The organism is Pseudomonas sp. P4_C8, from assembly GCF_056401975.1.
Map to the genome: position 1 here is coordinate 1 of NZ_JBFUIH010000011.1, position 56,853 is coordinate 56,853.

Genomic DNA, 56,853 nt, shown 5'->3' on the forward strand with positions numbered 1-56,853 from the left:
ACCTACCTGATCGATCAATCCAGGACGCGTCTTGAACGCCTGGGCTTCTTTAAAGAAGTGAACGTCGAAACCCCGGCTGTGCCAGGTGTCGATGACCAGGTTGACGTGAACTACGGCGTTGAAGAACAGGCTTCCGGTTCGATCACTGCCAGCATTGGCTTCGCACAAAGTGCCGGCCTGATCCTCGGTGGTTCGATCACCCAGAACAACTTCCTGGGTACCGGTAACAAGGTCAGCATCGGCTTGACCAAAAGCGAATACCAGAGCCGCTATAACTTCGGTTATGTCGACCCGTACTGGACTGCTGACGGTGTGAGCCTGGGTTACAACGCTTTCTATCGCACCACCAACTACGATGATCTTGATGTCGACGTAGCAAGCTATGCCGTAGACAGCTTGGGTGCTGGTGTGAGCGTCGGTTACCCGATCAGCGAAACATCGCGTCTGACCTTTGGTCTGACTGGACAGCAAGACAAGATCAAGACCGGTCAATACACCGTCGACGAGATTTTCGACTTTGTTAACCGTGAAGGCGACGAATACCTGAACTTCAAGGCTTCAGCTGGCTGGTCCGAGTCCACCCTGAACAAAGGCGTATTGGCGACCCGTGGTCATTCTCAAAGTTTGACGGCGGAAGTCACCACACCGGGTAGCGATCTGTCGTTCTTCAAGCTCGATTACCGTGGCCAGTTGTTCCAGCCATTGTCTGAAAACTACACCATGCGCCTGCATACTGAATTGGGTTATGGCGATGGGTACGGCTCGACGGACGGCTTGCCGTTCTACGAAAACTACTTCGCTGGTGGTTTCAATTCGGTTCGTGGCTTCAAGGACAGTACGTTGGGCCCGCGCAGTACGCCGAGCCGTGGCCAGGGTGTTACTGGTAACCAGGGTACTCTTGCAGACCCGGATCAGGATCCACTGCCGTTCGGCGGCAACGTCCTGATTCAAGGTGGTGCAGAGCTTCTGTTCCCGCTGCCGTTCGTCAAGGATCAACGTTCCTTGCGCACTTCGGTATTCTGGGATGTGGGTAATGTGTTTGACTCCAAGTGCGAGCAAACCACCAATACCAACCCTCAGTCGAAGTCCAATACGCAATGTAACGATATCAGCTTCAGCGACATGGCCAGCTCCGTGGGTGTTGGTGTTACATGGGTAACAGCGCTGGGGCCGCTGAGTTTCGCACTGGCAATGCCGGTAAAAGAACCGGATAACGCTGAAACTCAAGTGTTCCAATTCTCTCTTGGCCAGACGTTCTAAGCGTCTGCTCCAGAATAACGACAATGGATTTTGTAGGAGTGCATCGTGCGTAAGTTGACTCAATTGGTTCTCCTCGCCACCGTACTGGTAGCAGGTCCGGCTTTTGCCGACATGAAAATCGCCGTTCTGAACTATCAGATGGCTTTGCTGGAATCCGACGCGGCCAAGAAATACGCCGTGGATGCCGAGAAGAAGTTTGGCCCGCAACTGACCAAGCTCAAGACGCTGGAAAGCAGTGCCAAAGGCATTCAGGATCGTCTGATGGCTGGTGGCGACAAGATGCAGCAAGGCGAGCGTGAGCGCCTTGAACTCGAGTTCAAGCAAAAGGCTCGTGACTTCCAGTTCCAGTCCAAGGAACTGAACGAAGCGAAAGCCGTTGCCGACCGTGAAATGCTGAAGCAGCTCAAGCCGAAACTGGACAGCGCTGTGGAAGAAGTTATCAAGAAAGGTGCTTTTGACCTGGTCTTCGAGCGTGGCGCAGTGATTGATGTCAAGCCTCAGTACGACATCACTCGCCAGGTTATCGAGCGCATGAATCAGCTGAAGTAATCATGACAGCGACTATAAAGCTCGGTCAGTTGGCCGAGTTCCTCGGCGCCACGCTACGTGGCGACCCGGAGAAAGAAATTACTGGGCTGGCCACTTTGCAAGAGGCTGGCCCAGCTCAGTTGAGCTTTCTCGCAAACCCTCAATACCGCAAATACCTGGCAGACAGCCGGGCCGCAGCACTGTTGCTGAAGGCCGCCGATGCCGAAGGTTTTGCCGGTAATGCGCTGGTGGTGCCTGATCCGTATCTGGCCTACGCGCGTATTTCCCACCTGTTCGATCCAAAGCCGAAAGCGGCTGCCGGTATTCATCCGACAGCGGTAGTGGCAGCGGACGCGGTTGTTGATCCAGCGGCGAGCATCGGCGCCTTTGCCGTGATCGAAAGCTGCGCGCGTATTGCCGCGGGTGTGACCATTGGTGCACATTGCTTCATCGGTGCCCGCTGCGAGATTGGTGAGGGTGGCTGGCTGGCCCCGCGGGTCACGCTGTATCACGACGTACGCATCGGCAAACGAGTGGTCATTCAGTCAGGTGCCGTGCTTGGTGGCGAAGGTTTCGGTTTTGCCAACGAGAAAGGTGTCTGGCAGAAAATTGCCCAGATTGGTGGTGTGCTGGTCGGTGACGATGTGGAAATTGGCGTGAACACCGCTATTGATCGCGGTGCGTTGGCCGATACCATTCTTGGCAATGGTGTGAAGCTCGACAACCAGATCCAGATCGCCCATAACGTTCAGGTCGGTGATCACACCGCCATGGCCGCCTGTGTGGGGATCTCCGGCAGCACCAAAATCGGCAAGCATTGCATGCTCGCTGGTGGCGTAGGGCTGGTGGGACATATCGAAATTTGCGACAACGTTTTCATCACCGGGATGACCATGGTGACCCACTCGATTACCGAAAAGGGTTCCTATTCTTCCGGTACGGCAATGCAGCCAGCAGCCGAATGGCGCAAAAGCGCGGCTCGCATCCGTCAGCTCGATGACATCGCGCGGCGTCTGCGACAGCTGGAAAAGCGTGTAGGGGAAGTGACCCCTGACGGTAATGCTTCATCAGATGGCTGATACCATTTCCATATCAAGTATGCACAGCCGTTAGACTGCCTGCTTGATTTGCTAGAGGGGCGCGTGTCAGTCGCGCGCTCCCAATCTTTACATAGGCTTCCCCCCGAAATGATGGACATCAACGAGATTCGCGAATACCTGCCTCACCGTTACCCGTTCCTGCTGGTGGACCGGGTCGTGGATCTGGATGTGGAAGGCAAGCGCATTCGCGCCTACAAGAATGTCAGCATCAACGAACCGTTCTTCAATGGTCACTTCCCTGCGCATCCAATCATGCCGGGCGTACTGATCATCGAGGCGATGGCTCAGGCTGCCGGGATCCTTGGTTTCAAAATGCTCGACGTGAAACCGGCGGACGGCACCCTTTACTACTTCGTGGGCTCTGACAAGCTGCGCTTCCGTCAGCCAGTGCTGCCGGGCGATCAGTTGATCCTTGAAGCCAAGTTCCTGAGCTGCAAGCGTCAGATCTGGAAGTTCGAATGCCAGGCTTCGGTCGACGGCAAACCAGTCTGCTCCGCTGAAATCATCTGTGCGGAACGCAAGCTATGAGTTTGATTGACCCTCGCGCAATCATCGATCCGACGGCCGTTCTGGCCGACGACGTCGAGGTCGGCCCGTGGTCGATCGTCGGCGCAGGTGTGGAAATCGGCGAGGGAACAGTGATCGGGCCGCACGTGATTCTCAAAGGCCCGACCCGAATCGGTAAGCACAACCGCATCTACCAGTTTTCGTCGGTAGGTGAGGACACGCCCGATCTGAAATACAAAGGCGAAGAAACCCGTCTGGTCATCGGTGACCACAACGTCATCCGTGAAGGCGTGACGATTCATCGCGGGACTGTTCAGGACCGTTCGGAAACGACCCTGGGCGATCACAACCTGATCATGGCCTATGCCCACATCGGCCACGACAGCGTTATCGGTAACCACTGCATCCTGGTCAACAACACTGCGCTGGCCGGGCATGTGCACGTAGAAGACTGGGCGATCCTCTCCGGTTTCACCCTGGTGCATCAGTATTGCCACATTGGCTCCCACAGCTTTTCCGGCATGGGGACTGCCATCGGCAAGGACGTTCCAGCATACGTCACGGTATTCGGCAACCCCGCCGAGGCCCGCAGCATGAACTTCGAGGGCATGCGTCGTCGTGGTTTCAGCGAAGACGCGATCCACGCACTGCGTCGTGCCTACAAGGTGGTTTATCGCCAGGGCCTGACGATCGAGCAAGCGCTCACCGAACTCGCCGAACCCTCTGACCAGTTCCCGGAGGTCGCGGTATTCCGTGACTCCATCCAGTCTTCGACTCGCGGCATCACCCGTTAATCATGGCTAATCTGCGTATTGCGCTGGTAGCGGGTGAGGCTTCCGGTGACATTCTGGGCGCGGGCCTCATGCGCGCACTCAAGGCTCAGCATCCGGCGGTGGAATTCATTGGTGTCGGTGGCCCGTTGATGCAGGCTGAAGGGCTGGTCTCATGCTTCCCCATGGAACGGCTATCGGTCATGGGCCTGGTGGAAGTGTTGGGGCGACTGCGTGAATTGCTGGCGCGTCGCAAAAAGCTGATCGCCGACCTGATCGCCGAAAAGCCGGACGTGTTCATCGGTATCGATGCCCCGGACTTCAATCTCAATATCGAACTCAAGCTGCGTCAGGCCGGGATCAAGACCGTGCATTACGTTAGCCCGTCGGTGTGGGCGTGGCGTCAGAAGCGTGTGCTGAAGATTCGCGAAGGCTGCGACCTGATGCTGACGCTGTTCCCGTTCGAAGCGAAATTCTATGAAGAGAAGGGCGTGCCGGTGCGGTTTGTCGGACACTCCCTGGCCGATGCGATTCCACTTGAGGCTGATCGAGCCGCCGCGCGGGCTGAGCTTGATTTGCCGGACGGTCCGCTGGTTGCTCTGATGCCTGGCAGTCGTGGTGGTGAAGTGGGCCGGCTCGGTGCATTGTTCCTCGACACCGCCCAGCGCCTGCGCGCCCTGCGTCCGGGCGTGCGATTCGTCATGCCGTGCGCCAACCCGGAACGCCGCGCACAGCTTGAAGAGCTGCTGGCCGGTCGTGATCTGCCGCTGACTTTGCTCGATGGCAAATCCCATCTGGCATTGGCGGCCTGCGACGCGGTGCTGATCGCTTCCGGTACGGCTACCCTTGAAGCGTTGCTGTACAAGCGGCCGATGGTGGTGGCGTATCGACTGGCGCCCCTGACGTTCTGGATTCTCAAACGGATGGTGAAAAGTCCTTACGTTTCGTTGCCGAACCTGCTGGCCCAGCGCTTGTTGGTGCCCGAGTTGCTGCAGGACGATGCGACGGTCGAAGCCCTCGCTCAAACACTTTCACCCTTGATCGAAGGTGGCGAGGAACAGACTCGCGGCTTCGACGAAATCCACCGTACCTTGCGCCTGGACGCCTCCAATCAGGCGGCGGACGCAATACTGAACCTGATCGGCAAACCACAATGAGCAAAACCAGCATTCAGATGGGCCTGGACTTCACCCTGGTCGCCGAAGTCGAAGACCTCGTGGCCGGTGTCGACGAAGTCGGTCGCGGCCCGCTCTGCGGTGCAGTGGTCACGGCTGCAGTGATCCTCGATCCAAATCGACCGATCCTCGGCCTGAATGACTCAAAGAAGCTCACCGAAGCCCGCCGCGAAAAACTCTATGACGAAATTTGCGAAAAAGCCCTGAGCTGGTGCATCGCTCGGGCCGAAGTCGAAGAAATCGACGAGCTGAACATCCTGCACGCCACCATGCTGGCGATGCAGCGCGCGGTCGAAGGCCTGCACATTCAGCCGAAACTGGCGATGATCGACGGCAATCGTTGCCCGAAACTGTCCATGCGCGCTGAAGCGGTAGTGCAGGGCGACGGCAAGGTCCCGGCCATTGCTGCGGCATCGATTCTGGCCAAGGTCAGCCGCGACCGCGAAATGGCGGCGTTTGAACTGATTTACCCGGGTTACGGCATCGGCGGGCACAAAGGCTACCCGACGCCCGTTCATCTGGAAGCGCTGGCCCGCTTGGGGCCGACGCCGATTCACCGCCGCTCGTTCGCCCCGGTCCGCCTGGCGTACGAGGCGCGGGAAAGTCTGATCGAGAGTTAGTCGCAAGGCTGATGTTTTTTCCAAGGCCCGGTACAATCCGGGCCTTGTTGTTTTCATGACATAACGCAGGATCACTATGCCGGCTTCATTCGTTCACCTACGCCTGCACACTGAGTATTCCCTGGTCGACGGTCTGGTGCGGATCAAACCGCTGGTCAAGACCCTGGTCGGCATGAACATGCCTGCCGTAGCGGTCACTGATCAGAACAACATGTGTTCCCTGGTCAAATTCTATAAAGCCTCCATGGGTGCCGGGATCAAGCCGATCTGCGGTGCCGACTTGTGGCTGTCGAACAAGGACCCAGACAACGCCCTGAGCCGGATCAGTCTGCTGGCCATGAACGCGGTCGGCTATCGCAACCTGACCGAACTGATCTCCCGTGGCTTCATTGACGGCCAGCGCAATGGCTCGGTCATCATCGAGCGCGAATGGGTGGCCGAGGCCAGCGAAGGCTTGATCATGCTGTCGGCGGCGAAAGAGGGCGAAATCGGCCTGGCCATGCTCAGCGGCAACCCGGCCGAGGCGGAAAACCTCGCACGCGAATGGATGACGGTGTTCCCGGATCGCTTCTATCTGGAAATCCAGCGCACCAATCGCCCCAACGACGAAGAGCAGCTGCACGGTGCCGTGGCCTTGGCCGAGAAAATCGGCGCGCCACTGGTCGCGACCAACGACGTGCGCTTCATCAAGCAGGAAGACTTCGCCGCCCACGAAACCCGCGTGTGCATTGGTGAGGGCCGTGCCCTCGACGATCCTCGGCGTTCGAAGAATTACAGCGATCAGCAGTACCTCAAAAGCGCCGAGGAAATGGCTGAGCTGTTCAGTGACCTGCCCGAGGCGCTGGAAAACACTGTCGAGATCGCCAAGCGCTGCAACATCGAAGTGAAGCTGGGCAAGCACTTCCTGCCCAACTTCCCGATTCCCGATGGCATGACCATCGACGAGTATTTCCGCAAGGTGTCCTTCGATGGCCTGGAAGAGCGTCTGACCGTTCTGTTACCCAAGGACACCACAGAAGACTATGAAGCCAAGCGTCAGGTCTACGTCGACCGGCTGAATTTCGAGCTGGATATCATCATCCAGATGGGCTTCCCCGGTTACTTCCTGATCGTGATGGACTTTATCCAGTGGGCCAAGAGCAACGGCGTACCGGTAGGTCCTGGCCGGGGGTCGGGTGCCGGGTCGCTGGTGGCCTATGTACAGAAGATCACCGACCTCGATCCGCTGGAATATGACCTGCTGTTTGAACGTTTCCTTAACCCGGAACGGGTATCGATGCCCGACTTCGACGTCGACTTCTGCATGGACGGTCGTGATCGGGTGATTGAATACGTGGCCGAGAAATACGGTCGCAACGCGGTAAGCCAGATCATCACCTTCGGTTCCATGGCAGCCAAGGCTGTGGTCCGCGACGTGGCGCGGGTGCAGGGCAAGTCCTACGGTCTGGCGGATCGTCTGTCGAAGATGATTCCGTTTGAAGTCGGCATGACCCTGGAAAAGGCGTATGAGCAGGAAGAGATCCTGCGTGACTTCATCAAGGTCGATGAAGAAGCCGCCGAAATCTGGGAAATGGCCCGCAAGCTCGAAGGCGTTGTGCGAAACGTCGGCAAGCACGCCGGTGGTGTGGTTATTGCGCCGACCAAACTGACCGACTTCTCGCCGATCTATTGCGATGAGGCCGGTGACGGTCTGGTCACCCAGTTCGACAAGGATGACGTTGAAGCGGCCGGTCTGGTGAAGTTCGACTTCCTGGGTCTGCGGACCCTGACAGTTATCGATTGGGCGCTGAAAACCATCAACCGCGACCGCGCCAAGGTCGATCAACCGCCGCTGGACATCGCGTTTATTCCGCTGGACGACAAGCCAACCTACACGCTGCTGCAAAAAGCCGAAACCACGGCGGTGTTCCAGCTCGAATCCCGCGGCATGAAGGAGCTGATCAAAAAGCTCAAGCCTGACTGCCTGGAAGACTTGATCGCACTGGTGGCCCTGTTCCGTCCGGGCCCATTGCAATCGGGCATGGTGGACGACTTCATCAACCGTAAGCACGGTCGCGCCGAACTCGCGTACCCGCATTCGGATTACCAGTACGAAGGCCTCAAACCGGTACTGGCACCGACTTACGGCATCATCCTGTATCAGGAACAGGTGATGCAGATTGCCCAGGTCATGGCCGGTTACACCCTCGGTGGTGCGGACATGCTGCGTCGCGCCATGGGTAAGAAAAAGCCCGAAGAAATGGCCAAGCAGCGTGGCGGCTTCATTGAAGGTTGCGCGACCAACAACATCGACGCGGACCTGGCCGGTAACATTTTTGACCTGGTGGAGAAGTTCGCCGGTTACGGTTTCAACAAGTCTCACTCCGCTGCGTACGGTCTGGTGTCGTACCAAACCGCGTGGTTGAAAACGCATTACCCGGCGCCGTTCATGGCGGCGGTGCTGTCGGCGGACATGCACAACACCGACAAGGTCGTGACCTTGATCGAAGAAATTCGCACCATGAAGCTGCGTCTCGACGCACCGGATGTGAATGCCTCCGAGTTCAAGTTCACGGTGAATGACGAAGGCCGGATTATTTACGGCCTTGGCGCGATCAAGGGCGTTGGCGAAGGTCCGGTGGAAGCGATCACCGAGGCGCGCCAGGACGGACCGTTCAAGGATCTGTTCGATTTCTGCGCCCGTGTCGATCTCAAACGTATCAACAAACGCACCCTGGACGGGTTGATCCGCAGCGGTGCGCTGGATCGTCTGGGGCCTTATTTCCATGATGAGCCGAAGGCTTATCAAGCGAGCATTGACCAGAATCGCGCTGTGTTGCTGGCCGCGATGGAAGGGGCGATCAAGGCCGCTGAACAAACCGCACGCACCCAGGACAGCGGCCATGCCGACTTGTTTGGCGGGTTGTTTGTCGAGGAAGACGCGGACGTCTATGCCAGCCATCGCAAGGCCAAGGAACTGACACTCAAGGAGCGGCTGAAAGGGGAGAAAGACACCCTGGGCCTGTACCTGACCGGTCACCCGATAGATGAATACGAAGGTGAAATCCGTCGCTTTGCCCGTCAGCGCATCATCGATCTGAAGCCGGCACGCGACACCCAGACGGTCGCCGGCATGATCATCGCCCTGCGAGTGATGAAGAACAAAAAGGGCGACAAAATGGGGTTCATCACCCTCGATGACCGCTCCGGACGGATCGAGGCTTCGCTGTTTGCCGAGGCGTTCCATTCTGCGCAGTCGCTGTTGCAGACTGATGCGATGGTGGTGGTCGAAGGTGAGGTCAGTAATGACGACTTCTCCGGAGGTCTGAAGCTGCGGGTCAAGCGGGTGATGAGCATGGAAGATGCACGCACCAACCTTGCCGAAAGCCTGCGCCTGAAGCTGCATACCAAGGATTTGAAGAACGATCAGCTACGCTGGCTGGGTGAATTGTTCAAGCGTCACCGCGGCGCGTGCCCGATCACCATGGAGTACACGAGCCCCGATGCGAAGGCCTTGCTGCAGTTCGGCGAGACCTGGCGAATCGACCCGGCGGATGCGTTGATTCAAGCCTTGCGTGACCAGTTCGGGCGAGACAACGTCTTCCTCCAATACCGTTGACGGTCAGGTGCCATTTTTTGTCATGAAGAGTGCGCCCTGATCTCGACCTGAATTTTTAATCTCGACCTGAACGCGCCTCTCCCTTAAGGTAGGGCGCGAATAGACAACCGGCCGGCCCAAGCTCTCTTGGACGTCGACCCAAGACGGACGCCTATGAACCCGAATTTTCTAGATTTCGAACAGCCGATCGCCGACCTGCAAGCCAAGATCGAAGAGTTGCGCTTGGTCGGTAACGACAATTCGCTGAATATCGGCGATGAGATCTCCCGCCTGCAGGACAAAAGCAGCACGCTGACCGAAGACATCTTCGGCAAGCTGACCAGCTGGCAGATCGCACGTCTGGCGCGTCACCCGAAACGTCCGTATACCCTGGACTACATCGAACACATCTTCACCGAGTTCGACGAATTGCACGGCGACCGTCACTTCTCTGATGACGCAGCCATCGTTGGCGGTATCGCTCGTCTGGACGACCAGCCGGTGATGATCATCGGTCACCAGAAAGGCCGTGAAGTGCGCGAGAAAGTTCGCCGCAACTTCGGCATGCCGCGTCCGGAAGGCTACCGCAAGGCGTGCCGCCTGATGGAAATGGCCGAGCGCTTCAAGATGCCGATCCTGACCTTTATCGACACCCCCGGCGCCTACCCTGGTATCGACGCTGAAGAGCGTAACCAGAGTGAGGCGATTGCCTGGAACCTGCGTGTCATGGCTCGCTTGAAAACCCCAATCATCGCCACCGTGATCGGTGAAGGTGGTTCCGGTGGTGCTCTGGCAATCGGTGTTTGCGATCAACTGAACATGCTGCAGTACTCGACCTACGCGGTAATTTCGCCGGAAGGTTGCGCATCGATCCTGTGGAAAACCGCCGATAAAGCGCCGGATGCCGCTGAAGCCATGGGCATCACCGCCGAGCGCCTGAAAGGCCTGGGCATTGTGGATAAGGTGATCAGCGAGCCATTGGGCGGCGCACATCGCAATCCAGCGGCGGCGGCGGCATCGATCCGTGCCGAGCTGACCTCGCAATTGGCGATGTTGAAGAAGTTCGACAATGACGCACTGCTGGCCCGCCGTTACGCGCGATTGATGAGCTACGGTCTCTGATCGAACGCTCCTGCATCATGTAGGAGCGAGGCTTGCCCGCGATTGGGACGCCTCGGTTTAACAGACCGACCGCGTTATCGTTCATCGCGAGCAAGCTCTGCTCCTACAGGTTTTGATGCGTCCATGACTCTTTGCGCAACACTTCTCAAGCAACTTGCACCGTGGCGTAACGCGTCAACCTGGCGTATTGCCTTCTCCGGTGGTCTCGATTCCACCGTCCTGCTGCACCTGCTCGCCCACCTCGCAAAAACCCAATCCCTGCCAGCGCTCAGCGCCATCCATGTCCATCACGGCCTTCAGGCTGCGGCGGATGCGTGGCCTGAACATTGTCAGGCCGTCTGTGATGCCTTGGGTGTGCCGTTAAAGGTGATTCACGTTCAAGTTCAGCCCGGCGCCAGCCTTGAGCGTGCCGCTCGGGATGCGCGTTACGGCGCATTCGTTGAAGCCACTCAGGCCAATGAACTGCTGCTGACCGCCCAGCACCGTGACGATCAGGCAGAAACCCTGTTGTTTCGACTGTTGCGCGGGGCAGGGGTGAGAGGTTTGTCGGGGATGCCGAGCCAGCGTCGGTTGGGCCGGGGTCATCTGCTGCGGCCATTGCTGGACGTCAGTCGCGGCGAACTTGAAGCCTATGCAACAGCCCATCAGCTGAGCTGGATCGAAGATCCTTCGAACCAGGATCGGCAGTTCTCTCGCAACTACCTGCGGCATCAGGTGTTCCCGGTGTTGACCGAGCGCTGGCCTCAAGCAGTGGCGACCATGGCCCGTAGCGCTGCGCACTTGAGCGAAGCGCAGGCATTGCTTGATGAGTTGGCACAGATCGATCTGGCCGAAGCGACCACGGTCAATGATTTTGACTGGCTGGGCTTGCCCTCTCTGGAGCTGGCTTCCCTCGCAAAACGCTCCGCCGCGCGCCAACGCAATGCGCTAAGCCACTGGCTCGCATCGCTGACGAGATTGCCTGACAGCGACCATTGGTCGGGTTGGGAGGATTTGCGCGATGCCTCCGGTGATGCTCGTCCGGTCTGGCGATTGGCGGATGGCGAACTGCATCGTTCGGCGGGGCGGATTTGGTGGCTGTCGGGCTATTGGCTATGCAGTCCGCCGCCTGCCGTCCAATGGGCTGATCCTTTGAAGTCGCTGGTGTTGCCGGAGAATGGCGTGCTCACGCTCACCGGGCAAATCCCCGATGGTCCACTGCAAATCCGCTATCGTGAGGGAGGTGAGGTCATGCATTTTGCTGATCGCGGCCACCGCGACCTGAAGCGTTTGCTCAACGAGCGCGGTGTTCCGGGCTTCGCCCGTGGCAGATTGCCGCTGGTCTATCGCGACGGGCAATTGCTGGCGGTGGCCAACGTACGGGGCTTGAATGGCAGTGGGCAGGAAGGCTGGCATTTGCATTGGCTGCCACCGAGCGAAGATCAAGGTTTGAGCTGAAAGGGGCTTTCCGGTAGACTACGCTCCCTTCTTGATACAACTTCTGTGGATTCGCCTGAATTGCAGGAGTTGCCGATTACCAAGCAGTCTTTGCTGGGCGATTCCAAAAAATGTGTAGCGAGCAACGTACCGGTGTTTCATCTGCCGGTCTGTCCCAACGCGGCGGTTTTTTTGAAAGGTGCACTGTGATTAATGCAGGTGATCGGGGGCTTCGGCCTTCCTTCGCTTTCCCCGGCGGCTCGGACCGCTTTAACGCAGACTTCTAGGGTTTTTCATGACGCGCTACATATTCGTCACGGGCGGTGTTGTTTCTTCATTGGGGAAAGGCATTGCCTCGGCTTCATTGGCGGCCATCCTGGAGGCGCGGGGACTTAAGGTCACCATGCTGAAGCTGGACCCGTACATCAACGTGGACCCGGGCACAATGAGCCCGTTCCAGCACGGTGAAGTGTTCGTCACCCACGACGGCGCCGAGACTGACCTGGACCTGGGCCACTACGAGCGGTTCATCCGCACGACCATGACCCAGAACAATAACTTCACCACTGGCCGTGTCTACGAGCACGTGCTGCGCAAAGAGCGCCGTGGTGATTACCTGGGTGCCACCATTCAGGTTATCCCGCACATCACCGACGAAATCAAACGCCGGATCATCAAGGGCGCCGGCGATGCCGACGTGGCGATGGTCGAGATCGGTGGCACCGTGGGTGACATCGAATCGCAACCGTTCCTGGAAGCGATCCGTCAATTGCGTTTCGAAGTCGGCGCCAAGCGCGCGATGCTGATGCACCTGACACTGGTGCCGTACATCGCCACGGCCGGTGAAACCAAAACCAAGCCGACTCAGCACTCGGTCAAGGAACTGCGTTCCATTGGCTTGCAACCAGACGTGCTGGTCTGCCGCTCCGATCACCCGATCGACATCTCTTCGCGCCGCAAGATCGCACAGTTCACCAACGTTGAAGAACGTGCAGTGATCGCGCTGGAAGACGCCGACACCATCTACAAGATCCCGGGCATTCTGCATTCCCAGGGCCTGGATGATTTCGTCGTCGAGCGTTTCGGCCTGCAATGCGGCAGCGCCGACCTGTCCGAGTGGGAAGCCGTGGTTGACGCCAAGCTGAACCCGGAGCACGAAGTCACCATCGCGATGGTCGGCAAGTACATGGAGTTGCTGGACGCCTACAAGTCGCTGATCGAAGCGATGAGTCACGCCGGCATCAGCAACCGCACCAAGGTCAACCTGCGCTACATCGATTCCGAAGACATCGAAAACCAGGGCACTGCGCTGCTGGAAGGTGTTGACGCGATCCTCGTGCCGGGCGGCTTCGGTCTGCGTGGCGTGGAAGGCAAGATCACCGCCGTTCAATACGCTCGCGAAAACAAGGTTCCGTACCTGGGCATCTGCCTGGGCATGCAAGTGGCCGTGATCGAGTTCGCTCGTAACGTGCTGGGCTGGAAAGACGCCAACTCCACCGAGTTCGATCGTGCCAGCGGCCATCCGGTCGTGGGTCTGATCACCGAGTGGGAAGACGCTACCGGCGCCGTCGAAACCCGTACCGAGTCGTCTGACCTGGGCGGCACCATGCGCCTCGGCGCTCAGGATTGCCTGCTGGAACCGGGTTCGCTGGTGCACGACTGCTACGCCAAAGACGTCATCGTTGAACGTCATCGTCACCGCTACGAAGTGAACAACAACTTGCTGCCGCAGATCATGGAAGCCGGCCTGAAAATCTCCGGTCGTTCCGGTGATGGCGCGCTGGTTGAAGTGGTTGAAGCCCCGGATCATCCATGGTTCGTCGCTTGCCAGTTCCACCCTGAGTTCACCTCGACGCCACGCGACGGTCACCCGTTGTTCAGCGGTTTCGTTAAAGCAGCTTTGGTTCAACACCAGAAGAAGGCGTAAATTTGATGGCGCAGAAAATCATCCGCGTAGGCGATATCGAGATTGCCAACGACAAGCCAATGGTGCTGTTCGGTGGCATGAACGTGCTGGAAAGCCGCGACATGGCGATGCAGGTCTGCGAAGAGTATGTAAAGGTCACCGAGAAACTCGGTATCCCTTATGTGTTCAAGGCCAGCTTCGACAAGGCCAACCGTTCCTCCGTGACCTCTTACCGTGGCCCCGGCCTGGAAGAGGGCATGCGCATTTTCCAGGACATCAAGCAAGCCTTCGGCGTGCCGATCATCACCGACGTCCACGAGCCTGATCAGGCCGCGGTCGTCGCTGAAGTCTGCGACATCATTCAGTTGCCGGCTTTCCTGTCACGCCAGACCGACCTCGTGGTCGCGATGGCCAAGACCGGTGCGGTGATCAACATCAAGAAAGCCCAATTCCTCGCACCCCAGGAAATGAAACACATCCTGAGCAAATGCGTGGAAGCGGGTAACGATCAGTTGATCCTCTGCGAACGCGGATCGAGCTTCGGCTACAACAACCTGGTTGTCGACATGCTCGGCTTCGGCATCATGAAGCAGTTCGAATACCCGGTGTTCTTCGACGTGACCCACGCGCTGCAAATGCCGGGCGGTCGCTCCGATTCCGCCGGTGGCCGTCGCGCCCAGGTCCTCGACCTGGCAAAAGCCGGTATGAGCCAGTCGTTGGCTGGCCTGTTCCTCGAAGCACACCCGGACCCGGACAACGCCAAATGCGACGGCCCTTGCGCCTTGCTTCTGGACAAACTGGAGCCATTCCTGGCCCAGCTCAAAGCTTTGGACGAACTGGTGAAGAGTTTTCCGACGGTAGAAACCGCGTAAATCTCAATTCTCCGGTAAAGTACCGCACGAATTATCGCTCTGGCCCGCTGGCCGCACTGCTCTTGTAGGAGCATGGCTTGCCAGCGATGGCGTCCTTGAGGGCCCCATCGCCGGCAAGCCGTGCTCCTGCAGCGTTTTCGTCAACTTTGGAGTGTTTACAACAATGGCAAAAATCGTCGACATCAAAGGTCGTGAAGTTCTCGACTCCCGTGGCAATCCCACCGTGGAAGCGGATGTGCTTCTCGATAACGGCATCATCGGCAGCGCCTGCGCGCCGTCCGGTGCTTCCACTGGCTCGCGTGAAGCGCTCGAGCTGCGTGATGGCGACAAGAGCCGTTACCTGGGCAAAGGCGTGCTCAAAGCCGTCGGCAACATCAACGGTCCGATCCGCGACCTGTTGAAAGGCATGGACCCAAGCGACCAGAAAGCGCTGGATCACGCGATGATCAAGCTCGACGGTACCGAAAACAAAGGCTCCCTGGGCGCCAACGCGATCCTCGCCGTTTCCCTGGCTGCGGCCAAGGCAGCAGCACAGGACCAGGACCTGCCGCTGTACGCTCACATCGCCAACCTGAACGGCACCCCGGGTGTTTACTCGATGCCGGTACCGATGATGAACATCATCAACGGTGGCGAGCACGCCGATAACAACGTCGACATCCAGGAATTCATGGTTCAGCCGGTTGGCGCCAAGTCTTTCTCGGAAGGTCTGCGCATGGGCACCGAGATTTTCCATCACCTCAAAGCTGTGCTGAAGGCCCGTGGCCTGAGCACTGCTGTTGGTGACGAAGGTGGTTTCGCACCGAACCTGGCCTCCAACGAAGACGCTTTGAAAGTGATCTCCGAAGCCGTGGCCAACGCCGGTTACAAGCTGGGCACCGACGTGACCCTGGCACTGGACTGCGCCGCTAGCGAGTTCTACGAAGACGGCAAGTACAACCTGTCCGGCGAAGGCCAGGTGTTTACCGCTGAAGGTTTCGCTGACTACCTGAAAGGTCTGACCGAGCGTTATCCGATCATCTCGATCGAAGACGGCCTGGACGAGTCCGACTGGGCTGGCTGGAAAATCCTCACCGACAAAATCGGCGAGAAGACCCAGCTGGTAGGCGACGACCTGTTCGTAACCAACACCAAGATCCTGAAAGAAGGCATCGATAAAAAGATCGCCAACTCGATCCTGATCAAGTTCAACCAGATCGGCACCCTGACCGAAACCCTGGAAGCCATCCAGATGGCCAAGGCCGCTGGTTACACGGCTGTGATCTCGCACCGTTCCGGTGAAACCGAAGATTCGACCATCGCCGACCTGGCTGTGGGCACGTCGGCTGGCCAGATCAAAACCGGTTCCCTGTGCCGTTCGGACCGCGTTTCCAAGTACAACCAACTGCTGCGTATCGAAGAGCAGTTGAACGGTAAAGCCAAATACAATGGCCGCAGTGAGTTCCGCGGTTAATTGCTAAATGGTAAAAAGACACCGGATTGTGTCGAAAAAATCGCAACAGCGATCAATTTGCCACTAATCTGATGCCTTATCAGCACAAGCCTGGTTCTTCCAGGCTTCGTGCTATCAGAAGCTTCAAAGTTTTTGCATGGCTGTCTTTTTTCACTGGAAACCTGATATTCGATGCGCAGTCCCAATTGGTTGTTCCTCGTCTTGCTCTTGTTGCTGGCTGGCCTGCAATACCGCCTGTGGGTGGGTAATGGCAGTCTGGCGCAAGTGGCTGAGCTGACTCAGCAGATCAAGGATCAACAGGCTGAGAACGAAGGGTTGCTGGAGCGCAATCGGGTGATGGACGCCGAAGTCAGCGAACTGAAAAAAGGTATGGAGACTGTTGAAGAGCGGGCTCGCCATGAGTTAGGCATGGTCAAGGACGGCGAAACCCTTTTCCAGTTGGCTCAATGAATTCCTCGTTACCGGCCTTCTGGGCCGTGATTCCTGCCGCGGGCGTCGGTGCCCGTATGGCCGCAGACCGTCCCAAGCAATACCTGCAACTGGGCGGACGCACTATTCTCGAACACAGCCTCGGCTGTTTCCTTGATCATCCTTCCCTGAAAGGGTTGGTGGTCAGTCTTGCTGTTGATGATCCTTATTGGCCAAACTTGGCCTGCGCCGCCGATTCGCGAATTCAGCGGGTTGACGGCGGCACCGAACGTTCCGGATCGGTACTCAATGCGTTGCTGCATTTGCATGCGCTGGGTGCTGACGATGAAGACTGGGTGCTGGTTCACGACGCCGCGCGACCGAATCTGAGCCGCGATGATCTGGACAAATTGCTGGGCGAACTGGCTGATGATCCCGTAGGCGGGTTGCTGGCGGTTCCGGCACGCGACACCCTCAAGCGGGTCGACAAGCACGGTCGTGTCGTCGAAACCGTCGATCGCAGCGTGATCTGGCAAGCTTACACGCCGCAGATGTTTCGCCTTGGCGCGCTGCATCGGGCGTTGGCGGACAGTCTGGTGGCAGATGCGGTCGTTACCGATGAAGCATCAGCGATGGAATGGGCAGGCATGTCGCCGCGTCTGATTGAAGGCCGGTCCGACAACCTCAAGGTTACGCGTCCGGAAGACCTCGAATGGTTGCGTCAGCGTTGGGCTAATCGCCGCTAGATTATTCGTTGGTCTCTCTACCGCCATCGCGAGCAGGCTCGCTCCCACAATGGAATGCATTTCCCTGTGGGAGCGAGCCTGCTCGCGATGGCGCTCTATCAGTCAGCAAACTAGTCACTGAAAACTGCAAGCACATCTAAGTTCGATATTCCGGCCGCTCAGCCAACCCCTCCTTCAAATAATCCACCAACTTGCGCACCTTGGGCGACAGATGCCGTTGCTGCGGATAAAGCGCCCAAACGGCCGTATTCGGCGGTTGATGCGCCTCCAGCAGTGAAATCAATGCGCCGCTTTTCAAATGCTCCAGCACGTAATAGTCCGGCAACTGACACAACCCCACGCCCTGTAGCGCGGCATCCAGCACCGCTTGCCCACTGTTGCAGCGCCAGTTTCCCTGTACCCTCTGCGAAAATTCCCGCCCGTTCTGTTCCAGTTGCCACAGGTCCGAGCTGCCGATGAGGCAGTTGTGGCGGCTCAATTCCGACAAGCTGTGTGGCCGACCATAGCGTTCCAGGTAGGACGGTGATGCGCACAGGTACATGCGTCGTGGTGCCAGGCGTGTGGCAACCAGTCGCGAATCTTGCAGGCGACCAAGACGGATCGCCAGGTCCAGGCCTTCATGCACCAGGTCGAGCGGGCGGTTGCTCAATTCGATGTCGACACGCAGTTGCGGGTAGAGCCCCATGAAGCGCGTTACCAGCGGCACGATAAAGCGCTCGCCGTACGCCACGGCGCAGGTCATGCGCAGCATTCCTTTGGGTTCGCTGGTCAGGTCGCCGACCGCGCGCAAGGCTTCTTCTCGGCCGTCTTGCAGGCGCTGGCAATGTTGCAAGAAAGTTTGCCCGGCTTCCGTCAGCGTCACACGACGGGTGCTGCGGTAAAGAAGGCGGGTCTGAAGGCGCTCTTCAAGGCGTACGATTTGTCGACTGATGTGAGAGGAAGAAACCCCAAGGCGTTCGGCAGCGGCGGTGAATTGGCTGCATTCGGCCACGGCGACGAATTCGTCGATCCCTTCCCAGCGGCTCTCGGACATCGATGATTATCCCTGTGTGGCAATAATGTTTTGCTTTTGTCCGGATTATTCATCGTAAGGCGCTGTATTACACTCCCTATCTCGTTTTTTATTCATCGGAGAATCCACATGATCAAGTCGCGCGCTGCCGTTGCCTTCGAGGCCAAGAAACCCCTCGAGATCGTCGAAGTCGATGTCGCCATGCCCAAGGCCGGCGAAGTTCTGTTGCGTGTGGTTGCCTCCGGTGTTTGCCATACCGATGCCTACACCCTGTCGGGCGCTGACCCGGAAGGCATATTCCCGTCAATTCTCGGTCACGAAGGTGGCGCGGTGGTTGAGGCGATTGGCGAGGGCGTGACGTCGGTGGCAGTGGGCGATCATGTGATCCCGCTGTACACCCCGGAATGCCGTCAGTGCAAATTCTGTCTGTCGGGCAAAACCAACCTGTGTCAGGCGATTCGCGCGACCCAGGGCAAAGGTTTGATGCCAGATGGCACTTCGCGCTTTTCCTACAAGGGCCAGCCGATTTTCCACTACATGGGCACTTCGACGTTTTCCGAATACACCGTGTTGCCGGAAATTTCCGTCGCCAAGATTGCTAAAGAAGCGCCGCTGGAAAAAGTCTGCCTGCTGGGCTGCGGTGTCACCACCGGCATCGGCGCGGTGCTCAATACGGCCAAGGTGAAACCCGGTGATACCGTGGCCATTTTTGGTCTCGGCGGCATTGGTCTGTCGGCGGTTATCGGCGCGGTAAAAGCCAAGGCTGCACGCATCATTGCCATCGACATCAACCCGGCCAAATTCGAGATCGCCAAGCAGCTGGGTGCAACCGATTGTGTGAACCCGAAAGACTTCGATCGTCCGATCCAGGAAGTCATCGTCGACATGACCGATGGCGGCGTCGACTTTTCCTTCGAATGCATCGGCAATGTGCAATTGATGCGCGCCGCCCTTGAGTGCTGCCACAAAGGCTGGGGTGAGTCGGTGATCATCGGTGTCGCCGGTGCCGGTCAGGAAATCGCCACCCGTCCATTCCAGCTGGTCACCGGTCGCGTCTGGCGCGGTTCTGCGTTCGGCGGTGTGCGCGGCCGTACCGAGTTGCCAAGCTACGTCGAAATGGCCGCTACCGGCGAAATTCCGCTGGATACGTTCATCACCCACACCATGGGCCTGGAAGATATCAACAAGGCGTTCGACCTGATGCACGAAGGCAAAAGCATCCGTTCCGTCATTCATTTCTGAGGTCGGTCATGAGCCTGGAAAATATCTCCTGCCAGAAAAGCTTTGGCGGCTGGCACAAGCGCTACCGGCATCGCTCCGACGTGCTCGGCTGCGACATGGTGTTTGCCGTGTACCTGCCGCCGCAAGCGGAGCAGGGTGGCAAGCTGCCTGTGCTGTATTGGTTGTCCGGCCTGACCTGCACCGACGAGAACTTCATGCAAAAGGCCGGGGCCATGCGCATGGCGGCTGAGTTGGGGCTGATCATCATTGCGCCGGACACCAGCCCGCGCGGTCCCGATGTGCCGGGTGATCCAGACGGCGCTTGGGACTTCGGCCTCGGCGCCGGGTTTTATCTGAATGCTACCCAAGAGCCTTGGTCGCGGCACTATCGGATGCATGACTATGTGGTGCAGGAATTGCCGGCATTGGTCGAGGCCCATTTCCCCGCGTCGGACAAGCGTGGCATCAGTGGTCACTCCATGGGCGGCCATGGCGCGCTGGTCTGCGCCTTGCGCAATCCGGGTCGTTATCAGTCGGTGTCGGCGTTCTCGCCGATCAACAATCCGATGGACTGCCCGTGGGGTCAGAAGGCCTTCTCTCGTTACCTGGGAGAGGACCGTTCGAAGTGGCGCGAATGGGATGCTTGCGCCCTGATCGCCGAGGCCGAAGAGAAGCTGCCGCTGCTGGTCGATCAAGGCGATCGTGATGATTTCCTCGCCACTCAGCTCAAGCCTGAAGCCTTGCAACAGGCGGCCAAACTGGCCGGTCATCCGCTAACGTTGCGCTTGCAGCCGGGCTACGACCACAGCTATTTCTTTATCGCCAGTTTTATCGACGACCACTTGCAACATCATGGACGCGCCCTAGGCGTCTAATGCAGGTAGAATCACGCCCTGACAAAAATCGGGGCGTTTTTTTATGCGTATTGGCCACGGCTATGATGTGCACCGTTTCGCTGAAGGCGATTTCATTACTCTGGGCGGCGTGCGCATTGCACACGGCTTCGGGCTGCTCGCTCACTCCGACGGTGACGTCCTGCTGCACGCCTTGAGTGATGCTTTGCTCGGCGCGGCCGCGTTGGGTGATATCGGCAAGCATTTCCCGGACACCGATCCGACATTCAAGGGTGCTGATAGCCGGGGGCTGCTGCGCCACGTCGTCGCGCTGATTCACGCCAAAGGCTGGAAAGTCGGCAACGTTGATAACACCATCGTCGCCCAGGCGCCGAAAATGGCCCCGCATATCGAATCGATGCGCGCGCTGATTGCCGCGGATCTTCAAGTTGAGTTGGATCAAGTGAACGTGAAAGCTACCACCACCGAAAAGCTTGGCTTTGTCGGTCGCGAAGAAGGCATTGCCGTGCACTCCGTTGCCTTGTTGCTGCGCGCATGAACGAATCGCAATTGCTCGGCCCACGGGCCTATGGCGAGGCGCTTGGCACCGCTGTTCTGAAAGCCACGGCAGAAGATTTTCAGGTCGATGAAGTGCTCAACATCCCCCTCAGCGGTGATGGCGAGCATTTGTGGATCTGGGTGGAAAAGCGCGGTCTCAATACCGAGGAAGCGGCACGGCGGATCGCCAAGGCGGCGGGCGTGCCATTGCGCACTGTCAGTTATGCCGGGCTCAAGGATCGTCAGGCGCTGACGCGCCAATGGTTCAGCGTGCAACTGCCGGGAAAGGCTGACCCGGATTTGTCGGCGGCGGAAAACGACACACTGAAAATCCTCAAGACCGGTCGACACAAACGCAAGCTGCAACGCGGTGCTCACTCGGCCAATGGCTTCACCTTGCGCCTGACGCAATTCGCTGGCGACAAAGCGGCGATTGAAGAGCGGCTTCAATTGATCGCCAGGCAAGGTATTCCCAATTATTTCGGCGTCCAGCGTTTCGGCTTTGACGGCGGTAACGTCGTCGATGCCCGTGCGTGGGCGGCGCGCAAAGCGTTGCCGGAGCAGCGCAACGTGCGCTCGCGTCTGCTCTCCACGGCGCGCAGTTTCCTGTTCAATCAGGTGTTGGCTGCACGGGTTGCCGATGGCAGTTGGCAGCGTGCTCAGGTCGGCGATCTGCTGGCCTTCACCGACAGCCGCAGTTTCTTTCCGGCCGGTGAAGCGGAATGCAGCGACCCGCGTCTGGCGATTCTCGATCTGCACCCGACCGGCCCGCAGTGGGGCGAAGGTGACTCGCCAGCGACCGGCGCTGTCCATGTACTGGAGCAGGACATCGCCGCTCGCGAAGCGGACTTGCGTGATTGGTTGATTAACGCCGGTATGAGTCACGAACGTCGCATCCTGCGGCTGCCCATTGGTGGGTTGACGTGGCATTATCCCGAGCCTGACATTCTGCAACTGGAATTCGTCCTCCCGGCCGGATGCTTTGCCACCGTATTGGTGCGCGAGCTCGTTGATCTGGTGCCGGTGGGGCAGACGGACAGCCCATGCGTATTCTGATTTCTAATGACGATGGGGTAACTGCACCCGGTCTCGCCGCGCTTTATGCTGCGCTGGCGGATTACACCGAGTGTGTGGTTATCGCCCCGGACCAGGACAAAAGCGGCGCCAGCAGCTCGCTGACGCTCGACCGTCCGTTGCACCCGCAAACGCTGACCAATGGCTTCATCAGCTTGAACGGCACACCCACCGATTGCGTGCACCTGGGCCTGAACGGCTTGCTGGAACGCGAACCGGACATGGTCGTCTCGGGGATCAACCTCGGCGCTAACCTGGGCGATGACGTGTTGTATTCCGGCACTGTGGCGGCCGCCCTCGAAGGGCGCTTCCTTGTGCGTCCTTCGTTTGCATTTTCGTTGGCCTCACGCCAAGTAGAGAACCTTCCCACAGCCGCCTACTTTGCACGCAAGCTGGTCGAAGCCCATAGCGATCTCGACCTGCCGCCGCGCACGGTACTGAATGTGAACATTCCCAATTTGCCGCTGGACCATATCCGCGGTATTCAGCTGACCCGCCTCGGGCATCGCGCACGCGCTGCGGCGCCGATGAAGGTGGTCGATCCGCGGGGCAAATCCGGTTACTGGATCGCCGCCGCCGGGGATGCAGAAGATGGCGGCCCGGGCACCGACTTCCATGCAGTCATGCAGGGCTACGTTTCAATCACACCGCTGCAACTGGATCGCACCTTCAATGATGCCTTCAGAAGTCTCGATGGCTGGCTGGAGGGGCTGCGCTAATGACTCGTGAACATGACGATATGTTGCGCCGTGGCATCGGGATGACCTCTCAACGGACTCGCGAGCGCCTTATTCAGCGCCTGTATGAAGAGGGCGTTTCCAACGCCAAGGTGCTGGAAGTCATTCGCCGGACACCGCGCCACCTGTTCGTTGACGAGGCGCTGGCCCACCGCGCCTACGAAGACACGGCGTTGCCGATCGGGCATAACCAGACCATCTCCCAGCCTTATATGGTGGCTCGCATGAGCGAGTTGCTGCTGGAGGCAGGTCCCTTGGACAAGGTGATGGAGATTGGTACCGGCTCGGGCTACCAGACGGCCGTGCTGTCACAGTTGGTCGAGCGGGTGTTTTCCGTAGAGCGCATCAAGGTTTTGCAGGACCGGGCCAAGGAACGCCTGGTGGAGCTGAACCTGCGCAACGTGGTGTTTCGTTGGGGCGATGGTTGGGAGGGCTGGCCAGCTTTGGCGCCTTACAACGGCATCATCGTCACGGCAGTGGCCACTGATGTGCCCCAGGCGTTGCTCGATCAGTTGGCTCCGGGGGGGCGACTGGTGATCCCGGTCGGCTCCGGTGAGGTGCAGCAATTGATGCTGATCATCCGAGAAGAACAAGGCTTTTCCCGACGTGTTCTGGGGGCGGTGCGTTTCGTGCCATTGCTCAACGGGCCACTGGCCTGAGCATTTGTTTTTATGCGCTGAATTCTCTTCGATTGGCCGTGTCTTACAGCGGCATCGATTGGTTAAACGGTATTTATCGTCAGTAGGCAAACGTGTGCGCGGAGCGATTTTGCTTCATTAAAGGTAAAGCCGGTTCGGCCCGTTATACTTGCGACATCTCGAGCCGGAATACGGCAATCCACAATTTCAGCCACCACATAGGGAGCGGCGGGTGAGTCTCACAGTCATTGCGCAGCGTATGAGTACAACGAGCTTTCAGCGCCTGGTGACTGGCCTCGTCTTGAGCACCTTGCTGGTCGGTTGCTCCAGCACCAAATCGAGTAGCGTAGGCGTAGTCGAAGGCAACAAGGCTGCGCCGCAACGTCCGGTAGTGACCACAGGTCAGTATGTCGTTCGACCAAAAGACACCCTGTTCTCGATCGCTTTTCGCTACGGCTGGGACTACAAAGCCCTCGCCGCACGCAACAACATTCCTACGCCCTATACGATCCATCCGGGTCAGATAATTCGCTTCGATGGTCGCACCGGATCAACGCCGACAGCGGTGGCCAATGCGTCCGGTTCGGCGCCTTCGTCGTCGCTGAAAACAACGGTAATCCGGCGCCAGCCGAATGGCGCAACCACGACTACAGAGGTGGTTACACCGTCCGTCGCCAGCAAGCAGACCCCCGCTCCGTTGCCTCCTGCTGGTCCCGCCCCGACCGGCTGGGGATGGCCATCTAATGGTATTTTGATTGGAAAGTTCTCATCAAACGGTAGTTTGAATAAAGGAATTGATATCGCCGGAGATTTGGGACAGCCTGTTTTAGCTGCGTCTGATGGGACGGTGGTATACGCCGGGAGTGGCTTAAGGGGCTACGGCGAATTAGTCATCATCAAACACAGCGAAACCTACGTCAGTGCCTACGGACATAACCGCAGGCTTTTGGTTCGGGAGGGGCAGCAGGTCAAGGTCGGACAGACAATTGCCGAAATGGGGTCAACGGGTACAGACCGGGTGAAACTGCATTTTGAGATTCGCCGCCAAGGTAAACCTGTAGATCCGCTGCAATTCCTGCCACGTCGTTGATTTGTTAGCCAGCTTGTTCCGTCACGTAGAGGGAACAGGCTCCAGCGTTGCCAAGGATAAAGGCGTCGCTTGAGCTTGAGGTCGAACTCACCAAAGGACTATAACAATGGCTCTCAGTAAAGAAGTGCCGGAGTTTGACATCGACGATGAGGTTCTCCTGATGGAGACCGGTATCGAGACGGATTCGATGTCGAATGATGAAGGGGCAGCTCCACCTTCTTCCGTTCGTGCCAAATCCAAACACTCCGCTTCGCTAAAACAACACAAGTACATCGATTACACGCGGGCACTTGATGCCACGCAGCTGTATCTCAATGAAATCGGCTTTTCCCCATTGCTCTCCCCGGAAGAAGAAGTTCATTTTGCGCGTCTGTCGCAAAGTGGCGATCCGGCCGGGCGCAAGCGCATGATTGAAAGCAACCTGCGGCTGGTGGTGAAAATCGCCCGTCGTTACGTCAATCGTGGGCTGTCGCTGCTGGACCTGATCGAAGAGGGCAACCTCGGCCTGATCCGGGCAGTGGAGAAATTCGACCCTGAACGCGGCTTTCGTTTTTCGACCTACGCAACCTGGTGGATTCGTCAAACCATCGAGCGCGCGATCATGAATCAGACCCGGACCATCCGGTTGCCGATCCATGTGGTCAAGGAGCTCAACGTGTACCTTCGGGCTGCACGGGAGCTGACGCAAAAACTCGATCACGAACCCTCACCCGAAGAAATCGCCAACCTGCTGGAAAAACCGGTGGGAGAGGTCAAGCGCATGCTTGGCTTGAATGAGCGGGTTTCTTCGGTCGACGTCTCGCTGGGTCCGGATTCGGATAAAACCCTGCTGGACACCCTGACTGATGACCGTCCAACCGACCCTTGTGAGCTGCTTCAGGATGACGACTTGTCCCAAAGCATCGATCAATGGCTGTCGGAGTTGACGGACAAACAACGCGAAGTGGTAGTACGCCGCTTCGGTTTGCGCGGACACGAGAGCAGCACGCTTGAAGACGTAGGCCTGGAGATCGGCCTGACCCGGGAGCGGGTCAGACAGATTCAGGTGGAAGGCCTGAAGCGTCTTCGGGAGATTCTCGAGAAGAACGGCCTGTCGAGCGAGTCGCTGTTTCAATAAGCGACAGGCTCAATCGGCAGTAAAAGACCCCGCTTGGTTCGGGGTTTTTTATTGCCTGTAAGGTGGGTGAGGATTGCCGCAGGTTTGTCGTCTTGCGCTGTAGGTCTTCTCTTACTCTTTCGTAAGTGTTCACTATTTTTACAAGGTGCTAGTCGTACATTTTCCTACGCGGTCGCATGCTATCCGCATGATTTATATGCATATTTAATTTTATAAAGAATGTATGACACATGTTTTTGACGACCCAGGCCAATTGCTCTTGGTAGGGAACTCTCTAGTATCTGAATGGTGTCGACGGACAGACACGCCCTTCAAGGATGAGGGGAATGGACATCGCAGGAAGCGATTCATCAGGACGATGAAAAGGAACACAGGGAATAGGGAAAAATGTGGGCGGGTCAAACCGCCCCTTTTTTTACCTTCAGAAAAGCAAAAAGGCCCGCTAGGGGCCTTTTCGGGAACGCGCGGAAAATCAGCGTTCGAGGTCTTTGATCTTGCCTTTGACGCCATCCCACTTTTCAGCGTCTGGCATCGATTCTTTCTTCTCAGTGATGTTGGGCCAGATTTCCGCCAGTTCAACGTTCAGCTGAATGAATTCCTGCATACCTTCCGGAACTTCATCTTCGGAGAAGATGGCCACGGCAGGGCATTCTGGTTCGCACAGTGCGCAGTCGATGCACTCATCCGGGTGGATCACCAGGAAGTTCGGGCCTTCGTAAAAGCAGTCCACCGGACAGACTTCTACGCAGTCGGTGTACTTGCACTTGATGCAGTTGTCGGTGACGACGAAGGTCATTTCTAATTTTCTCCTCAGGCGGCGGCAGCGGAGCCCCTTCACGTTGGGGTCGCCAGGTTTGGGAGCGATAGTCTGCTGGCCAGGCTATTAGCCAGCAGCATCCCAAACCGCGCGAGATTCTAACAGCTTGTAGGCAAGTGCGTTAGATCCGGTTCTTTAGTGCATAGAGCATTTCGAGCGCACGACGTGGTGTCATGTCGTCCAGATCCAGCTTGGCCAGGTCATCCAGCACCGGATGCGGCAGGCTGGCGAACATGTCGCTTTGCTGCGGAGCGGCCGGTTTGCCCTTGGCAATCACAGGAACTTCATGGGGCAGGGCGGTGGCTTCCAGTCGACCGAGGTGCTCACGCGCACGCACGATCACTTCGCTCGGCACGCCGGCCAATTGCGCCACGGCCAAGCCGTAACTCTGGCTGGCAGGCCCGGGCAGCACGTGGTGCAGGAACACGATGCGTTCGTTGTGCTCGGTGGCATTGAGGTGAACGTTGGCCACCAGCGGTTGCGCCTCCGGTAGTACCGTTAGCTCAAAATAGTGGGTGGCGAACAGCGTGTAAGCGCGCAGATGCGCCAATCGCTCGGCGGCAGCCCAGGCCAGGGACAGGCCATCGAAGGTGCTGGTGCCGCGACCGACTTCGTCCATCAGCACCAGGCTGCGTTCGGTGGCGTTGTGCAGGATGTTCGCGGTTTCGCTCATTTCAACCATGAAGGTCGAACGGCCACCCGCCAGGTCATCGCTGGAGCCGATCCGGGTGAAAATCCGGTCCACCAGGGACAGTTCACAGCTGGCAGCCGGCACGAAACTGCCGATATGCGCGAGCAAAACGATCAATGCGGTCTGACGCATGTAGGTGGATTTACCGCCCATGTTCGGGCCGGTGATCACCAGCATCCGAGTGTTATCGTCGAGGCTCAAGTCGTTGGCCACGAACGGCGTGCTCAGCACTTGCTCGACCACTGGGTGACGCCCCTGGGTAATGCGCATGCAGGGCTCGCTGACGAAACGCGGGCAGTTCAGGTCGAGGTTCAGGGCGCGTTCGGCCAGGTTGCTCAATACGTCCAGTTCGGCCAGCGCAGCCGCGGTGTCTTGTAGCGGCGGCAATTGGCCGATCAGGTCTTCGAGCAGCGCTTCGTAGAGCATTTTCTCTCGGGCCAGCGCACGGCTCTTGGCCGACAGTGCCTTGTCTTCGAACGCCTTGAGTTCCGGGGTAATGAAACGCTCGGCACCTTTCAGCGTCTGGCGGCGAATGTAGTCTGCCGGCGCGGACTCAGCCTGTTTGCTCGGCAACTCGATGAAGTAACCGTGAATGCGGTTGTAGCCGACTTTCAGGTGCGACAGACCGGTGCGTGCTTTTTCGCGAGCTTCCAAGTCAATCAGGAACTGCCCGGCGTTTTCGCTCAGCGATTGCAGATCGTCGAGTTCGCTGTCGTAGCCGGTTTTCAACACGCCACCGTCACGGATCACCGCTGGCGGATTGTCGATAATGGCTTTTTCCAGCAGCGCCGCCAGTTCCGGATAAGTGCTGGTGGTCTTGGCCAGTTGAATGATGTGCGGCGCTTCAAGCTCAGTCATCGCCACCTGCAACTCAGGCAACGCACCCAGCGCATCGCGCAGACGAGCAAGGTCGCGAGGGCGCGCGTTGCGCAGGCCGATCCGCGCCAGAATCCGCTCGATGTCGCCGATTTCCTTGAGTTGCGGTTGCAATTTCTCAAAGCGGTAGCCGTCGAGCAGGCACGTGATCGAGGTCTGGCGCGCCAGCAATACGGTCAGATCCCGCAGCGGGCGATTCAACCAACGGGTCAGCAAGCGGCTGCCCATGGCGGTCTGGCAGCGATCGACCACCGATTGCAGGGTGTTGTCGCGGCCACCGGCCAGGTTGGTGTCCAGTTCCAGGTTGCGACGGCTGGCGCCGTCCAGCACCACGGTGTCATCCAGGCGCTCGTGACGCAGGCTGCGCAAGTGCGGCAGGGCGGTGCGTTGAGTTTCCTTGGCGTAGCTGAGCAGGCAACCGGCGGCACCGATGGCCAGTGTCAGGTTCTCGCAGCCAAAGCCTTTGAGGTCCTGGGTAGAGAACTGCTGACAAAGACTTTTCAGCGCCGAGTCGCGCTCGAAATCCCACGGTGCACGGCGACGAACCCCACGACGTTTTTCCGCCGGCAGGTCCTTGGGCCAGTCGTCCGGGATCATCAGCTCGACCGGATTGACCCGCTCCAGTTCCGCCAGCAGGTTTTCCCAGCCCTTGATTTCCAGCACCGTAAAGTTGCCGCTGGTGATGTCCAGCACCGCCAGACCGAACAGACGCTCGTCACCCAGCACTGCCGCGATCAGGTTGTCCCGGCGCTCATCCAGCAGCGCTTCGTCACTGACTGTGCCCGGCGTGATGATCCGCACCACCTGACGATCCACCGGCCCTTTACTGGTCGCCGGATCACCCACCTGCTCACAAATCACCACCGACTCGCCGAGCTTGACCAGTTTCGCCAGGTAGCCTTCTGCCGCATGGTAAGGAATCCCACACATCGGAATCGCCTGACCCGCCGACTGCCCACGGGCGGTCAGGGTGATGTCCAGCAACTTGGCGGCTTTCTTCGCGTCTTCATAGAAGATCTCGTAGAAGTCGCCCATGCGGTAGAACATCAGCTGGTCAGGGTGCTGGTTCTTCAGGCGCCAGTACTGCTGCATCATTGGCGTGTGGGAAGACAGATCGGAGATGGCTTTATTCATCGGAAATTCAGGAAAACTCGTTGAAAGGTGTAGGGCAAAGGAGGGGCATTGGCCCGGCTTTTCCGCAATGGGCGCAAGATTACCATGGGCGGTCCGCTCGACGCAGGCATGAAAGCCCTGCGGCACATTTCTGCTGGATATGCATCGGATATGCAAAACAGCATTTGTTTTCGACAAAAAGAACACGCACTATGCGCAGTATGCAAAAACGCAATGTTTCTACCGTCTTAAGAGCGCTGCTCGATCAACACGGGATCTCCCCCACGGAGCTTCACCGTCGCACCGGCGTGCCTCAATCCACACTCTCGCGGATCCTCGGCGGGAAGATCGTCGATCCTTCGGATAAACACATCTCGAAGATTGCCGAGTACTTCGCCGTCAGCACTGATCAGTTGCGTGGCCGCACGGATGTGTCGATCAGCGCCAATAAGGGGCGCGAAGCAGTGCATTCCGAACTCAAGGATATAAGTCTGTGGGACGACGATACGCCCGTCGATGACGATGAAGTGTCCGTCCCCTTTCTTCGCGAGGTTGAATTGGCTGCGGGATCAGGAAGATTCGTCATCGAAGAGAGCGAACGCTCTAGTCTGCGCTTCGGCAAGCGCAGTTTGCGCCACAATGGTGTGCAATTCGATCAGGCAAAATGCGTGACGGTGCGTGGCAACAGCATGTTGCCCGTGCTGCGCGATGGCGCAACCGTTGGCGTGAATGCGGGCAAGTGCGGGATTGGCGACATCGTTGATGGCGACCTTTATGCGATCAACCATAACGGTCAATTGCGCGTGAAACAGCTTTATCGCCTGCCGATCGGGATCCGCCTGCGTAGCTTCAACCGCGATGAACACCCGGATGAGGACTATACCTTCCTGGAAATCCAGGAAGAGCAGATTGTCATTCTTGGTCACGTCTTCTGGTGGGGCATGTACGCCCGCTAACCTCACCGCTTTCAGACAAAAACCGCCATCCAGCGGTTTTTTTTCGCCTGTCGAAAACCGCCGGCGCCTTTGTTTGTTGTGTTTTTATGCGTCAATGCATTCTCGGTGAAGAAGCAAATGCATTTGTGCATTGACTGTATATGCATCCATGCATACTCTTGGTCTCAAGCCGCTCGACAAAGGCAGCGCTGAACCGGCCTCAACGGTTCAGATGGGTGGCTACTGACCGTTTGAAAGAACCCCTTATCACTCACATCAGGAGGCGAGACATGACAATCGAGCAACAAGCGTTGCTGGACATGCCGAGCTGGCTCGTCATTGTCCTTGCACTGGTGGGCGGGGTGTCTGGCGAAATGTGGCGTGCCGACAAGGACGGTGCTCGCGGCTGGTCACTGCTGCGGCGTCTGGCATTGCGCTCGGGGGCCTGCATGATCTGCGGGATTTCGGCCATCATGCTGCTGTATGCCGCTGGCTTGTCGATCTGGGCCGCTGGGGCTTTTGGATGCCTCACAGCCATGGCTGGGGCAGACGTCGCCATCGGGCTTTATGAGCGCTGGGCAGCCAAGCGGATTGGCGTTTGCGAAGTGCCGCCGCGCGATTCTCGTCCTGATCAGCAGTGAACGGGCATCGCTGACCGTGGACTGATTGCCTTGCAGGCTTGTCACGCCTGGATCAGAGCCTTCACACCCTCACATTTTGATTGATCCTGCGCCTTGCAAGCGCGATACGCTCGTGTACGGTAGTTCTAATTCCACTTCCGATCGCTCAGGAGATGACCGTGAAAGAAATCACCCAATTGGCCGCTGAACTGGGCAGGCGCATGCAGGTTCTCAATGCTCACGTTACGGCTGCCGAGTCCTGCACTGGCGGCGGCATCTCGGAGGCGATCACTCGCATTCCGGGGAGTTCGGCGTGGTTCGAGGCCGGTTATGTCACCTACTCCAACCGGCAGAAAACCCAGCAATTGAACGTCCCGGTGGAGTTGTTTTCGACCGTGGGCGCGGTCAGTCGCGAGGTGGTCGAGGCGATGGTGCGAGGTGCGCAGGCAAAGAGCCGGGCGCATTTCGCCGTGGCGGTCAGCGGTGTGGCGGGGCCGGATGGCGGTTCTCCGAGTAAACCAGTGGGCACGGTCTGGCTGGCCTGGGGGGCTGGCGAGCGGGTGTTCAGCGAAGAGCAGCACTTCGCCGGTAATCGCGATGAGGTCCGCCGACAAACGGTGAAGGCCGCGCTAGAGGGGCTGCTGCGCCATGCTGCCGCAGAAATCTCAAATCAGGGGTAGGCGATCCTGAAACGCTGTGGAATAATACTGGCTACTTATACAGGTGTTGGCCGTCAGGCCTTATTGATTACGTGAGGACTTTAATGGACGACAACAAGAAGAAAGCCTTGGCTGCGGCCCTGGGTCAGATCGAACGTCAATTCGGCAAGGGTGCCGTAATGCGTATGGGCGATCAGGACCGTCAGGCTATCCCGGCTATCTCCACTGGCTCTCTGGGGCTGGACATCGCGCTCGGCATTGGCGGTCTGCCAAAAGGTCGTATCGTTGAAATCTACGGTCCTGAATCCTCCGGTAAAACCACACTGACACTGTCCGTGATCGCCCAGGCTCAAAAAGCCGGCGCGACCTGCGCATTCGTCGACGCCGAACACGCCCTTGATCCTGAGTACGCCGGCAAGCTGGGCGTCAACGTCGACGACCTGCTGGTTTCCCAGCCGGACACCGGCGAGCAGGCCCTGGAAATCACCGACATGCTGGTGCGCTCCAACGCCGTTGACGTGATCATCGTCGACTCCGTAGCTGCTCTGGTGCCAAAGGCAGAAATCGAAGGCGAAATGGGCGACATGCACGTCGGCCTGCAAGCCCGTCTGATGTCCCAGGCGCTGCGTAAAATCACCGGTAACATCAAGAACGCCAACTGCCTGGTGATCTTCATCAACCAGATCCGTATGAAAATCGGCGTGATGTTCGGCAGCCCGGAAACCACCACCGGTGGTAACGCGCTGAAGTTCTACGCTTCGGTTCGTCTGGACATCCGTCGTACTGGCGCGGTGAAAGAAGGTGATGAAGTCGTCGGTAGTGAAACCCGCGTCAAAGTCGTGAAGAACAAAGTAGCTTCGCCGTTCCGTCAGGCCGAGTTCCAGATCCTTTACGGCAAAGGCATCTACCTCAATGGCGAGATGATCGACCTGGGTGTTCTGCACGGTTTCGTTGAGAAATCCGGCGCCTGGTATGCCTACAACGGCACCAAGATCGGTCAGGGCAAGGCCAACTCGGCCAAGTTCCTTGCGGACAACCCGGAAATCGCCGCGACGCTTGAGAAGCAGCTGCGTGACAAGTTGCTGACCCCGGCGCCGGATGTCAAAGCATCGCCAGTCAAAGAGACTGCTGATGACCTGGCTGACGCTGATATCTGATTGATCCGATGACCGCCGTACTCGATACACTCGTCGCGGTGCGGCGAACCGCAATGGACCTGCTCGCACGACGCGAGCACGGTCGAGTCGAGCTGACGCGTAAACTGCGTCAGCGCGGCGCCCTCCCTGAAATGATCGACACCGCACTCGACCGCTTGACGGAAGAGGGCCTGCTGTCCGAATCCCGTTACCTCGAAAGCTTTGTTTCCTACCGGGCCCGTTCCGGTTATGGCCCTTTGCGTATTCGCGAGGAGCTTGGCCAGCGCGGCCTGCAACGTGCCGATATTGAACTCGCGTTACGCGAGAGCGGTATCAATTGGCAGGAGCAACTGGAGGATACCTGGCGGCGTAAATTTTCCGGACATCTGCCGATAGACGCTCGGGAGCGTGCCAAGCAGGGGCGCTTCCTGAGTTATCGGGGATATTCCATGGAGATGATCGGCCGCTTGTTCAGTGGCCGGGGAATGGATGATTGATAAAAAGTGGCCCGCTATTTCGATAGCGGGCCATTTTTTTGCCTCAAGTCACCTTAGAAGGCTCTCGCGTGCGCTGTTGCGCATGAGGTTTGGAGTGAGCCCAGTTTTCCGGCAGGTTGATATAGTCCACCAGTTCGCGCAGCCGACCATGATCACGCGCGTTGAAGTTGAACGCCAGTCGCGCCAGGTGGCTGAACTGCGCTTCGTCGTGCTCCTCGCCGCTGTAGGCGTGCTGATGAAAGCGATCGCTCAGGCACAGGTCGGCAAATGCGTCCTGCATGTGTTCGAGCGCTTGGTCGCTGAGCGTGTGGTTCATGCGAATCACGAACTGATGCTTGAGCCAGCGGCTGGAGTGGAAGTTGCTGTAGAACTGGTTGATCTGCTCCACCGCTTCTTCGGCGTTGTAAACCAGGCTCACGAGCTTCATGTCAGTCGGCAGGATGTAGCGATTTTCCTCCAGTTGATGGTGAATGAAGTCCAGCGCGCCTTGCCAGAACTTGCCGCCCGGCGCGTCCAGTAATACCACCGGCACCAATGGGCTTTTGCCGGTCTGAATCAGTGTCAGTACTTCCAGCGCCTCATCCAGGGTGCCGAAACCGCCAGGGCACAGGACCAGCGCATCAGCTTCTTTGACGAAGAACAGCTTTCGGGTGAAAAAGAAGTGGAAGGGCAGCAGGTTGGCAGTGCCTTGCACGGTGGGGTTGGCATGCTGCTCGAAGGGCAGGGTGATGTTGAAGCCGAGGCTGTGTTCTCTGCCGGCCCCTTCGTGCGCCGCCGCCATGATGCCGCCGCCTGCGCCGGTGATGACCATCAGGTCCGAGCGTGCCAGCGCGGCGCCCAGTTCTCGGGCCAGACCATACAGCGGGTGTTCGATCGGTGTTCGGGCCGAGCCGAATACGGTGACTTTACGCCGGCCGCGGAACTGCTCGAGTACACGGAAGGCGTGCTCCAGTTCGCGCAGGGCTTGAAGGGTGATCTTGGCATTCCAGCGGTTGTGATCTTCTTGAGCCATACGTAGCACGGTCAGGATCATGTCGCGGTAGATGGGGATGTTGGGACTGTTGGGTGAAACCAGGTTGAGTTGTTCTTCGACCTTGCTGGTGAGGTCGTGGCCGCTTTCTTCAAAATGACGGCTTAGCAGGTCATTCGGTTGGTAAGGCATCAATTTCTCCTTCCATACTGGCTCTGTTTTCCCTTGGATGAAGGAAACATTCGCATAACAAGACGCGTCGCGGGCGGCCCCTTTCCAGCCCGGAAAGTGAATGGGAACACTATGAATCTAGACCCTCGCAGAGATTTACGCTGCCTTGATCATTGCGCCGCAAAGTCTTTCCTGGCAACCGCTTATTGACGATTTGCAAGGTGATTTCACCGTTCGTCTGAACGCAGACCGAGTCTCCGGCGCTCTGATTTACTAAGCTACAGGTATGACACGACAACTTTGCGTCAATGGCAGGGCGCGCGATTCAAGAAGTTGAAGGATTTTCGCTCAAGCAGGGCGAGGAGCAAGGAGGCGGGGCGCTATGACCAGGGTCATTCTGGAGATCGATACGCAACTGTATCGATTGCTCAAGTCATCAGCCGAGACACATCATGTGAGTCTCGAGGAGGAGTGCTGCCGACGCTTGGAGGATACCAAGCGACGATCAAGTTACTTGCAGGCATTGCTGGCAGAACTGCGCGCCGAGGATGAACAGCGGCGCGCCAATTCCGAGTGATTACTTTTTCTTCTTGGCCGGTTGCAGGCAATCCGATTCCTGATAGCTGGCGGAGCCGATCGCCTTGTTGGTTTTCACTTCCGTGAAGTCGTAACGCATGATCGCGCCCTTGGCCATCAGTTTGCGGAACGACGGGTTGTTGCAAACCGAGGCGCCCAACTGGAAATACACGGCTTTAGGGTCAGCGCGCATCTTGTCGGCGTGGCTCTTTTGCACGCTCAGGTGGTTGATCAGTTGCTTGCCTTCGACGGTGTAACCCTGATCGAGAATATCTTCGTTGATTGCCCGTGGCGTGCCGACGCTGCTTTGGACTGCGACGTTTTGCAGTTCTCTGTTGAGATTCTGCTCACTCAAGGACGCAGCCTGAGCGCTGAAGGACGACGCCAGCAAAATGGCAGCGGTGGGGACGATTAGGCGCAGCATGAAACTCTCCTGGTTCAGTGACTGGTGCTTCGACCCGTCACATGACTGTGCGTTCAGTGGCGGCGAATTATAGGGGACGCGCTCCGGACGGTACAGGCTTGCGCTGGCGGCTCTGATAAACTGGCGCCACTTTTTGCCCTGCCGAGTGCTTTTCGTGTCGATTTTCTTTTCCTGCCGGCGCTGCCTGCGATGAACCCTGCCACCCCACACTTTGCTGCCAACGCCGTGGCCCGCTTGCGCGATGCGCGAGAAGAAGAGGGTATCAAGCCGATTCAGGCCCGGGGCTGGAGGGCACCACGTTGCCGTGCCTGCCGCGTGATCGAGAGCCATTGTCTGTGCGCCTGGCGCCCGCAAGTCGAGGCGCGCTCTGGTGTGTGCCTGATCATGACCAACAAGGAAGTGTTCAAACCGAGTAACACCGGTTGGCTGATTGCCGATGTGGTGCGCGACAACCATGCGTTTATCTGGTCACGCACGGAGGTTGATGAACAACTACTGGCGCTGCTTGCCGACCCGCAGTGGCAGCCGTATCTGGTGTTTCCGGGCGAGTACGTCGAGCCGGAGCGTGTCACCAACAGTGTCGACATGGATAGCTCGAAGCGCCCGCTGTTCATTCTGCTGGACGCCACCTGGACAGAAGCCCGAAAGATCTTCCGCAAAAGCCCCTATTTCGATCGCCTGCCAATCCTGAGCCTGCTGCCCGAGAAGTTGTCTCGATACCGGCTGCGCAGGTCGACCCGTAGCGAGCATTTGTGCACCGCAGAAGTGGCTGCACTGTGTCTCGATCTGGCAGGGGATACCGCAGCGGCATCGGCTCTGGACGCTTATTTCGACGTGTTCAGCCAGCATTACCTGGACGCGAAACGTCAGCTGGACATGAACGTTGCAACACCCGCTCACGCCGAACTGATGCCCTTCGTGCAAAACACTGCGCCGGCCATCTGCCCGGAGACGCCCATACTGTAGAAAAATTGGGCCATTGGTCTAACGCCGCGCAGCTTGACCACCTAGGCTTCGCTGGGCATGCTTGGCGCCGATTGGGGCGCGGCCAGGTTTGATACGCCGTATTTTCACTTGAATAGCTATGTGATTGGCGTTGAACGTGCCCCGTTGGTACAGCTCCGTGGCTGTGCCTTGAGTTGTTTGAAAAAACAGGATCATTTGAAAAATGGCCACATACGAAATCCTGATTGCCGACGATCACCCGCTGTTTCGCAGTGCGCTGCATCAGGCCGTGACGCTGGGCCTGGGCCCGGATGTTCGTCTGGTGGAAGTGGCGAGCATTGCCGAGCTGGAAGCCCGCCTGGATGAAAAATCTGATTGGGATCTGGTGCTGCTGGACCTGAACATGCCCGGCGCCTACGGTTTTTCCGGGCTCGTGCTGTTGCGCGGTCAGTACCCGCAAATTCCAGTGGTGATGGTCTCCGCGCAGGAAGAAGCGTCGATCATGGTCAAGTCCCGTGAGTTCGGTGCCAGCGGGTTCATTCCAAAATCCAGCGACCTGAGTGTCATCCAGAAAGCCGTACGCACGGTGCTCGACGGCGATGTATTCTGGCCTCCTCAGGCGTTTGAAGCGGTCAGTGTTTCCGATGAGGCCAAGGCTGCCAGCGAAGGCCTCGCGAGCCTGACACCTCAGCAGTTCCGGGTGTTGACCATGGTCTGTGAAGGCTTGCTGAACAAACAGATTGCTTACGAGCTGAGCGTCTCCGAAGCGACCATCAAGGCTCACGTCACGGCGATATTCCGCAAGCTGAATGTGCGAACCCGGACTCAGGCGGCGTTGCTCTTGCAACAACTTGAGTCAATTGCGAGCCACTAAACGGCTACATATTCACGCTTTTTTAACCTTGCTTCATCTAGCGTTCCCACTCCTATCTGGTCAGTTGCCTACCCTATGTCACCTTTCAAAGGCCAAACCGGCCTAAAACGCATCCTCAATGCCTCCGGTTATTCGCTGGATGGCCTGCGCGCAGCTTTCACCGGTGAAGCGGCTTTTCGGCAACTGGTGTTGCTCAACGTCATTCTGATTCCGGTTACGTTCTTCTTGAACGTCAGCCGCGTCGAGCAAGCGCTGCTGATCGCTGTATGCCTGTTGGCGCTGATCGTCGAGTTGCTGAACTCGGCAGTAGAGGCGGCCATCGATCGCATTTCCCTCGAATTGCATCCACTGTCGAAAAACGCCAAGGACATGGGCAGCGCTGCTCAGTTCGTGGCGTTGACCATGATCGCGCTGGTCTGGGCCGTCATCCTGCTTTAAGCGATGTTCGGCAGAACGATCTCGTCGCTGCGCTGAACCCCTGCGGTGAAAGCGCGGCACAGGTCGAGGAATTCGCGCATCGCCGACGTCTGATATTTCTGTTTGTGCCAGATGAAATAGAATTGCCGCGCCAGGTCCAGGTCCGGTGTCTCCACCGGCACCAGGCTGCCACGGCGAATGGCATCGCGTAGCGCCAGCCGCGAAATACAACCAATCCCCAATCCCGACTCCACGGCGCGCTTGATCGCTTCGGTGTGCTCAAGTTCCAGGCGGATGTTCAGCGCGCTGTGATGGTGACGCATGGCCTGGTCGAAGGTCAGCCGCGTGCCAGAGCCTTGCTCTCGCAAGATCCACGCCTCGTGACTCAGCTCCTCCATGGTCGCAATGCCGCGTTTGGCCAGTGGATGCTGGGGCGCGCAAAACACCACCAGTTCATCCTCGACCCAACTCTGCACTTCGATGTCCGGATGGCTGCAGTCGCCTTCGATCAGACCCAGATCAATTTCATAGTGAGCCACTTGCTGCACGATATTGGCCGTGTTTTGCACGTGCAGCTTCACCTGGCTTTCCGGGTGGCGCTGCATGAAGCTGCCGATCAGCAAGGTGGCCAGGTAATTGCCGATGGTCAGGGTCGCGCCGACCGCCAATGAGCCGAAACCGGTCTTGCCGTTGAGCAGGTCTTCGATTTCCTTGGACTGATCGAGCAGAGCCACGGCTTGTGGCAGCAGCTGTTTGCCCAGGGCATTAAGGCTCAGCCGTTTGCCGGCGCGGTCGAACAGCTGGCAGCTGGACTGGCGCTCCAGTTCGGTGATCGAGGTGCTCGCCGCCGATTGCGACAGGTTCAGCAAGCCCGCAGCACGGGATACGCTTTCCTGCTGGGCGACGGCGACGAATACTTGAAGTTGACGGAGAGTAAATCGCATATCTATATAACCGATAACCCTTATCTTAATAATCCATTTAACAGATATTGTCTCTGCCTTTAGAATGCGATGCAATTGCGCACATCAATGGCGCAGGCAAAATCTCCAGGAGTCCCACGTACATGAGCAACATGAACCACGAGCGTGTCCTCAGTGTTCATCACTGGAACGACACTCTGTTCAGCTTCAAGTGCACCCGCGATCCGGGCCTGCGCTTCGAGAACGGTCAGTTCGTGATGATCGGCCTGCAACAGCCCAACGGCCGCCCGCTTATGCGTGCTTACTCGATCGCCAGCCCGAACTGGGAAGAGCATCTCGAGTTCTTCAGCATCAAGGTGCCCGATGGCCCGCTGACTTCCCAGTTGCAGCATCTGAAGGAAGGCGACGAGATCATCATCAGCAAGAAGCCTACCGGCACGCTGGTGCTGGATGACTTGAAGCCTGGCAAGCATTTGTACCTGCTCAGCACCGGTACCGGTCTGGCGCCGTTCATGAGCGTCATCCAGGACCCGGAAACCTACGAGCGTTTCGAAAAAGTGATCCTGTGCCACGGCGTGCGTTACGTCAATGAAGTCGCCTACCGCGAATTCATCACCGAGCACCTGCCGCAGAACGAGTTCTTCGGCGACGCGCTGCGTGACAAGTTGATCTACTACCCGACTGTGACCCGCGAGCCGTTCGAGAACGAAGGTCGCCTGACCGACCTGATGCGCAGCGGCAAGCTGTTCAGCGACATCGGCCTGCCGCCGATCAACCCGCAGGACGACCGCGCCATGTTGTGCGGCAGCCCGAGCATGCTCGACGAGACCAGCGAAGTGTTGAACAGCTTCGGCCTGAAAGTTTCGCCGCGGATGCGCGAGCCGGGTGATTACCTGATCGAGCGTGCGTTCGTCGAGAAGTGACCGTAGGTCACTTGTAGGAGCTGGCTTGTGTAGGAGCTGGCTTGCCAGCGAAGACAATCTGTCTGTTGCCGATAATGTCGGCAGACAAACCGCTATCGCTGGCAAGCCAGGCTCCTACACAAGCCAGCTCCTACAGCAGATGTGTAGCGCAAAGAAAAGCCCGCGTTGTCTGAAAAGGCAGCGCGGGTTTTTTGTTTTTGGCGTTTAGATTTTCGCGGGAATGACTTCCAGGACGCGAATCACTCCGGCCTCGGGATAATGCCAACGCACATCCAGATCCCAGAACTGCGCGCCATATTCCCGTTCAGGCGTAGGAATCTGGTAGGCCGGGCGTGGGTCTTGTGCCAAACATTGCTCGATCAACGCCACCAAGGGCTCTTCAAGGCGCTGAGCATGGCCATGAGCCTGTTGCAGCGCAGCATCCGTCCACTGCACGGGAATCAGCTGCGGCGCGGCGCTGGCGATGCTGTTGGAGGCGCTGTCGATGATGTCGGCGTAAGGCACGTAGGGTTTGATGTCGAGAATCGGCGTGCCGTCCAGCAGGTCGATGCCGGATATCCACAGGCGATTGGCTTCGACCTTGTCCAGCTTGACCACGGATTGCCCGATGCCATTGGGTCGATGTGTGGCGCGGGTGGCGAACACGCCCATGGATTTGTTGCCGCCGAGACGAGGTGGGCGGACTTTCAAACGGGGTTTTTCTTCCAGGGCCTGATGGAACAGAAACAGCAACCAGACGTGACTGACTTGCTCCAGGCCCTGCACCGCATCACCTTGATCGAACGGTGCGACCAACTCCAGAACACCGCGAGCGGCCGGGGCCAGTTGCGGTTGGCGCGGGATGGCGAACTTCTCCTTGAAGCAGGAGCGCACGAAGCCGATGGGGGAAACGCTGTAGGTCATGGTGTTTGGTCAAAGCGGGAGAGGGTGGGCATGATAACCTGATCGTCCCTGGATCTGTGGCGGCTACAAGGGCTTCTTCGCGAGCAGGCTCGCTCCCACAGTTGAAATGCATTCCCCTGTGGGAGCGAGCCTGCTCGCGATGGCCGCGCCGCCGATCTCAGAGACTGAACCCACCATCCAAAGGAATGATATTCCCGGTCATATACGCCCCCGCCGTACTCGCCAGGCTGATCGCCAGCGCCGCCATCTCTTCCTCTCGCCCCCAGCGCTTCATCGGAATCAACGCCGTATCGTCCGCCAGCGCCTGTTCATCATTGCCAATGTGCTGCGTCATCTTGCTCGGGAAACGTCCCGGCGCAATCACGTTGACGTTGATGTGCTGGCTCACCAGCTCCCGCGCCAGAATCCGCGACAATTGATGTAAGGCTGCCTTACTCGGGCCGTAGGCATACGCCTGTTCACCAAAGGAAGAAATTCCGGCGACCGAGCCGATGTTGATGATCCGCGCTGGATTGGCCTCAGAACCGGCTTTGCGCAACAGCGGCAAAAACTGCTGAATGCAGTTGAACACCGACGTCACGTTGAGCTGCATGACCTTTTCCCAGCCCTTGACCGGATAGCTCTCCAGTGGCGCGCCCCAGGTAGTGCCGGCGTTGTTCACCAGAATATCCAGATGAGTGATCTGCTCTCCCAGTCGCGTAGCCAGTTGAAGTACGCCTTCTTCGGTGGCCAGATTGGCCGCCACCCCGTGACAGCGCCCGAACGCGCTCAACTCGTCAGCCGTTTGCTGGCAGGCTTCGGCGTCCCGGGCGCAGACGTACACGGTTGCGCCGGCTTCGACATAAGCCTTGGCGATCATTTTGCCGATACCACGGGTGCCGCCGGTCACCAGTGCGGTGCGGCCTTGCAGGGAAAAATACGGGTGCATGGCGAATCCTGAACGCTTAAGGGTCAATACACCCTAGTCGTCAGCCGGCGTCAGCGGAGCCACTATTTTTGCGAGGAATGAGGGTCTATACAGCCGGGCTTGCGGCCGCCTCTGTAGGAGCACAGCTTGCTGGCGATGGCGTTTTGAAGATCGCCATCGCCAGCAAGCTGTGCTCCTACAGGGGACGGGACGCTTACTGCGGGCGAACGCGCAGGGTGAGGCCTTTGAGGAAGTTGCGCAGCAACTGGTCGCCACACGTGCGGTAGTTGGTGTGGCCGAACTTGCGGAACAGCGCGCTCAATTCAGGCTTGGACACCGGGAACTCGGCGGCCTTGAGGATCGCGTGCATGTCGTCTTCTTTTAGTTCGAAGGCTACACGCAGTTTTTTCAGGATGATGTTGTTGGTCACCGGGATTTCGATCGGCTGCGGTGGACGGCTTTCGTCCTTACCGCGCTTGAAGATCACCAGGCCATCAAGGAAGTGCGCCATGACGTCGTCCGGGCAGCGGACGAAGCCTTCCTCGTCTTCCTCTTTCTTGTCGAGATAAGTCAGCAGGTCGGCCAGGGTCACGTCCATGCCGCCGAGCTTGATGATCTCGATGACTTTCTTGTCGCTGATGTCCAGCATGTAGCGAACGCTGCGCAGTACGTCGTTGTGAATCATGGTGTGCAATCCTGATATTCAGCAGTGGGCGCCGCATCAGACAGCGGCGCCGAAATGTGTGGCGGCGGGAGAAGTCTTAGAACTTCTCTTTGCCGGACAGGTAGCGCCATTGTCCCAGCGGCACTTTGCCGATGGACACGCCGCCGATGCGGATGCGGCGGATGGCGACGACCTTCAGGCCGACGGCCTGGCAAAACAGGGCGATCACGCCCGGTTGCGGGTTCTTCATCGCAAAACGCAGGCGGTTTTCGTTCTGCCAGCTGGCTTTGACTGGCGGCAGTTCCTTGCCCTTGTAGGTCAGGCCGTGGTTCAGGCGGTTGAGGCCGTGAGCCACCATGTCGCCTTCAACCTCGACCACATACTCTTGCTCGATCTTGCTGGCATCGGCGGTGAGCTTGCGCAGGATCTTCCAGTCTTGGGTGAACACCAGCAACCCGCTGGCATTGGCCTGCAAGTCGGTGCTGGCGGTCAGGCGCAGGAAATGGCCCTTGAGCGGACGTTTGCTGAAGCGGTGTTCTTCGCTCAGCGTCTCGGCGCTCAGGGTGGCCATGGCGGTGTCCGCGTCCATGCCCACGGGCACGTTCAACAGGATAGTCACCGGCTCTGGCGCGGTGGCTTTGGCCTCTGGATCGAGTTCGACTTTTTGAGTGTCGACCTTGAACTGCGGCTCGTCGATGACTTCACCGTCCACGGTCACCCAGCCGCCCTCGATGAACAGCTCAGCCTCCCGACGGGAACAGCCGACGAGTTCGATGAGGCGTTTGGAGAGACGAATCGGGTCAGTCATGACAGGGCCGTAACAAAAAAGGGGTGGGCATTGTACCTGCGTGGCGCCGGTTAATCCCGGCTCCATTTGCACCTAGTAGCATTTAGTGTACGAGCTGGCTTGTGTAGGAGCTGGCTTGCCAGCGAAGGCGGCCGATTGATCGCCGCAAAGTTCCCGGGCCTCTTCGCTGGCAAGCCAGCTCCTACACAAGCGAGCTCCTACAGTTGTTCTGTTTTGTGTCAGCCATGCCGCGAATGCTGCTGATGTTGGCGCAGGCGCATGTGCAGCAGCGGATAAGGCTGGCCCATGCCGTCACATTCGGAGCGGCCGATCACTTCAAAGCCTTGTTTGAGATAGAACCCCAGCGCTTGTGAGTTCTGTTCATTGACGTCGAGCTTATCGGCATTCAGGTGTTCCAGGGCATAGCGTAGCAACTGTTTGCCCAGGCCCTGCCCGCGATGAACCGGATCGATGAAGAGCATTTCGATCTTGCCGGCGGCGACCCCGGCGAACCCGGTGATGCGCTGGCGCGGGTTTTTGGTGCAAATAAGCATCACCGCATCGAGGTAGCGGGTCAGCACCAGGTCCTTGAGCAACAGGATGTAGCTGTCCGGCAGAAAGTCATGGGTGGCGCGTACCGAAGCTTCCCAGACCTGAGTGAGTTCTTCGTAGTCACTGTGTTTCGGCGTGTGGATGACCGAATGTTGGCGCATGGCCGGCTGCCCCTTTTGCAGTTGATGATGCGAATCCTTTCTCCCACAAAACGATAGACGTAAAAAAGCCCCGCATCTCGTCAAGAGAGCGGGGCTTTTCGTATTTTTTGCGTTTAGATCTGTTCAGCCCACAGGTCGTATTCGTCGGCATCGGTCACTTTGCACCAGACTTTGTCGCCCGGCTTCAAGTTGCTGCCATTGTCGATGAACACGTTACCGTCGATTTCCGGGGCATCGAAGAAGCAGCGGCCAACGGCCCCTTGCTCGTCGACTTCGTCCACCAGCACTTCGATTTCACGGCCGACGCGCAGTTGCAGGCGCGCCGAGCTGATCGCTTGTTGATGCGCCATGAAGCGGTCCCAACGGTCCTGCTTGACGTCGTCCGGCACGATGGCCGCGTCCAGCAGGTTGGCCGGTGCGCCTTCGACCGGGGAGTACTGGAAGCAGCCGACGCGGTCGAGTTGGGCTTCGGTCAGCCAGTTCAACAGGTACTGGAAATCTTCTTCGGTTTCGCCGGGGAAGCCGACGATGAAGGTCGAACGGATGATCAGGTCCGGGCAGATCTCGCGCCAGTTCTTGATACGTGCCAGGGTCTTGTCTTCGAAGGCCGGGCGTTTCATGGCTTTCAGGACTTTAGGGCTGGCATGCTGGAACGGGATGTCCAGGTACGGCAGGATCTTGCCGGCGGCCATCAACGGGATCAACTCGTCGACGTGCGGGTACGGGTAAACGTAGTGCAGACGAACCCAGACGCCGAGGGTGCTCAGGGCTTCGCAGAGTTCGGTCATGCGGGTTTTCACCGGCGCGCCGTTCCAGAAACCGGTGCGGTATTTCACATCAACGCCGTAAGCGCTGGTGTCTTGCGAAATCACCAGCAGCTCTTTGACACCGGCCTTGACCAGGCGCTGGGCCTCGTCGAGCACATCACCGACCGGGCGGCTGACCAGTTTGCCGCGCATCGACGGGATGATGCAGAAGCTGCAGCTGTGGTTGCAGCCTTCGGAAATCTTCAAGTAGGCGTAGTGGCGCGGGGTCAGCTTGATGCCTTGCGGCGGCACCAGGTCAATCAGCGGGTTGTGATCCTGACGCGGCGGCACGGCATCGTGCACGGCGTTGACCACTTGCTCGTACTGCTGCGGACCGGTCACGGCCAGCACGCTTGGGTGCACCTTACGAATGTTGCCTTCTTCGACGCCCATGCAGCCGGTCACGATGACCTTGCCGTTTTCCTTGATGGCTTCGCCGATTACTTCCAGCGATTCAGCCTTGGCCGAGTCGATGAAACCGCAGGTGTTGACCACCACGACGTCGGCGTCCTCGTAAGTGGACACAACGTCATAGCCTTCCATGCGCAGCTGGGTAAGGATGCGCTCGGAGTCGACCAGTGCTTTGGGGCAACCCAGGGATACGAAGCCAACCTTTGGATTGGCCGGCACAGGAGTGGTGGACATGTCTAACCTCGGTATTTGTGACGCCTCCAGCCGAAGTCGGCAAGGCGACAAACGGGCGCTTTGTCGCGCCTCTGATCAAAAAGTGCGCAATTCTAGCGATGAGTCGCTCACTTGACCAGCTTTATGCAGGGAAATACGACGAGTGCTGCGCTATGCTTCGCGCCGTTAGGCTTTACCGAATTTTTACAGTCAACAAATCGTCTGTAACCTGACGTAAAACAGCGCATGCTGCGTGGCAAAGCATAGCGCTTCTTCCAAATAAGTCCGATCTGGGTAGTAGGAGTGGTGGATGGGTCAGGCAAGTAGTCAGGCGGCGGGTGCCGAGCATTCAGCAGCGAAGCCGATCGGCATGCTGGTCGCGGCAGTCGGGGTGGTTTACGGCGATATCGGCACGAGCCCGCTGTACACCCTCAAAGAAGTGTTTTCCGGTGGCTACGGCGTGCCGGTCAACCATGACGGCGTGCTGGGGATACTGGCGCTGATCTTCTGGTCGCTGATCTGGGTCGTTTCGATCAAATACATGTTATTCGTGCTGCGCGCCGACAACCAGGGCGAAGGCGGGATCATGGCCCTGACCGCGCTGGCCAGGCGGGCGGCGTCTGGGCATCCGAAGTTGCGCACCTTGCTGGTGGTTTGCGGGCTGATCGGTGCGGCGCTGTTCTACGGCGACAGCATGATCACTCCGGCGATTTCCGTCCTCTCGGCCATTGAAGGCCTGGGGTTGGCGTTCGAGGGCATCGATCATTGGGTCGTCCCGCTGTCGTTGATCGTGCTGGTGGCGCTGTTCCTGATCCAGAGCCACGGCACCGCGCGCATCGGCATTCTGTTCGGGCCGATCATGGTCACCTGGTTTGTGGTGCTGGGCGCGCTGGGCGTCTACGGCATCATGCAACACCCCGAAGTGTTGCAAGCGATGAACCCGGTGTGGGGCGTGCGTTTCTTCGTGGTGCACCCGGGCATGGGCGTGGCGATTCTCGGCGCGGTGGTGCTGGCGTTGACCGGTGCCGAAGCGCTGTACGCCGACATGGGCCACTTTGGTCGCAAGCCGATTGCCCGCGCCTGGTTCATCCTCGTGCTGCCGGCGCTGGTGCTGAACTACTTTGGTCAGGGTGCGCTGCTGCTCGGTGACCCGGAAGCGGCTCGTAACCCGTTCTATCTGTTGGCGCCAAGCTGGGCGCTGATTCCCTTGGTTGGCTTGTCGACCCTGGCCACGGTGATTGCCTCGCAAGCGGTGATTTCCGGTGCGTTCTCCCTGACCCGTCAGGCGATCCAGCTCGGTTACATTCCACGCATGCACATTCGACACACCTCCAGCGCTGAACAAGGCCAGATCTACATTGGCGCGGTGAACTGGGCGCTGATGGTCGGCGTGATTCTGTTGGTGTTGGGTTTCGAATCCTCCGGTGCCCTGGCTTCGGCCTACGGCGTGGCGGTGACGGGCACGATGCTGATGACCACCATCCTGGTGTCGGCGGTGATGTTGCTGCTGTGGAAATGGCCACCGGTGCTCGCGGTGCCGGTGTTGCTCGGTTTCCTGCTGGTGGACGGTCTGTACTTCGCCGCCAACGTACCGAAAATCGTTCAGGGCGGTGCGTTTCCGGTGATCGCCGGTATCGCGCTGTTCGTGCTGATGACCACCTGGAAACGCGGCAAGCAACTGCTGGTAGAGCGTATGGACGAAGGTGGGCTACCACTGCCGATTTTCATCAGCAGTATCGCCGTGCAACCGCCGCATCGCGTACAGGGCACCGCCGTGTTCCTGACCGCGCGCCCGGATGCCGTGCCTCACGCGCTGTTGCACAACCTGCTGCATAACCAGGTGCTGCACGAGCAAGTGGTGCTGCTGACGGTGTTGTACGAAGACATCCCGCGCGTGCCACCGACCCGGCGCTTTGAGGTGGAGTCCCACGGCGAAGGTTTCTTCCGGGTGATCCTGCATTTTGGCTTCATCGACGAACCGGACGTGCCGCAAGCGCTGAAGTTGTGTCATCTCGACGACCTGAACTTCAGCCCGATGCGCACCACCTACTTCCTCAGCCGCGAGACGGTCATCGCCTCCAAGCTGGAAGGCATGGCCCGTTGGCGAGAGGCGCTGTTCGCCTTCATGTTGAAGAACGCCAATGGCAATTTGCGCTTCTTTAATCTGCCGCTGAATCGGGTGATTGAGTTGGGTACTCAGGTAGAGATGTAAGCGACATCAAAAAGCCCCCGTTGCCGTGAAGGTGGCGGGGGCTTTTTTGTGTCCGAGCGCATAACTTTTGTCTGGTAAAGATCCTGTGGGAGTGAGCCTGCTCGCGATAGCGGTAGCTCAGTCGCCATCAATGTTGCCTCTGTCGACGTCATCGCGAGCAGGCTCACTCCTACAAGAGTCCTACGGTGTTACTTGCTTTCAGGCAGTTCTTCTTCGGATTCGGTTTTTGTCCGGGCAGGTCGCGGGGTTAGCACCTTCAATACATCATCAATCACTGCCTTACCCATTGCCGTCAGGTAATGCGCGGCCCAGGCGTGGCGGTCGGTGTCTTTTGCGTAGGCGGCATCCTCGGCGAATGATTTGCCGAGGAATAGCAGGTCGGAGGCTTGTGACAATGCATCAGCGATAGGGACGCCGGCGCGGACGTTGAATAACGCCTGGTTCGAGCAGTAGACGAAGGGGGTGAAGCCGGTGGTTTTCAGGTCTGAAGGTGTGGATGGATTTGTTTTGCTCATTGTTTCGCTCCTTAAAACGAGGAGCTGCCGCATTCGTTACCACACGAATGGGTGGCAGCTGTACGCAGGGTGGTAAACCGGGAGAGCAAAGGAACCGGCAGACCCGAAGGTCTCCCACGCACAGCCGCCATGACACCGGATTACAGGCGTAAAAACGCATGAAATCGTGATGGGAGCGCTGTTGCACTTTGCTTTGCCGGGTTACCACACCCGATCACTGCATTGGCAGCGACGGCCGAAGACTATCCCGTCAAAGAAAAGCGCAACAAGGCATCAAAGTGCCCAAACGCGAGATTCGGAGTTTGCCTACAAGGTCTGCGGGCGTCATCCGATATTGCGACACCAGAAGTAAACGAAACTAAATATGGTGAGAGCGTTTACACGTCCTTCGGCTCACTTTTTCTCAGGATGAAAAACGCTGAATGATAAATTCGCGGTTTTTGCAGCTTGCTGTATGTCTAATTCGACGCAATACTCTGCGTAGAACTGTGTGTTCAAATTTGCATGATTGTGTAGAGAGGTGAGTATGACGGCATTACTGGAGCGTGCTGACCAAGCGATTTCGGTGACTGCGATGGTCAGGGGGTTTAGTGCGAGGCTAAAGGAGATTTCCAGCCGAGCCACCGAACGACTGGTCATTTTCAAAGACAACCAGCCCGCAGCGGTCATTATCAATGTCGATGCGTATCAGGAAATGCTTGACGAGCTTGAGGACCTTCGGGTTGAAGCAGCGGCCCGAGAGCGACTGATCGGTTTTGATCAGGCCAAGGCTGTCAGCCACGACGATATGCGGGCTCGGTACGCCAAGAAAGACTAAAGGAGCTGTGGATGGTTTGGGGCGTTATCTATCATCCGGAGGTCCAGAAGGATCTGGATCTGCTGGGAGCTGTGGCGGCGAACCGCATTCTTGATGTTATCGAAGAGCGGATTATCAATGGTGAGCCGGACAAGAGCGGCAAGCCCCTAAGAGCCAGTCTTGCAGGCTGTAGACGGATCCGGACCGGTGACACGCGGATTGTTTATCGAGTCGATGGCAAGGCGATTCAGGTGTTGATCGTCGCAGTCGGGGCCCGACGTGACGAAGAGGTATATGGCGCCGCAGAGCGCCGCCTATAAGTAGGAAGCCCCTGTTGCCGTGAAGGTGGCGGGGTTTTTTTTGTCCGATCACTTGAATCCACTGACCATCCCTGTGGGAGTGAGACCGGCTTGCCGGCGATAGCGGTCTGTCAGGCAACACCAATAGTGAATCTCAGTCCGCCATCGCGAGCAGGCTCGCTCCCACAGGGGAACGGCGGTGTTGCTTGCTTTCAGGCAGTTCTTCTTCAGATTGGTCTTTGTCCGGGCTGGTCGCGAGGTCAGGACCTATCGAGCGGTCTTGACGGATCGATATTTTCAAAGAAAAAAGTGTCCACGTTTTATGGAATGTGGACACTTGGAGTTTCTAGCTTGATGAAGAGTCAAGACATTTTGCTTTTGTTCAAGATCGCCAGACTGCACGCCCAAAAAGAAAACTTTTTGGGAAAATGGAATCTGAGTCGAATTCGACATAACGTCCGGCTAGCTGGAAGCGCTTCAAGTTTGTACATGTAAAAAAGCCCCCGCAACCAAACGGCTACGGGGGCTTTTTCGTGGCGTGGCTCAGATCACTCCTGAACCGTCGCCTCTTCCTTGGCTTGCCGCTTCTCGATGATATCCACCAAACGCTGGGCCAGCGCCGGGTAGTTCTCGTCGAAGTGATGGCCGCCAGGCAGTTTTATCGCTTCGCCCACGGCGGTCTTGTCGGTACAGCCGCTTTCGTCGACTTCTTCTTCACCGTAGATGCACACCACTTTCTCAGGTGGCAGCTTGGCCATTTCCGGGCCAGTGGCGGCTTCTTTGCCGGCGTTGCCGAGCCAGCCTTCGACTTCGATTTCGAAGCTGCCGGTGCGGGCGAAGGCCAGCAGGATGATGGCGTCGACGCGTTGCTGTTCCGATTCGGCCAAGCGGTTGTAGATCGCTGGCAGCACGTCGGCGCCAAACGAGTAACCGGTCAGGATGAAGCGCTTGGTGCCCCATTTCTGCCGGTAGTGCTGCATCAGTTCGGCGAGGTCCAGGGCGCTTTGCTCCGGGCTCTTGTGCTGCCAGTAGTAGCGCAGGGTGTCGATGCCGACCACCGGGTAGCCGATCTTGGCCATCTCGCCCGCTACGTCACGGTCGAGGTCGCGCCAGCCGCCGTCACCGGAGAGGAACAGGGTGACGGTGTCCTTGGCTTGGCCAGCCGGTACTTCGACAACCGGGATTTGCAGACCGCCAGCGGCTTTGTCACCACCGACGAGGAGCTTGCGCAGTTCGTTGTTCAGCACTTGCGGCAGGTTGATGTCGTAGTCGCTGATGCTGGTTTCGGCGTTGGGTTGATCGCGTACGAAGCCGGCGCTGGTGTCGTCCGGGTTGTCGTTCCACGCCACCAGCCAGTGGCCGTGAGCAGCGGTTTTCGGCAGCAGGTGGGTGCAGCCTGGTTTTTCCAGGGCCAGGTCGACGGAGATGGCTTGAGCCTTGTCATTCTTTTGCTCGGACAGCCAGCGCCAGGCCAGTACGGCGCCGGGGCCGATACCGCTGACCAAGGTTGCCGGGCCTTTGAGTTCTCTCAAGCCCGATTGCAGTGCGCGGCTTTGCAGCAGGCAGTCTTTAGGCAGAATCACTTGAACAATCTGCGCCGAACCGGAGCGGCTCAATGTAATCAGCTGTTGATCGCTGAGCTTCTGGTCTTCGTTGACCGCTACCAGCACTTGAGCCTTCGGCGTGGTGCCGGGAACCACGCGGGTCATCACGGCGCCACCAGCGGGCGTCAACAGTTCGAGCGTCGGTGCCGGTGCCGGGCGTTTCATGTACCAGAAACCGCCACCGAGAATCAGGGCCAGCACTACCAGTGTGGCCAGTACGTACCGCAAGGAGCGTTGAATCATCAGCGTTTCACCAATCCAGTCAAGCCGCCCGCAATCAGGGCAGCAGTATCGGCCAGGGCAACCAGCGGATCGAGTCCGGCGGGCACGGCCATATAACGGGGTTCCCAGTCAGGCTGGAACTTGTCTTTGAAGCGGCGCAAGCCTTGGAAGTTGTAGAGCTGCTCACCACGGCGGAAAACCATCGAGCCCAGACGCTGAGTCAGTGGTGCACCACGACGGGGTTGCAACCCCGACAACGGCACCATGCCCAGGCTGAAACGCGCGTATCCATGTTTTTTATAATGTTGAATCAGGCCGACCATCATGAATTCCATAGTCAGCTTCGGCGCGTCCGGGTGCGCACGCATCAGGTCGAGGCTGGCCAGGTCATGGCCATAGGTCTCGAGCAGATTGGCGAATGCCACCGGGCGACCTTCGAAACGAATCACCGCAATGCGGAAGTGCTTGAGGTAGTCATCGCTGAAACGGCCGAGCGAAAAGCCTTTCTCGCGGACATTCTTGCCGGTCAGCCAGGCATCGGAAATGACCTTGAGTTCATCCATCGGGGCGTGGCCCGGCTCAAAGATCTCCAGCGACAAACCATCGCGGGTGCCACGGTTCCAGGTGTAACGCAGGTCTTTCATCTCTTTGCCCTTGGCTTCGAGATCAAAGCGATGCAGATCCACCCGGGCTTCTTCGCCCAGCTTGATCGCGGTCAGGCCGATGTCCATGTAGTACGGCAGGTTCTCGGCGCGCACTTGATAGAACACGGGGCGGGCGTGGTGGACGTCGCAGAGGTCGCGGAACTGCCAGATCATTTCCGCCCGTTGCTGGGTCGGGCCGATCGGGTCGTACAGCGCCACCAGGCTGCGTCCACGGCGGGCGTACATCAGAAACGCCTCATCGTTAGGGTGGAACAGCAGCGCCTTGTCACCGGTCAGGGCCAGGCCGCCATCCGGTTGGGCGGAAGCCATGAGGATCTTTACGGCGCGGTTCAGTTCATCCGGCGACGGCAAGTGAATGACTGGGCGGGCGGTGCGCAGCAGCCATGTCAGGGATACCACGACCAGCAGCACGGCGGCGCCCAGCAGCGAGCGCAAGCCACGCGGCGCATCGGCATCGAGGGTGAACTGCCACCAGAGTTGGTGGCTGTACGGAACGTCCTGATACGCAAACAGCAGCAACCAGATCGAGGCACCCAGCACGCACAGGCTGGACACCAGATACAGCGGCGAGAACGGCAGTTCGGTGAGGCGGCTCGGGCGATAGAACGAGCGGCGGAAAACTCCCAGCAAACTGGCTGTGAGGGTCATCAGGCAAGCTTCTTCCCAGTCAAAACCCTTGAGCAGGGAGAGCAGGGCGCCGACCAGCAGCAAAATGGTGGTCAGCATCCAGGCCGCAGACAGGCGTCGACGCAAGCCTTGAGCCAACAAGAGACACAGCACACCAATCAGGCTGGCGCCGAAGTGCGAGGCATCGACCAGGCGATGCGGAATCAGAAAACCGACGTGTTCCAGGCGGGTGTCGATTTCCGGGGTCACGCCGGAAAACAGCAACACCACGCCGGACAGGAACACCAGCACCGCCAGAATCGGTGCCGCGAGGCCCGAAGCTGCACGCAGGGACTGACGCGACTGAAACAGGCGCTGACCTTCGTTGATCAGCAGGAACAGGCAGGCCACCAACAGGGGCAACACCACATAGATCAGTCGATACAACAGCAGGGCGGCGGCCAGTGGTGCCGCGCCGAGTGAATCGGCAAAGGCTGCCAGCAGGATCGCTTCGAATACGCCGACCCCGCCCGGCACGTGGCTGAGCACGCCCGCGGCCAATGCCAGCAAGTACACCAGCAGGAAAGCGCCGAAGGGCGGGGCCTCGGGCAGCAACAGATAGAGCACGGTCGCGGCGGCAGCCACGTCCAGGGCGGTGATGATCAGTTGCAGGAAAGTCAGGCGGCGGCCGGGCAGGCGCAAGGTGCGGCGGCCGACTTTGACCAGCAAGTTGTCAGGTGAAGGCTGATCCGGCAGGCGACGGCGGTAGATGCCGATGGCCAGGACGCTGAAGAGCAGCAGGACTGCCGCGGCAATCGCACCGAGCAATGTCTCGGACAGCCCCAAGGCAGTAGAGGCGGCAGGCAGGTTGCTGAGGGTTGCCAGGGCGGCCAGCGGTGGCAGGGCGCAACCGAGCGACAGGCTGGCAAACAACGTCATGTGAGCGACTTCTGAAGCCCCCAGACCATGACGTGCATATAAACGGTAACGAACCGAGCCACCCGAAAGCATTGAAAGGCCAATGGCATTGCCGATCGCAAAGGCCGTGAACCCGCCGAGCGCCAAAATTCGAGGCGCCAGCGTCACGCCCGCATAGCGGCTGGCCGACCATTCGTAACCCAACAGAATAATGAAGCCGGCCACGGTCGCACCCAAGGCGCCCAGCAATGCCGGTTTCGGGACTTCCAGAATCGAGTCGTGCAAAGCGTACAGATCGAGTTCGCTCAGCAGATGACGGCAGGCAATCAGCGCGATAGCGAACAACAGCAGAGTGACCGCCAGACCGATGGGCTGACGATATTTGCTGATCAGATCGAGCAGGCGCAAACGCTCGGCCTTGATCGGCTGTGTTGCTGTGACAGTGTCTTGTGGATCAGACGAGTTGGCGCGCATCAATCACCTCTTGGATCGTGCGCGACAGGATGGAGGTATCGAGCCAAGTTACCAATCCTTGTAGATAAAAATAATCACGAATATTAACGCCTCTCACCGGGTTCCGGCGATGGTGCGTCATGAGTCGAAGAGGGGGCTGCCTGAGTTTCAGCATAGTCTGGACTCAGTAGTTTGAAGATCCCTGACGCTTCCCGGCACTGTGACAGATCATTGTTGCGAAAGGACTTTTTCGGCAGATACAAAAAAGGCCACTCTTTCGAGTAGCCTTTTTTGATGTTTGGTTGCGGGAGCCGGATTTGAACCGACGACCTTCGGGTTATGAGCCCGACGAGCTACCAGACTGCTCCATCCCGCGTCTGTGTGGCGGCATTCTACAGGCGAACGGCGAGGTGTCAACCGTTAATCCCAAGAAGGGTCAAATAAGTGTAGTTGAGCGGCGAACGGTCGTAGGGGAGAGCTAAGTTTCGGAATTGGAACGATTTCTCATTTCAGACCACATCAGCCCAAATGCTCGCTTGCTTCGCTCTGAATACAAAACAAACACGCACAAAAAAGGCCACTCTTTCGAGTAGCCTTTTTTGATGTTTGGTTGCGGGAGCCGGATTTGAACCGACGACCTTCGGGTTATGAGCCCGACGAGCTACCAGACTGCTCCATCCCGCGTCTGTGTGTCGGCATTCTACAGAGGATCGCCGGGGTGTCAACCTTCAATATTGGAAAAACCTCTTCCTGTTCAACCGCTTAGCTTGAAAATAGGGTGGCGTAAATGGCTGTAAGGCAGGCGTGGCAAGGCTTGTAGCTCTATTGGCAGGTTGCGTTCGATTGAAAAAATAAATGCACGGCGTACTTTCCTACGAGTGAAAAAGAACATTCCGAGTACTGGTGCTATATACAGGTGTCGGTGAGATACTGCCTATCTGACTCGCCAACGCTCCTTTTCTTCGTCTCGAACTGCGCTTTTATATGACCCAGCGAAAAATCATCCACGTCGACTGTGACTGCTTCTACGCCGCCATCGAGATGCGTGACGACCCGCGCCTGGCCGGTAAACCGTTGGCAGTGGGTGGTTCGGCGGATCGACGGGGGGTGATCGCAACCTGTAACTATGAAGCGCGGGCCTATGGCGTACGTTCGGCCATGTCTTCCGGGCATGCGTTGAAGCTGTGCCCGGACCTGACCATCGTCAAGCCGCGCATGGAGGCTTATAGAGAAGCCTCGAAGGAAATTCACACGATCTTTCGCGATTACACCGACATGATCGAACCGCTGTCCCTCGATGAGGCCTACCTCGACGTGTCGGACAGCGCGCATTTCGGTGGCAGTGCTACGCGTATTGCCCAGGACATCCGTCGGCGAGTGTCCAATCAATTGCACATCACCGTGTCAGCCGGTGTGGCGCCGAACAAGTTTCTGGCCAAGATCGCCAGTGACTGGAAAAAGCCCAACGGCTTGTTCGTCATCACCCCGGATCAAGTGGAAGACTTTGTCAGCGGCTTGCCGGTGAGCAAGTTGCACGGTGTGGGCAAAGTCACTGCCGACAAACTGGGCAGGCTCGGCATCGTCGATTGCTCGCATTTGCGCGAGTGGGACAAATTGGCGCTGGTGCGCGAATTCGGCAGTTTCGGCGAACGACTCTGGAGCCTGGCCCGTGGGATCGATGAGCGTTTGGTCCACAACGACAGTCGTCGGCAGTCGATCAGTGTTGAAAACACCTACGACGTGGACTTGCCGGATCTGGTGAGCTGTCTGGATAAATTGCCTGAGCTGCTGGCAACCCTTGCGGGCCGCATGGCGCGAATCGACAGCAGCTATCGGCCGGGCAAGCCGTTCGTCAAAGTGAAATTCCATGACTTTACCCAGACGACACTGGAGCAGGCCGGAGCAGGGCGGGATTTGGGGAGTTATCAGTTGCTGCTGACCCAGGCGTTCAATCGCGGCGGGAAACCGGTGCGGTTGCTGGGGGTTGGGGTAAGGCTTGAGGATTTGCGGGGCGGGTTTGAGCAGATGGAGTTGTTTGAGCGGTAGTGGGCAGATCTTAATGTTGAAGTGAATGTCAGGCCGCCTTCGCGAGCAGGTCGAATCGTCGCACCGTCGCTCCCACAGTTGACCGAGTTGTTCAGACGAACGCGGACTAATGTGGGAGCGAGCCTGCTCGCGAAGCTTTTAGCTTTAGCTTTTAATTCGGCCCCGGATCCGCAACCAGGCGCCCGGCATCCTTGGTCAACGACTTGAGGAATTCGGTCTGCAACTCGGGATCGTTGCGCGTCAGTTCGATCAGGCTTTGCTCCAGCTCGCTGGCTTCTTCTTCCAGACCCAGTTCCGACAGGCGCTTGACCCGGTGTACCCACTGGCTCACTTCGTCGTCTTCGAGATCGTCGTAAATCAGCCCGTGGGCTTCGAGCAACTTGCCACGCAAAGAACTGCTGACTTCCAGGGATGTGTTGGTGTGCACATCGTCGTTGCCATCTTCGACGCTGATCAGCAGGCGGGTTAAATGGTTGATGTCATGTTCGGCAAACGGGCTGTCCAGCAGATTCACCCGCAAAACGCCGTTTTTGTCGGTGCTCAGCTCGAACGTTTCCTTGCCGGCCTTGACCTCCACCGGACGCTCGCTCCATGGCAGGCTCGAGTATTCGGTGCGTTTGTCGAGCTGAACTTCGTCGATGCCGGCCAGGTTTTGTTGCGCACGACCGTGAGACTGCACGTTCATGAACGGGTTGAGCCCGGCGAAACCGTAGCTCAGCCAATCCTTGGTCACGCTGTCCGGCAGGTTGCCAAGCGTAAACACGTTGACCACGTTCGCGCCGACACCGGCCACTACAGCCACCGCGCCCAGCGGGATCTCATAGACCTCCCGCCAGGGTTGGTAAGGTGTGTAGCGATCATAGTTGCGAGTGACTTCGAATTCGGTGACTTCGAAGGTCTTCTGCTCGTGGATTTTCACCCGACGTTGCGGCAGATCAAGCACCTTGGGATCACCGACATCGATCTGCAGGCTGTGATCGAGCAATTTGCGCTCGACACGTTCCTCGTGCTCGCTACGTTGCGACATCTGATTGGCGCAGCCGCTGACCAGCAGGGTGCCGCACAGGGCGGCACCACCGAGGCCTAAGGTGTTTCGCTTGAACATGACTTCTCTATCTGGTGTCAGCGGCGGATACGGGCCTGGAGGAAAGACAGCACGTCGGCGACCGGCAGCGCTTGCGCTTCAGGTTCGGTGCGGCTCTTGTATTCCAGATTGCCTTCGGCAAGGCCACGATCACTGACCACGATCCGGTGAGGAATGCCGATCAGCTCCATGTCCGCGAACTTGATGCCCGGGCTGGTCTTCTTGTCGCGGTCGTCCAGCAGAACTTCGAAGCCGGCTGCAGTCAGTTCTGCGTAGAGCTTGTCGGTGGCTTCGCGAACCTGTTCGGTTTCGTAGCGCAGTGGCACCAGCGCAACCTGGAACGGCGCAAGGGTGTCGCTCCAGATGATCCCGTTGGCGTCGTTGTTCTGCTCGATGGCGGCCGCCACCACGCGGGAAACGCCGATGCCGTAGCAACCCATTTCCAGGGTGACCGGCTTGCCGTTCTCGCCCAGCACTTCGCACTTCATCGCTTTGCTGTACTTGTTGCCCAGCTGGAAGATGTGCCCGACTTCGATGCCGCGCTTGATTTCCAGCGTGCCCTTGCCATCCGGGCTTGGGTCGCCGGCTACCACGTTACGCAGGTCAGCGACGGTTGGAACAGGCAGATCACGCTCCCAGTTCACGCCGAAGTAGTGTTTGTCGTCGATGTTGGCACCAATGCCGAAGTCGCTCATCAGCTCGACGGAACGGTCGATGATGAT

At 58.3% G+C, this 56,853-nt stretch carries 54 protein-coding genes, 2 tRNA genes and 1 pseudogene (1 of these 57 only partly in view); 38 read left to right on the plus strand and 19 right to left on the minus strand.

Going from position 1 to position 56,853, the window contains the following annotated elements; genetic code table 11:
* The 15 genes from bamA to ispD all read left to right on the plus strand — a co-directional run.
* Nucleotides 1-1,260: outer membrane protein assembly factor BamA (bamA, locus tag AC1DWM_RS09000; protein WP_477795053.1), on the plus strand; the 1,260-nt coding region annotated here is incomplete at its 5' end.
* A 45-nt stretch (nt 1,261-1,305) separates the two neighbouring features.
* A complete protein-coding gene (locus AC1DWM_RS09005; protein ID WP_008028980.1) occupies nt 1,306-1,809 on the plus strand; it encodes an OmpH/Skp family outer membrane protein in 504 nt (167 codons plus the stop codon).
* A 2-nt stretch (nt 1,810-1,811) separates the two neighbouring features.
* On the plus strand, nt 1,812-2,867 hold the full coding sequence (gene lpxD / locus AC1DWM_RS09010) for a UDP-3-O-(3-hydroxymyristoyl)glucosamine N-acyltransferase (protein ID WP_223512350.1): 1,056 nt from the start codon (nt 1,812-1,814) through the stop codon (nt 2,865-2,867).
* A 108-nt stretch (nt 2,868-2,975) separates the two neighbouring features.
* Nucleotides 2,976-3,416 carry a 3-hydroxyacyl-ACP dehydratase FabZ gene (fabZ, locus tag AC1DWM_RS09015; RefSeq protein WP_007907157.1) on the plus strand — a complete coding sequence of 147 codons (441 nt, stop codon included), beginning with the start codon at nt 2,976-2,978 and terminating at the stop codon, nt 3,414-3,416.
* A complete protein-coding gene (gene lpxA, locus AC1DWM_RS09020) occupies nt 3,413-4,189 on the plus strand; it encodes an acyl-ACP--UDP-N-acetylglucosamine O-acyltransferase (protein WP_477795054.1) in 777 nt (258 codons plus the stop codon). Before fabZ ends, lpxA begins: the two co-directional genes overlap by 4 nt.
* 2 nt (nt 4,190-4,191) lie before the next feature.
* Entirely contained in the window at nt 4,192-5,322 is a 1,131-nt protein-coding gene (gene lpxB / locus AC1DWM_RS09025) for a lipid-A-disaccharide synthase (RefSeq protein ID WP_477795055.1), read from the plus strand.
* Between the two features lie 11 nt (nt 5,323-5,333).
* Entirely contained in the window at nt 5,334-5,960 is a 627-nt protein-coding gene (rnhB, locus tag AC1DWM_RS09030; RefSeq protein WP_170219102.1) for a ribonuclease HII, read from the plus strand.
* Nucleotides 5,961-6,036: 76 nt separating this feature from the next.
* Complete coding sequence (gene dnaE, locus AC1DWM_RS09035; protein ID WP_223512340.1) at nt 6,037-9,558, plus strand: DNA polymerase III subunit alpha; 3,522 nt, start codon at nt 6,037-6,039, stop codon at nt 9,556-9,558.
* 153 nt (nt 9,559-9,711) lie between these two features.
* Nucleotides 9,712-10,659 (plus strand): acetyl-CoA carboxylase carboxyltransferase subunit alpha, encoded by a 948-nt coding sequence (locus tag AC1DWM_RS09040; RefSeq protein WP_223512337.1) that lies wholly within the window; start codon nt 9,712-9,714, stop codon nt 10,657-10,659.
* Nucleotides 10,660-10,782: 123 nt separating this feature from the next.
* Entirely contained in the window at nt 10,783-12,096 is a 1,314-nt protein-coding gene (gene tilS, locus AC1DWM_RS09045) for a tRNA lysidine(34) synthetase TilS (protein ID WP_223512335.1), read from the plus strand.
* Between the two features lie 274 nt (nt 12,097-12,370).
* A complete protein-coding gene (locus AC1DWM_RS09050; protein WP_010462795.1) occupies nt 12,371-14,002 on the plus strand; it encodes a CTP synthase in 1,632 nt (543 codons plus the stop codon).
* Between the two features lie 5 nt (nt 14,003-14,007).
* On the plus strand, nt 14,008-14,853 hold the full coding sequence (gene kdsA / locus AC1DWM_RS09055; RefSeq protein WP_477795056.1) for a 3-deoxy-8-phosphooctulonate synthase: 846 nt from the start codon (nt 14,008-14,010) through the stop codon (nt 14,851-14,853).
* 163 nt (nt 14,854-15,016) lie between these two features.
* Entirely contained in the window at nt 15,017-16,306 is a 1,290-nt protein-coding gene (gene eno / locus AC1DWM_RS09060) for a phosphopyruvate hydratase (protein ID WP_223512333.1), read from the plus strand.
* 171 nt (nt 16,307-16,477) lie between these two features.
* Nucleotides 16,478-16,756, plus strand: coding sequence for a cell division protein FtsB (ftsB, locus tag AC1DWM_RS09065; protein WP_007949352.1), 279 nt, complete (start codon nt 16,478-16,480; stop codon nt 16,754-16,756).
* Nucleotides 16,753-17,460 (plus strand): 2-C-methyl-D-erythritol 4-phosphate cytidylyltransferase, encoded by a 708-nt coding sequence (gene ispD / locus AC1DWM_RS09070; RefSeq protein WP_223512330.1) that lies wholly within the window; start codon nt 16,753-16,755, stop codon nt 17,458-17,460. The genes ftsB and ispD overlap by 4 nt, the downstream gene beginning before the upstream one ends.
* A gap of 136 nt (nt 17,461-17,596) precedes the next feature.
* Here ispD and AC1DWM_RS09075 read toward each other — a convergent pair whose 3' ends face one another.
* Entirely contained in the window at nt 17,597-18,493 is an 897-nt protein-coding gene (locus AC1DWM_RS09075; RefSeq protein ID WP_223512327.1) for a LysR substrate-binding domain-containing protein, read from the minus strand.
* Between the two features lie 108 nt (nt 18,494-18,601).
* On the opposite strand from AC1DWM_RS09075, the gene AC1DWM_RS09080 reads away from it, so the two are divergent.
* The 8 genes from AC1DWM_RS09080 (at nt 18,602) to rpoS (ending at nt 25,740) form a co-directional block, all read left to right on the plus strand.
* Nucleotides 18,602-19,714, plus strand: a complete 1,113-nt coding sequence (locus AC1DWM_RS09080) for an S-(hydroxymethyl)glutathione dehydrogenase/class III alcohol dehydrogenase (RefSeq protein WP_007949355.1) — start codon at nt 18,602-18,604, stop codon at nt 19,712-19,714.
* An 8-nt stretch (nt 19,715-19,722) separates the two neighbouring features.
* Nucleotides 19,723-20,568 (plus strand): S-formylglutathione hydrolase, encoded by an 846-nt coding sequence (gene fghA, locus AC1DWM_RS09085; RefSeq protein WP_223512326.1) that lies wholly within the window; start codon nt 19,723-19,725, stop codon nt 20,566-20,568.
* A gap of 43 nt (nt 20,569-20,611) precedes the next feature.
* Nucleotides 20,612-21,085, plus strand: a complete 474-nt coding sequence (ispF, locus tag AC1DWM_RS09090; RefSeq protein ID WP_007949357.1) for a 2-C-methyl-D-erythritol 2,4-cyclodiphosphate synthase — start codon at nt 20,612-20,614, stop codon at nt 21,083-21,085.
* Nucleotides 21,082-22,140 carry a tRNA pseudouridine(13) synthase TruD gene (gene truD, locus AC1DWM_RS09095; RefSeq protein WP_223512325.1) on the plus strand — a complete coding sequence of 353 codons (1,059 nt, stop codon included), beginning with the start codon at nt 21,082-21,084 and terminating at the stop codon, nt 22,138-22,140. Before ispF ends, truD begins: the two co-directional genes overlap by 4 nt.
* A complete protein-coding gene (gene surE / locus AC1DWM_RS09100) occupies nt 22,128-22,877 on the plus strand; it encodes a 5'/3'-nucleotidase SurE (protein ID WP_477795057.1) in 750 nt (249 codons plus the stop codon). The genes truD and surE overlap by 13 nt, the downstream gene beginning before the upstream one ends.
* A 41-nt stretch (nt 22,878-22,918) precedes the next feature.
* A complete protein-coding gene (locus tag AC1DWM_RS09105; RefSeq protein ID WP_172901226.1) occupies nt 22,919-23,554 on the plus strand; it encodes a protein-L-isoaspartate(D-aspartate) O-methyltransferase in 636 nt (211 codons plus the stop codon).
* A 211-nt stretch (nt 23,555-23,765) separates the two neighbouring features.
* Complete coding sequence (locus AC1DWM_RS09110; protein WP_223512323.1) at nt 23,766-24,623, plus strand: peptidoglycan DD-metalloendopeptidase family protein; 858 nt, start codon at nt 23,766-23,768, stop codon at nt 24,621-24,623.
* A 106-nt stretch (nt 24,624-24,729) separates the two neighbouring features.
* Nucleotides 24,730-25,740, plus strand: a complete 1,011-nt coding sequence (rpoS, locus tag AC1DWM_RS09115) for an RNA polymerase sigma factor RpoS (protein ID WP_223512322.1) — start codon at nt 24,730-24,732, stop codon at nt 25,738-25,740.
* A 472-nt stretch (nt 25,741-26,212) separates the two neighbouring features.
* Here the strand turns inward: rpoS and fdxA are convergent, their stop codons facing one another.
* The gene (fdxA, locus tag AC1DWM_RS09120) at nt 26,213-26,536 is read right to left on the minus strand and encodes a ferredoxin FdxA (RefSeq protein ID WP_223512321.1); all 324 of its coding nucleotides are present in this window, start codon (nt 26,534-26,536) and stop codon (nt 26,213-26,215) included.
* Nucleotides 26,537-26,678: 142 nt separating this feature from the next.
* On the minus strand, nt 26,679-29,246 hold the full coding sequence (gene mutS / locus AC1DWM_RS09125) for a DNA mismatch repair protein MutS (RefSeq protein WP_223512368.1): 2,568 nt from the start codon (nt 29,244-29,246) through the stop codon (nt 26,679-26,681).
* Between the two features lie 203 nt (nt 29,247-29,449).
* On the opposite strand from mutS, the gene AC1DWM_RS09130 reads away from it, so the two are divergent.
* The 5 genes from AC1DWM_RS09130 to recX all read left to right on the plus strand — a co-directional run bounded on the left by AC1DWM_RS09130 (nt 29,450) and on the right by recX (nt 33,084).
* Complete coding sequence (locus AC1DWM_RS09130; protein ID WP_223512320.1) at nt 29,450-30,193, plus strand: XRE family transcriptional regulator; 744 nt, start codon at nt 29,450-29,452, stop codon at nt 30,191-30,193.
* Between the two features lie 269 nt (nt 30,194-30,462).
* Nucleotides 30,463-30,813, plus strand: coding sequence for a phage holin family protein (locus tag AC1DWM_RS09135; RefSeq protein WP_223512318.1), 351 nt, complete (start codon nt 30,463-30,465; stop codon nt 30,811-30,813).
* 158 nt (nt 30,814-30,971) lie between these two features.
* A complete protein-coding gene (locus AC1DWM_RS09140; protein ID WP_223512316.1) occupies nt 30,972-31,472 on the plus strand; it encodes a CinA family protein in 501 nt (166 codons plus the stop codon).
* Between the two features lie 83 nt (nt 31,473-31,555).
* Nucleotides 31,556-32,608: a recombinase RecA gene (gene recA / locus AC1DWM_RS09145; protein ID WP_007947175.1), complete on the plus strand. Its 1,053-nt coding sequence runs from the start codon at nt 31,556-31,558 to the stop codon at nt 32,606-32,608.
* An 8-nt stretch (nt 32,609-32,616) separates the two neighbouring features.
* Entirely contained in the window at nt 32,617-33,084 is a 468-nt protein-coding gene (gene recX, locus AC1DWM_RS09150; protein ID WP_223512315.1) for a recombination regulator RecX, read from the plus strand.
* Between the two features lie 43 nt (nt 33,085-33,127).
* On the opposite strand, the gene AC1DWM_RS09155 is transcribed toward recX, so the two are convergent.
* Entirely contained in the window at nt 33,128-34,246 is a 1,119-nt protein-coding gene (locus tag AC1DWM_RS09155; protein ID WP_223512314.1) for an LOG family protein, read from the minus strand.
* Between the two features lie 361 nt (nt 34,247-34,607).
* On the opposite strand from AC1DWM_RS09155, the gene AC1DWM_RS09160 reads away from it, so the two are divergent.
* On the plus strand, nt 34,608-34,802 hold the full coding sequence (locus tag AC1DWM_RS09160) for a hypothetical protein (RefSeq protein ID WP_223512313.1): 195 nt from the start codon (nt 34,608-34,610) through the stop codon (nt 34,800-34,802).
* Here the strand turns inward: AC1DWM_RS09160 and AC1DWM_RS09165 are convergent, their stop codons facing one another.
* Nucleotides 34,803-35,225: a PA3611 family quorum-sensing-regulated virulence factor gene (locus AC1DWM_RS09165; RefSeq protein WP_223512312.1), complete on the minus strand. Its 423-nt coding sequence runs from the start codon at nt 35,223-35,225 to the stop codon at nt 34,803-34,805. It abuts the gene before it with no gap.
* Nucleotides 35,226-35,414: 189 nt separating this feature from the next.
* On the opposite strand from AC1DWM_RS09165, the gene AC1DWM_RS09170 reads away from it, so the two are divergent.
* From AC1DWM_RS09170 to AC1DWM_RS09180, 3 genes are all read left to right on the plus strand, one after another.
* The gene (locus tag AC1DWM_RS09170; protein WP_477795058.1) at nt 35,415-36,191 is read left to right on the plus strand and encodes a tRNA-uridine aminocarboxypropyltransferase; all 777 of its coding nucleotides are present in this window, start codon (nt 35,415-35,417) and stop codon (nt 36,189-36,191) included.
* Between the two features lie 202 nt (nt 36,192-36,393).
* Nucleotides 36,394-37,044, plus strand: a complete 651-nt coding sequence (gene erdR / locus AC1DWM_RS09175) for a response regulator transcription factor ErdR (RefSeq protein WP_477795059.1) — start codon at nt 36,394-36,396, stop codon at nt 37,042-37,044.
* A 75-nt stretch (nt 37,045-37,119) separates the two neighbouring features.
* Nucleotides 37,120-37,482: a diacylglycerol kinase gene (locus AC1DWM_RS09180; protein ID WP_223512309.1), complete on the plus strand. Its 363-nt coding sequence runs from the start codon at nt 37,120-37,122 to the stop codon at nt 37,480-37,482.
* On the opposite strand, the gene AC1DWM_RS09185 is transcribed toward AC1DWM_RS09180, so the two are convergent.
* A complete protein-coding gene (locus AC1DWM_RS09185; RefSeq protein WP_007947183.1) occupies nt 37,479-38,405 on the minus strand; it encodes a LysR family transcriptional regulator in 927 nt (308 codons plus the stop codon). The two genes, AC1DWM_RS09180 and AC1DWM_RS09185, sit on opposite strands and share 4 nt — an antisense overlap.
* A gap of 122 nt (nt 38,406-38,527) precedes the next feature.
* Between AC1DWM_RS09185 and fpr the strand changes: the two genes are divergently transcribed.
* Nucleotides 38,528-39,307, plus strand: a complete 780-nt coding sequence (fpr, locus tag AC1DWM_RS09190) for a ferredoxin-NADP reductase (protein WP_008054100.1) — start codon at nt 38,528-38,530, stop codon at nt 39,305-39,307.
* Between the two features lie 204 nt (nt 39,308-39,511).
* Here the strand turns inward: fpr and tsaA are convergent, their stop codons facing one another.
* The 6 genes from tsaA to rimO form a co-directional block, all read right to left on the minus strand.
* A complete protein-coding gene (tsaA, locus tag AC1DWM_RS09195) occupies nt 39,512-40,210 on the minus strand; it encodes a tRNA (N6-threonylcarbamoyladenosine(37)-N6)-methyltransferase TrmO (protein WP_027925012.1) in 699 nt (232 codons plus the stop codon).
* A gap of 157 nt (nt 40,211-40,367) precedes the next feature.
* Nucleotides 40,368-41,138, minus strand: coding sequence for an SDR family oxidoreductase (locus AC1DWM_RS09200; protein ID WP_477795060.1), 771 nt, complete (start codon nt 41,136-41,138; stop codon nt 40,368-40,370).
* Nucleotides 41,139-41,331: 193 nt separating this feature from the next.
* Nucleotides 41,332-41,802 carry a YehS family protein gene (locus AC1DWM_RS09205; RefSeq protein ID WP_223512306.1) on the minus strand — a complete coding sequence of 157 codons (471 nt, stop codon included), beginning with the start codon at nt 41,800-41,802 and terminating at the stop codon, nt 41,332-41,334.
* Between the two features lie 76 nt (nt 41,803-41,878).
* Nucleotides 41,879-42,589, minus strand: a complete 711-nt coding sequence (locus AC1DWM_RS09210; RefSeq protein ID WP_150780411.1) for an rRNA pseudouridine synthase — start codon at nt 42,587-42,589, stop codon at nt 41,879-41,881.
* Between the two features lie 218 nt (nt 42,590-42,807).
* Nucleotides 42,808-43,281: a GNAT family N-acetyltransferase gene (locus AC1DWM_RS09215; protein WP_477795061.1), complete on the minus strand. Its 474-nt coding sequence runs from the start codon at nt 43,279-43,281 to the stop codon at nt 42,808-42,810.
* Between the two features lie 113 nt (nt 43,282-43,394).
* The gene (rimO, locus tag AC1DWM_RS09220) at nt 43,395-44,732 is read right to left on the minus strand and encodes a 30S ribosomal protein S12 methylthiotransferase RimO (RefSeq protein ID WP_477795062.1); all 1,338 of its coding nucleotides are present in this window, start codon (nt 44,730-44,732) and stop codon (nt 43,395-43,397) included.
* 289 nt (nt 44,733-45,021) lie between these two features.
* Between rimO and AC1DWM_RS09225 the strand changes: the two genes are divergently transcribed.
* On the plus strand, nt 45,022-46,923 hold the full coding sequence (locus AC1DWM_RS09225; protein WP_477795063.1) for a potassium transporter Kup: 1,902 nt from the start codon (nt 45,022-45,024) through the stop codon (nt 46,921-46,923).
* Between the two features lie 188 nt (nt 46,924-47,111).
* Here the strand turns inward: AC1DWM_RS09225 and AC1DWM_RS09230 are convergent, their stop codons facing one another.
* Nucleotides 47,112-47,438, minus strand: coding sequence for a DUF3077 domain-containing protein (locus AC1DWM_RS09230; protein ID WP_477795064.1), 327 nt, complete (start codon nt 47,436-47,438; stop codon nt 47,112-47,114).
* Nucleotides 47,439-47,964: 526 nt separating this feature from the next.
* Here AC1DWM_RS09230 and AC1DWM_RS09235 point away from each other — a divergent pair.
* The 3 genes and pseudogenes from AC1DWM_RS09235 to AC1DWM_RS09245 all read left to right on the plus strand — a co-directional run.
* On the plus strand, nt 47,965-48,255 hold the full coding sequence (locus tag AC1DWM_RS09235) for a Phd-YefM (protein WP_027925020.1): 291 nt from the start codon (nt 47,965-47,967) through the stop codon (nt 48,253-48,255).
* A gap of 11 nt (nt 48,256-48,266) precedes the next feature.
* Nucleotides 48,267-48,554 (plus strand): type II toxin-antitoxin system RelE family toxin, encoded by a 288-nt coding sequence (locus AC1DWM_RS09240; protein WP_111450975.1) that lies wholly within the window; start codon nt 48,267-48,269, stop codon nt 48,552-48,554.
* Nucleotides 48,555-48,860: 306 nt separating this feature from the next.
* Nucleotides 48,861-48,982 (plus strand): annotated as a pseudogene (locus tag AC1DWM_RS09245) (MarR family transcriptional regulator); the annotation flags it as partial.
* Nucleotides 48,983-49,081: 99 nt separating this feature from the next.
* Here the strand turns inward: AC1DWM_RS09245 and AC1DWM_RS09250 are convergent.
* From AC1DWM_RS09250 to AC1DWM_RS09265, 4 genes are all read right to left on the minus strand, one after another.
* A complete protein-coding gene (locus AC1DWM_RS09250) occupies nt 49,082-50,380 on the minus strand; it encodes a virulence factor family protein (RefSeq protein WP_477795065.1) in 1,299 nt (432 codons plus the stop codon).
* A complete protein-coding gene (gene mprF / locus AC1DWM_RS09255; RefSeq protein ID WP_477795066.1) occupies nt 50,380-53,022 on the minus strand; it encodes a bifunctional lysylphosphatidylglycerol flippase/synthetase MprF in 2,643 nt (880 codons plus the stop codon). Before mprF ends, AC1DWM_RS09250 begins: the two co-directional genes overlap by 1 nt.
* A 278-nt stretch (nt 53,023-53,300) precedes the next feature.
* Nucleotides 53,301-53,377, minus strand: a tRNA-Met gene (locus AC1DWM_RS09260).
* Between the two features lie 231 nt (nt 53,378-53,608).
* Nucleotides 53,609-53,685, minus strand: a tRNA-Met gene (locus tag AC1DWM_RS09265).
* 300 nt (nt 53,686-53,985) lie between these two features.
* On the opposite strand from AC1DWM_RS09265, the gene dinB reads away from it, so the two are divergent.
* On the plus strand, nt 53,986-55,047 hold the full coding sequence (gene dinB, locus AC1DWM_RS09270; protein WP_477795067.1) for a DNA polymerase IV: 1,062 nt from the start codon (nt 53,986-53,988) through the stop codon (nt 55,045-55,047).
* 151 nt (nt 55,048-55,198) lie between these two features.
* Here the strand turns inward: dinB and AC1DWM_RS09275 are convergent, their stop codons facing one another.
* Entirely contained in the window at nt 55,199-56,152 is a 954-nt protein-coding gene (locus AC1DWM_RS09275; protein ID WP_223512297.1) for a hypothetical protein, read from the minus strand.
* A gap of 17 nt (nt 56,153-56,169) precedes the next feature.
* Nucleotides 56,170-56,853, minus strand: partial view of a proline--tRNA ligase gene (locus tag AC1DWM_RS09280; RefSeq protein ID WP_477795068.1) — the final stretch only. 1,032 nt of this gene lie beyond the right edge of the window; the window shows 684 of its 1,716 coding nt (coding positions 1,033-1,716); its start codon lies off the right edge, out of view — the gene reads right to left on this strand; its stop codon occupies nt 56,170-56,172.

Bases quoted from the DNA above. Each gene is read 5' to 3' on its own strand.
- rpoS (WP_223512322.1), top strand. From the start codon at position 24,730: ATGGCTCTCAGTAAAGAAGTGCCGGAGTTTGACATCGACGATGAGGTT.
- AC1DWM_RS09105 (WP_172901226.1), top strand. From the start codon at position 22,919: ATGACCTCTCAACGGACTCGCGAGCGCCTTATTCAGCGCCTGTATGAA.
- kdsA (WP_477795056.1), top strand. From the start codon at position 14,008: ATGGCGCAGAAAATCATCCGCGTAGGCGATATCGAGATTGCCAACGAC.
- ispF (WP_007949357.1), top strand. From the start codon at position 20,612: ATGCGTATTGGCCACGGCTATGATGTGCACCGTTTCGCTGAAGGCGAT.
- dnaE (WP_223512340.1), top strand. From the start codon at position 6,037: ATGCCGGCTTCATTCGTTCACCTACGCCTGCACACTGAGTATTCCCTG.
- ispD (WP_223512330.1), top strand. From the start codon at position 16,753: ATGAATTCCTCGTTACCGGCCTTCTGGGCCGTGATTCCTGCCGCGGGC.
- rimO (WP_477795062.1), bottom strand. From the start codon at position 44,732: ATGTCCACCACTCCTGTGCCGGCCAATCCAAAGGTTGGCTTCGTATCC.
- lpxA (WP_477795054.1), top strand. From the start codon at position 3,413: ATGAGTTTGATTGACCCTCGCGCAATCATCGATCCGACGGCCGTTCTG.
- AC1DWM_RS09240 (WP_111450975.1), top strand. From the start codon at position 48,267: ATGGTTTGGGGCGTTATCTATCATCCGGAGGTCCAGAAGGATCTGGAT.
- AC1DWM_RS09215 (WP_477795061.1), bottom strand. From the start codon at position 43,281: ATGCGCCAACATTCGGTCATCCACACGCCGAAACACAGTGACTACGAA.
- AC1DWM_RS09135 (WP_223512318.1), top strand. From the start codon at position 30,463: ATGACAATCGAGCAACAAGCGTTGCTGGACATGCCGAGCTGGCTCGTC.
- AC1DWM_RS09165 (WP_223512312.1), bottom strand. From the start codon at position 35,225: ATGCTGCGCCTAATCGTCCCCACCGCTGCCATTTTGCTGGCGTCGTCC.
- AC1DWM_RS09225 (WP_477795063.1), top strand. From the start codon at position 45,022: ATGGGTCAGGCAAGTAGTCAGGCGGCGGGTGCCGAGCATTCAGCAGCG.
- AC1DWM_RS09185 (WP_007947183.1), bottom strand. From the start codon at position 38,405: ATGCGATTTACTCTCCGTCAACTTCAAGTATTCGTCGCCGTCGCCCAG.
- AC1DWM_RS09080 (WP_007949355.1), top strand. From the start codon at position 18,602: ATGATCAAGTCGCGCGCTGCCGTTGCCTTCGAGGCCAAGAAACCCCTC.
- AC1DWM_RS09170 (WP_477795058.1), top strand. From the start codon at position 35,415: ATGAACCCTGCCACCCCACACTTTGCTGCCAACGCCGTGGCCCGCTTG.
- AC1DWM_RS09075 (WP_223512327.1), bottom strand. From the start codon at position 18,493: ATGTCCGAGAGCCGCTGGGAAGGGATCGACGAATTCGTCGCCGTGGCC.
- AC1DWM_RS09155 (WP_223512314.1), bottom strand. From the start codon at position 34,246: ATGCCTTACCAACCGAATGACCTGCTAAGCCGTCATTTTGAAGAAAGC.
- AC1DWM_RS09275 (WP_223512297.1), bottom strand. From the start codon at position 56,152: ATGTTCAAGCGAAACACCTTAGGCCTCGGTGGTGCCGCCCTGTGCGGC.
- AC1DWM_RS09200 (WP_477795060.1), bottom strand. From the start codon at position 41,138: ATGCACCCGTATTTTTCCCTGCAAGGCCGCACCGCACTGGTGACCGGC.
- recX (WP_223512315.1), top strand. From the start codon at position 32,617: ATGACCGCCGTACTCGATACACTCGTCGCGGTGCGGCGAACCGCAATG.
- AC1DWM_RS09230 (WP_477795064.1), bottom strand. From the start codon at position 47,438: ATGAGCAAAACAAATCCATCCACACCTTCAGACCTGAAAACCACCGGC.
- AC1DWM_RS09210 (WP_150780411.1), bottom strand. From the start codon at position 42,589: ATGACTGACCCGATTCGTCTCTCCAAACGCCTCATCGAACTCGTCGGC.
- surE (WP_477795057.1), top strand. From the start codon at position 22,128: ATGCGTATTCTGATTTCTAATGACGATGGGGTAACTGCACCCGGTCTC.
- mprF (WP_477795066.1), bottom strand. From the start codon at position 53,022: ATGCGCGCCAACTCGTCTGATCCACAAGACACTGTCACAGCAACACAG.
- tilS (WP_223512335.1), top strand. From the start codon at position 10,783: ATGACTCTTTGCGCAACACTTCTCAAGCAACTTGCACCGTGGCGTAAC.
- fabZ (WP_007907157.1), top strand. From the start codon at position 2,976: ATGATGGACATCAACGAGATTCGCGAATACCTGCCTCACCGTTACCCG.
- ftsB (WP_007949352.1), top strand. From the start codon at position 16,478: ATGCGCAGTCCCAATTGGTTGTTCCTCGTCTTGCTCTTGTTGCTGGCT.
- AC1DWM_RS09130 (WP_223512320.1), top strand. From the start codon at position 29,450: ATGCGCAGTATGCAAAAACGCAATGTTTCTACCGTCTTAAGAGCGCTG.
- lpxB (WP_477795055.1), top strand. From the start codon at position 4,192: ATGGCTAATCTGCGTATTGCGCTGGTAGCGGGTGAGGCTTCCGGTGAC.
- lpxD (WP_223512350.1), top strand. From the start codon at position 1,812: ATGACAGCGACTATAAAGCTCGGTCAGTTGGCCGAGTTCCTCGGCGCC.
- erdR (WP_477795059.1), top strand. From the start codon at position 36,394: ATGGCCACATACGAAATCCTGATTGCCGACGATCACCCGCTGTTTCGC.
- truD (WP_223512325.1), top strand. From the start codon at position 21,082: ATGAACGAATCGCAATTGCTCGGCCCACGGGCCTATGGCGAGGCGCTT.
- fdxA (WP_223512321.1), bottom strand. From the start codon at position 26,536: ATGACCTTCGTCGTCACCGACAACTGCATCAAGTGCAAGTACACCGAC.
- fpr (WP_008054100.1), top strand. From the start codon at position 38,528: ATGAGCAACATGAACCACGAGCGTGTCCTCAGTGTTCATCACTGGAAC.
- dinB (WP_477795067.1), top strand. From the start codon at position 53,986: ATGACCCAGCGAAAAATCATCCACGTCGACTGTGACTGCTTCTACGCC.
- AC1DWM_RS09205 (WP_223512306.1), bottom strand. From the start codon at position 41,802: ATGATTCACAACGACGTACTGCGCAGCGTTCGCTACATGCTGGACATC.
- eno (WP_223512333.1), top strand. From the start codon at position 15,017: ATGGCAAAAATCGTCGACATCAAAGGTCGTGAAGTTCTCGACTCCCGT.
- AC1DWM_RS09250 (WP_477795065.1), bottom strand. From the start codon at position 50,380: ATGATTCAACGCTCCTTGCGGTACGTACTGGCCACACTGGTAGTGCTG.
- AC1DWM_RS09180 (WP_223512309.1), top strand. From the start codon at position 37,120: ATGTCACCTTTCAAAGGCCAAACCGGCCTAAAACGCATCCTCAATGCC.
- tsaA (WP_027925012.1), bottom strand. From the start codon at position 40,210: ATGACCTACAGCGTTTCCCCCATCGGCTTCGTGCGCTCCTGCTTCAAG.
- recA (WP_007947175.1), top strand. From the start codon at position 31,556: ATGGACGACAACAAGAAGAAAGCCTTGGCTGCGGCCCTGGGTCAGATC.
- AC1DWM_RS09040 (WP_223512337.1), top strand. From the start codon at position 9,712: ATGAACCCGAATTTTCTAGATTTCGAACAGCCGATCGCCGACCTGCAA.
- AC1DWM_RS09160 (WP_223512313.1), top strand. From the start codon at position 34,608: ATGACCAGGGTCATTCTGGAGATCGATACGCAACTGTATCGATTGCTC.
- AC1DWM_RS09050 (WP_010462795.1), top strand. From the start codon at position 12,371: ATGACGCGCTACATATTCGTCACGGGCGGTGTTGTTTCTTCATTGGGG.
- AC1DWM_RS09235 (WP_027925020.1), top strand. From the start codon at position 47,965: ATGACGGCATTACTGGAGCGTGCTGACCAAGCGATTTCGGTGACTGCG.
- fghA (WP_223512326.1), top strand. From the start codon at position 19,723: ATGAGCCTGGAAAATATCTCCTGCCAGAAAAGCTTTGGCGGCTGGCAC.